This is a genomic window from Streptomyces humicola (assembly GCF_024436035.1).
GTDB classification, from domain to species: domain Bacteria; phylum Actinomycetota; class Actinomycetes; order Streptomycetales; family Streptomycetaceae; genus Streptantibioticus_B; species Streptantibioticus_B humicola.
The window spans coordinates 1-54,953 of the sequence record NZ_JANFNG010000036.1 but is presented as its reverse complement, the minus strand read 5'-3'; the positions used below and the strand labels follow the sequence as shown (position 1 = coordinate 54,953).

Below are 54,953 nucleotides of genomic sequence, written 5' to 3'. Positions count from 1 at the left end.
CCGGCAACTCCGGCGACACCGGTGTCAACGTCCTCAACCTACTCGGCGTTGGCGCGGGCCTGGGGATTTGAACGGATCGACAAGCTCTTCCACGGCGTGGGCCCATGCCGTACGAACTATCCCCTGCCACGTCTGCGTGCGGCTGGTCGGTTACGAGGGGCTGCTCGGCGGGCGGTGACGTGTTGTTCCGTTCCTGGTGACGTCCGGCGGTGGTCCGCGGCTCCGGCGCCGGCAGCCGCGACACTACGGCGACGCTGGGGGGACGCTGCGGCGAACTCCGGGCGGGCACGCGGTCGGGTAGTCATCAACACCTCTTGAGGACTTACCCTGAGACCAGCCGGTAACCAGGGACGGTGAGGCGCCCATGGCGAAGCGGTACGAAGCGATTGCTGACGCCCTGCGCGAGCAGATCCGCACAGGTCGGCTCAGCCCGGGCGACCGCCTGCCCACGGAGGCGGCGCTCGTGAAGCGGTACAAGGTGAGCTTGCCGACGGTCCGGCAGGCGCTCGGGGTGTTGCAGGCCGAAGGGCTCGTCGTGAAGAGCCATGGGCGGGGCAACTTCGTCCGCAAACCGCGCACGAAGGTCGTGCGGTCCAACGGCCGGCACCAGTGGGAGAAGGACCGGGCGCGTGCCCCGCGCGAGGAGCGCGAGGCCACTGGGGCGACGGAGTACGACACGGGCCTGACCGTGAACGATCTCGTCTTCAGCGCGGAATACCGTGAGGCGAAGGCGACCGAGGAGCTCGCCGCGGCGCTGGATGTGCCCATCGGGACCCGGCTGCTCGAACGGACCTACCGCACCCGCTGCCGCGAGGAGGAGGCGCCGTTCAACGTTGTGCGCTCCCACTTGGTGTACGACCTGATCGCCGCCAACCCGGACCTGCTCGACGAGGCGAATGAGCCCTGGCCGGGCGGCACGCAGAGCCAGCTCTACACCGTCGGGATCGAGGTCGGCCGGGTAGAGGAGCACGTCACCGCGCGACCGCCGACCGTCGAGGAGGTGGAGGAGCTCGGACTCACCGCCGGCGTCTCCGTCATGGTTCTGCGGAAGATGTCCATGGACACCACCGGCCGGGTCGTGGACGTGACCGAGGTGACGCTGCCCGGCGACCGGACGGAACTGGTCTTCACCACGCCCCTGGCCCGGTGGTGACCATGACCGGGCTCATCTCGGTGATCACGGCGGTTCACGCTCCTGGCGCGCACTACCTGCCGGACGCGTACACGTCCCTGGCCGATCAGCACCTGCCGGACGGATGGGACTGGCAGTGGGTGGTCCAGGAGGACGGAGAGACGGACGCTGTCGCGCCGTATGTACCCGATGATGCGCGGGTCAGCTTCGGTCAGGGGCGTCCGGGGCGCGCCGCGATGGCCCGCACGATGGCCCTCTCCCGCGCGGAGGGCGAGTTCGTCAAGGTCCTCGATGCCGACGACATGCTGACGCCGGGCGCGCTCATGCGTGACCTGGGCGCCCTCACCGGTCATCCGGACGTCGGCTGGGCGACCTCTCGGGCGCTCGATCTCATGCCCGATGGATCGACCGTCGGTTTCGACCAGGACCCGCCCCAGGGCGTCATCCGCCGCGGGACGGTACTGGAGCACTGGGCGAGCCATGACTACCGGGCACCGGTTCACCCGGCGACGCTGTTCGTCCGCCGCGATCTGCTCCTGGCCCTGGGCGGCTGGATGGCCCTGCCGGCGTCCGAGGACACCGGGCTGCTGCTGGCGCTGAACGCCGTCAGCCGCGGGTGGTTCACGGCGCAGACCGGGCTCCTCTACCGCAAGTGGCGCGGCCAGGTCACCGGCCAGGCCGCGCACGTCCACAAGGGGGAGCGGGAGGCGCGCATGGCGGTGGTGGAGGCGCGCGCACGCGCTCTCGCGGCCCTCGAAGGGTGGAGCTACGGGGCGGGGTAGCGGGCAGCGGGTATCGGGTAGCGGGGTGCGGGGGGTGCGGGGGGCGCGCGGGTATCGGGCGACGGTCAGGGGAGCGTTTCGGCGTCGGCCCGGGAGAAGATCAGGTCGCGGGAGCTGGCGAGGACGAACGTCAGTATCCGGTCGCCGTCGGACGCCGCGGTGTTCACCGCGCGGTTGAGGGCGTCGAGGACGCCGGTGGTGTCGGGGACGTTGCGGGGGAGGGTAACCACAGGGCCGCTCTTCCGATCTGACGGTATGTCAGGTATTGATTGGGCTGACGACTCAAGGCATACCCCATGGGGTGGAGGGCGAGTTCATGGAATCGGCAGCACCGCAGATGTCATCCCCGCCGGCGGGGGACCCCCGATTCGTTGCCGCCTTCTATCAGCCGACGTCCGGATGGACCGTCGCAGCAGAATCGACCACCCGCGAGCCGGTGGACTACGCGGTCGCCGCGATGATCCAGACGGTGCGGTCGCGTGGCCAGGCTCCGCTGGTGGAGATCTGGGGCCCGGCCGAGGGCGGCGATGACTGGCGGCACATCGAAACCATCCGCGCCCGGTCGGGACGGGTGGCCTCGCACGCCGAGCACCACAGTGAGCGCCCGGAGCAACAGCCCGTACGCAGCGCACGCGACGAGCGGCTCCGTGACCGCCGGCACCAAGTGCTCACGGCCGCGCTCGCGGCAGCCGGTCTCACCGATCTGCATCCCGAGGACGATCTGGCGATCACCGAGCTCGTCGATGCCACCGAGGAGTCGACGATACGGCGGATCGCACACTGGCTCTCTGCGGCGAACGGCGAGGCAGGAGAGGCAGGAGAGGCAGGAGAGGTGTGAGCCGAGCGGGCCCTGCGCTCACTGAGCCGACCGCCCTCCGCGCCGTTCATCCCCCTGCCGCTCGTCCCCCTGCCGGGGCAGCTCGTGCGTGGTTCTGCCGGGCGCCAGGCGGTCCACCACTTCGGCCAGCCCCTCGCAAGCCTGCAGCAGCTCGCGATGGGTGTTGATTCGTTCGTTGGTGATGGCCGCCAGGAGGATCGCGGTCAGTGCAGCCGCTCCGTTGAGGGCCTGCAGCATGACCATCACCGCGAGCAGGGTGTGGCCGGCGAACGGCCCGCTGTGGTCTGTCGCCGCCTGGATCGTGAGCACGGACACGAGAAGGGCGCACGGCGCGGCACCCGTGAGCTGGAACCGCAAGGCCGCCCACATGAGCACGGGGAAGACGAGGAACAGCAGGGCGAGCGGGCTTCTGGTGACGGCGACGGTGACCACGACGACGCTGACCAGCAAAGCCGCTGCTTCGACCCACCGGGACAGGGGTGCGCCCCGGGGAAGCCTGGCGGCCCGGATGACGAACAGGACCGGCGTCACGAGCAGCACACCCATCGCGTCCCCCGTCCACCACACCGACCATGCCGCCCAGAACTTGTCAACGGGCAGTGTTCCGTCAAGCGCCAGCGCCCCGTCCCCCACGGTCGCGCTGATCAGCATCGCGCCCAGCGCGCCCAGGAACACCAGGGCCAGCCCGTCCCGCAGCCGGTCCAGCTCGGCGCGGAAGCCCACGCGCCGCAGCATCAGATAGGCGCACACCGGGGCAAGCGTGTTCCCCGCGACGATGCCGATATCGGCGATATGCACAGGACTGATCGACGCGGAGACCGCGAACTCGCCGAGGGCGATCCCCGGCCAGATGCGGACGCCCATGGACAGCAGGAAGAACAGCGCGACGCCGGTCGGCGGCCACAGCGGTGTGACCGTCTCGCCGCCGATGGTCACTTCCTGCAGCAGGCCGAGCCGGGCGGTCATGAAGTAGACGGCCGTGACGACGATGATTTCCACACCGGTCGTCCCCAGGCCTCGGCCCAGACCCCGCCCCCGGCCCAAGCCTCGGCGCACGCCCCGGGACACCTGGTGGTGCGCCAGGGCGGCCGGGCCGTGTGACGCGCGGGCCTGAGGCTCTTCCATCACGCAGCCACGTCCGCCGTTGCGTCATGGCGCAGCACGAGGACGGCCGCGTCGTCGGAGTGGCCGGTGAGGTCGGCCACCTTGATCACCTCGGCGGCCAGTTGGTCCGGATCGCCGCCGGCCCCGGCGCGGACCAGCTCCGTCACTCGTTGCAGACCGGCCTCGATCGGGAACGACGGGCCCTCGATCACACCGTCCGTGAGCAGGACGTATGCTCCCGGTTTCGTCAGCCGGCGCCGCGAGACCGGATACACCTCACCAGGCTGTATCCCGAGCGGTAGCCCCTTGCCGCAGACGTCCACTCCGCAGCAGTCGTCGACAGTTGCCCACACCGCGGGGACGTGTCCGGCGCGCGCATCGGCCAGTTCCAGGGTGGCTGGGTCGAAGCGGACGAAGGTGCAGGTCGCGAAGAGGTCGCAGTCCATCGACAGCAGCAGGTCATTGGCGCGGCTCAGCGCCTCGCCCGGGTCGGCGGTGGTCACGGCCACGGCACGCAGGGCGATGCGGATCTGGCCCATGAAGGCAGCCGCCTCCACGTCATGCCCCTGCACGTCGCCTATGGAGAACCCGAGGGCGCCGTCAGGCAGCCGGAAGCCGTCGTACCAGTCACCGCCGACGTCCAGCCCGTCGCGCGCGGGCGCGTACCTGGCTGCGCTCCGCCACCGTGGTCCGCTCGGAAGCGCGGGCGGAAGCAGCTGGCTCTGCAGGGCAACGGCCAGATCCACGCGCGCCTTCTGCAGCTCCGCCCGGTTCAGCGCCTCGGCCGTGAGCCGCCCAAGCGTCGTCAGCAGGTCATGGGCGCTTGATGCCGGGGTGGCACGGCGTGGGGTCATGAACCGCTCCGAGGTGCGTCAGATCGTCCGCCGCGAGCTACGCGCCTAGCGCGGCATATGTTCTATTCTGCCCGACTTGATCGGACTTCCTTCGGGGAGCGGTGCACGTCCTCGTCGACACGTGCGCCGTCGACCGGGTCACACGCCGGGAATCGTGTCCTGTTCGACGTCGAACCGGCCGGGCTGCGGCGCGGTCCGCTCGGCGAGTTTGGCTCGGCAGCCGTCGCCCAGCCCCCACAGGCGCGCTTCCCGGCCGGTGAGAGGCCGCCCGCACAGAGCACACGTGACGCGCCGACGTCCGTCCGGCTCCGGTGGATCTTCGAGGGGGAGGGGAGTGCTGGGCTCGGCGGTCATTGCTGCGGTTGCCGCGGCCGGAAGTGGACGAGGACCCGGCCCGGGTTGTTCGGGTCGGCCTCCACGCGGTCGTACAGCTTCTTGATGTGCCGCTGACCGAGAAAGGCCAGCGTGCGCTGCTTGAGCTGCCCCGATCCCTTGCCGGGAATGATCTCTACGACGGTCTCACCGGTCCGGGCCGCTTTGAAGATGGTCTGCCGCAGGGCGAGTTCGATGTCGCGGTTGTTCCGGAAGATCGGGTGCAGGTCCAAGGTGAGCAACGTAACCCCTCCGGTGTCGGGTAGCACGAGTGTGTCACCACCGTCGGGTCACCGTCCGGCGCCGGCTCGGGCGAACTCGGCGACAAGGCTCGCGGTGGGTTGGTACTGCTGGATTTCGACGATGGTGTCGGGGTGGCGCTCGTCCCGCTGGTGACGGATACACCTGCTGTCCACCGATCGGTTGACGGGTGATGGCGCGTCAGGTGTGCGTCAGGCGTGTGTCAGGTGTGCGTTCGTGGGCTCGTCTCCTCTCGCGCGGTCTCCCAGGCCGCTTGCTTCAGCTCCATCCGGGCGGCGGGTGCCCGGCCGGGGAGCGTGGCCCAGTACGGGTGGGTGGAGATCAGTACGGACAGCCGCTGCAGCTTGCGCCGCAGGACCGTCGTCTCGGCGGGATGCGCCGCCTCGGCGAGCTGCCTGTAGACGGCGTACCAGGCCCGCTGGGCGTGCAGGAGGTCATCGGGGAAGGTGTACGTCACGAACAGAATTCAAGCACGTGTTCGAATTCTTCCGCAGCACACGGACGGGTGAAAACCCGAGTGACGCCGGCGACCTGGGAGCTGATGGCCTGGCTACGGTGTCAGGGTCAAGCACCGGCCACCGCCGCACCGCCGCACCGCCGCACCGGCTCCTGAACGAGGCATCCCGAGCGCAGCGCCGCCGGGGGCGGCGATCTCGTTCGACGGCCTGCTCCCGGCGGCTTGCGTACGGCTGCTCTTACGCCTCCTCGTGGCCCAGGACGAGGTCGAAGCCATCGTGGCTGCTGCCGCCCAGTGCGACCGGCACGGCCACCGGCGGGTAGCCGCTGGCGATTACGGTGTACTGCGCGACGGAGAGGTCGGCGAAGAAGTACGTGCCGTCGGCTCCGGTGTCGCCGGCCGCGATGACGTTGCCCGCGGAGTCCAGCAGGGTGACGCGGGCATCCTCCAGCGGACGGCCGTCCCGGCCGCGCACCGTTCCGCGTACGGTCGCCGCGCGGCGCAGCTCGACATCGCAGCGGGTGCGCTCGCCGGAGACGGTGGCCGGCTCGGCCGCCGGGCGGTGTCCCGGCGCGCTGACGGCGACCGTGTAGTCGCCCGGCATCAGGTCGTCGATCCGGTAATCGCCGTCCATCTCGGTCGTGGCGGAGGCCGCCACCTCACCGCGCTGGTCGGTGGCCACCACCAGGGCGCCGTCCACCGCCTTGCCGTCCGCGTCGCGCACCGTGCCGACCAGGCCGCCCGTTCCGGCGGGCATCACCAGGTCGTACGAGAGCGGCGCGCTGCCCAGCGCCAGGGTGGCGACCTGCGGCCGGTGGCCCGGGGCCGAGCCGACCAGCACCAAGCTGCCGCGCTCGGGGGTGTCCATCGCGTACGAGCCGTCCTCGCGGGCGGTGTCACGGGCGAGTTGACGGCCCGCCGGGTCGAGCAGGGTGATCACGGCGTGCGGTATGGGCGCGCCCGTCCCGTCCAGCACTCGGCCCCGGATGACGGCGGTGCTGCCCGCGTCCGGCTGTGCAGGGGCCGCGGCCTGCGCCGGGAGCCCCTCCGCTGCCACGGCATCGGCCGTCTCCGGCAGGCTCGCCTTCCTGCGGCGGAAGAGCAGCATGGTCACGATCGCGCCGAAGGCGAAGAACCCGGCCGACCACCAGTACGCGGTGGCGTAGCTGTGCAGCGCGGCGTTGGCCTTGACCAACGGGTCGGTCAGGTGGTGTGCGGCGTAGTGCGTGGCTGCACTGGTGGCCAGGGTGTTGAGCAGCGCGGTGCTGATCGAACCACCCACCTGCTGCGTGGTGTTGACGGTGGCCGAGGCTACGCCCTGGTCGCTCATCCGCACGCCGAGGGTGGCGTAGCTCATCGCGGCCGGCATTGACATGCCGATGCCGGCACCCATGATCAGCAACGGCGGCAGCACGTGCGCGGCGTAGCCGCTGTGCAGGCCAAGGCGGGTCAGCCAGACCATGCCGCCGGCCGCCATCAGCATGCCGATGGGCACGATCAGCTTGGGCCCGATCCGGGGGATGAGCAGGTTGGTGGACAGCTGCGCCAGCACCATCAGCGCGCCGATCATCGGCAGGAAGGCCAGGCCGTTCTTCACCGGCGAGTAGCCCAGCGTCGCCTGCAGGTAGTAGGTGAGGAAGAGGAAGACGCCGAACATACCGGCCGAGGCGATCAGCATGGTGGCGAAGGCGGCGCCGCGGTTGCGGTCGGCCAGCACGCGCAGCGGCAGTACGGGGTTCTTCGCCCGGCCCTGCCAGAGGAAGAAGGCCAGCAGGACAACCGCGCCCGTGGCCAGGAAGCCCCAGGTCATCCAGTTGCGCCAGCTGTGGGTGTCCGCGTTGGCGAAGCCGTAGACCAGGCAGAACAGACCGCCGGAGACCAGCACCACACCGGGGATGTCCAGCTTGGGCCGGTGGGCAGGAGCGGAACGGCTGAGGAAGACGATGGCGCCGGCCAGCGCGAAGACCGCGATGATGTCGTTGACATACAGCGTCCAGCGCCAGTTGAGGTACTGGGTGAGCAGGCCGCCGAGGATGAGGCCGACAGCCGCACCGGAGCCGGCGATGGCGCCGAAGACGCCGAACGCCTTGGCCCGCTCCTTGGTGTCTGTGAACGTCGTGGTCAGCAAGGACAGCGCCGCCGGGGCGAGCAGCGCGCCGAAGAGGCCCTGGAGCGCGCGCGCGACGACGAGCATCGTGAAGCCGTTGGCCGCGCCGCCGAGTGCGGAGGCGCCGGCGAAGCCGACGATGCCGATGATGAAGGTCGCCCTGCGCCCGAAGAGGTCCGCGAGCCGGCCACCGAGCAGCAGCAGACTGCCGAAGGCGAGCGAGTATGCGGTGACGATCCACTGGCGTCCGTCGTTGTTGAAGTGCAATGCCTGCTGAGCGGTCGGCAGCGCGATGTTCACGATCGTCGCATCGAGCACCACCATGAGCTGGGCGAGGCCGATCACGGCCAGCGCCCACCAGCGATGCTTCACCTGCGCAGGGTGGGTGTGGCCGGACGGCCCGGCCTGGGCGGTGTCGACGCGCGCGTCGACCTGGGTGGATGACATGGAATTTCCCTCGTTGGTGGCTGAGATGGCTCAGTTCCGCGACAGCACCGGCAGTACGACGGCGTCCACATAGCGTTCGAGGTACGCGGTATCGGCGTCGGTTCGTTCCAGGATCGGCCGGGCGAAGGCCGCTCCGGCGATGAGGTGTGGCACGAAGTCGATGGCGGGGTTGTCGGGCGCGATCTCGCCGCGCCGCACGGCGCGTTCGAGCATCCGCCGCAAAATCGCCTGCTCCGGCTGGATCAGTGTCTCGTGGAGGGCGTCCGCCAGTTCGTCGTTGCAGTTGACGGCCTGGCCGAGCGCGCGCATCAGCGCCGCGTCCTTGCGGCTGGGCCCCTCGCCGATCCGGCGGGCGATCTCGTACAGATCGCCGCGGAGCGAGCCGGTGTCGACGCTCTCCAGGCCGAAAGACTTGTGGTGACGCAGGGCGGTGGCCACCAGCCGGGGCTTGCCCTGCCACTGGCGGTAGAGCGTGGCCTTGCTGGACCGCGCCCGGGCGGCGACGGCGTCCATCGTGAGCGCGTCGTAGCCCACCTCGCGCAGCAGGTCGAGAACGGCCGCATACAGCTCTTCTTCACGCTCCGGCGTAAGCCTGGTCCGCCGCGTACGGCTCGGACTGGTCTCCGCGCCAGAAGTCACCACGTGCCTCGCTCACCCATCATCGAAACGAAACGGTTTCGTACACAACGAACCTAGGTGATGGATGCACGAAACGCAAGCGTTTCGCTCATCGGTCGGCACCAACCTCCAGCCCTCGCCGACGCACCCCATCGGCCACCCATGCCGCCGCGCCACCCACGCCACCCACACCGCCACGCCGCCGCGCCGCCTCGCGATGCAAGACACCTGCCGCCGGCACGCTCCGCGTCACGCCCACTCGCCGAGTGAGGCGCTCAGCACCTCGACCTACGGCTCGGACGGTCAAGTGATCGTCCGCATGATGATTGCCGCACCAGGCGACCGAGAGGCGTCGGTTACGTCGGTTACGCTGACACGAGCAGAAGGGGAGTAGCTCTTCGCCGGACCGTCGACATACTGGCCCTCCCGGGCCCGGCGCCCGGAGCCCGGCCGCTTGACGCGGTGGGCCAGCGAGACCTTCGGCCGCAGCGTACGACGCTGCCGTGCCGAAGCGACGCCTCCCCGGGAAGCTCTTCGGTGCGGGAGCCCCACCGAAGAGGAACCGCTTTTGATGTCCGCCCTGACCGTCGCCGCCATCGCCTTTGGCGTGATCTTCATCGCCGAGCTTCCCGACAAGACGGCCCTCGCCAGCCTGCTGCTGGGTACTCGCTTCCGGGCGAGCTACGTGTTCTGCGGGATCGCTGCCGCCTTCGCCGTCCATGTCGTCCTCGCCATCGCGGCGGGCAGCCTGCTGGCGTTGCTGCCACATCGGTGGGTGGAGGGCATCGTCGCCGTCCTGTTCCTCGCCGGCGCCGCGGTGATCTTGCGGCATAAGGTCGAAGAGGACGGGGACGAGGACGAGGACGAAGCGATGAAGGCGCCCGCCGACCAGAGCTTCTGGAAGGTGGCCGGCAGCGGTTTCATGCTGATCCTGGTCGCCGAGTTCGGCGACCTGACGCAGATCATGACGGCCAACCTCGCGGCGCGCTACAACAACCCGCTCGCGGTCGGACTCGGCGCGGTCCTCGCCTTGTGGGCGGTGGCCGGGATCGGAATCGTCGGCGGCCAGGCGCTGATGAAGCGCGTCCCGCTCCCGCTGATCACGAAGATCGCCGCGGCGGTCATGGTCGTGATGGCGGGGTTCAGCCTGTATGAGGCGATCGCCGGCTGAGCGAAGGAGCGCCAACGAGCGCCACAGAGCATCCGACTGTGCGAAAGAGGCTTGTTGATCGGGTGTCAGTGGCCGATGCCGGGTGGGTACGGTGCATTCATGCAGAGCAACGGGGTGGAGCCACGCGGGCATGTGTTGTTGATCGGCGGGGCGGATGTCGTCCATCGGCGACGTCTGCAGTGGAGCCCCACCGCGGGCCTGGCCGCTCTCGCGGGCGTGCCGGCGGCGACGCTCGCCGGCGGCGGGCAGCTGCACGGGCATCTGCCCGTCGACACCGTCGCCGTACAGGCCGCTCGCGACGCGAACGAGGTGCTGACCCGGCTGCGGTCGGCGGCTGCCGTGGGCGGGCCCCTGCTGGTCTACCTCGCCGGGCCGCTGGTGCTGGACCGCAAACGGGGAGAGCTGCACCTGGCGCTCGCCGGCACGACGGCGGACACCGTCCGCTACACCGCCCTGCCATGGTCATGGCTGCGCGACGAGTTGCGCCTGCGGGCGACGGCCTCGACGACGCTCGTGGTCGACCTCGTCGCCGACGCGCATGCCTGGCGGATGCTTCACCACCGGCCCGATACGGTCGGCGCTGGACTCCCGCCGATGTGCGGCGTGGTCGCCGCACCCGACGGCAGCGACGCTGAGCCGGCGCGGTACACCAGGTGCCTGGCCGAGCTGCTGCGCAGCAGCCCGCAGCCCCTGCCGGTCCTGCAACTGCACGCGGCAGCCGTCGCGGCGGCACGGCCCGCGTCCGGCACCCTCCTCATACCCGCCGCACAGCCGGCCCTGCCCGTGCGCGCGGCGGCAGCGCCCGCTTCCCGTGCCGATGCCTCCGGACACGCCGATCCGCGGCCCCTGATATGGCAAGCAGCGCAGGCCGGCCGGCACAACGAGGCGGCATCCATGGCAGCGGCGTGGGAACAGCACGCGTGGCGGACGTACGGGCCCACGAGCACCCAAGCGAGCGAGTGGCTGGAGATCCGCGCCGACCTCGCCCGGATCGCGGGAAATCTCGTGCTGGCCACGGAATTGTGGATCGCCGCGGCCAAGGCGCGTCTCGGTCTCCATGGGCCGGACAGCCGCCGGGTCGCTGCTGCCGCGCGCAGCGCCCACTGGTGCTGGAACGGGATCGGCGAACCGTCCAAGGCCGTCGAGATCGGGCCTCACCTGATCGCCTTGCTGGAACAGCTCCCTGGGTTGGATCCGCGTCAACTTCCCACCGCCCGGAGGCGTTTGGAATCCCTCGCGGCCGGTTATCCCCGGCCCATGGCGTTGACGGGCGCCGACGGGCACTGATTCATGGCGTGTGAGGGGCCGCCGGTGAGACGGCGATGACGGCCACGTCGTCGGTGAGGGTGAGGGCTGCGGCGTAGCGCGTCAGATCGGCGTGGATGAAGTCGACCACCTCGGCCGGCGCTTGCTCCTGCTCCTGGTTCTGGTCCATGGCCTGGTTCTGGTTCTGGTTCTGGTCCTGCTCCCCGTCCGGCCCGTGGCGGGCGATGACATGGCTGCGGAGCCGTTCGGCGAGCGGGTAGAACGCTCCCGTACAGTCGCGCGCCTCCACCGCGCCGTCGGTGCACAGCAGCGGGACGTCCCCGACCCCGAGCGGGTAGGTGCCGGCCGGGGTGTCGCCGGGGCGAGGTCGCCGAGGCCGAGGGGCAGGCCGGCGCCGGACACCTCACGCCTCACGCCTCACGGTTCCTGCCGGTGACCGGCGCCTGAGCACCGGCCTTCGCCGGGCCGCGGGCCATGGCAGGACCGAATCAGCCGTTGTCTCCGGTCACCAGGGCGATCTCGCCGTCGAGCCGGAACGGGTCCGCCATGGTTGCGAGTATCGCGGTCGGCCGTGGCAACGGCATCCCGGGCGCGCGCCGGTGCGGGTGCAGGGGCCGGTGCCGGTCCGGGTTTCGGCGGGGGTGGGGACGCGGGTGCGGACGCGGGCCGTCTGCCGGGACAGTCCGGGCGCGGTGCGTCGCGAGCCGTCTCGCTCGGGGCGAGGCCTTCCGCCTTCACGGTGAGGGCGCGGACGCGTACGCGCTGCGGTCCGAGCGAATCGAACATCCGGTACGCCGTCAGCCGCAGCTCCTCGACGGACGCGGAGCCCCGGGGCAGTGCGCGCGAGCGGGACAACGTGGTGTGGTCGGCGAAGGCGACAACGAGCGTGAGCGTGGCGGCGACTTGGCGGCGGCGCCGCAACCGGACCGCGACGGCTTCGACCGTGTGGAGCAACGCGGTGCGGATCACCGCCGCGTCAAGGGTGCCGCGACCGAGATCCCGCCGTTCGACGACGGTGTGCGCGGGGTCCGCAGGGGTGACCGGCCGCGGGTCGATGCCGTGCGCGCGCTCGTTGAACAGGCGGCCGGCCCCGCCGCCCAGGAGGCGCTCCACGGTCACCAGGGGCGCCGCGGCGAGCGCGCCGACGGTGCGCAGCCCTGAGCGGCGCAACGTCTCGGCCTGGGCCGGGCCCATCCCGTGCAGTGCCTCGACGGGCAGCGGCGCGAGGAAAGCGGCGATGGCCGCGGGTGAACTGCCCACCTGGGTGATGCCGTCCGCGCCGGGGCGGGCCGAGGCCATGGCGGCCAGCGACCAGGCGGGGGCGATGCCGATACGGGTGTCGAGGTCGTACCGGGCGAGGGCCGTGCCACGGATGCGCCGGGCGAGCTCGAAGGCGGTCATGCTCCAGTACCGCAGGGCGCTGCGGACGTCGGCGAGCGCGGCCGACGGCGGAAGCGCCTGGACGAGCGGGGTGATCTCCTCCAGGAGGGCGAGGAGCAGCCGGTAACGGGTCTCGTCCGTACCCGGCTCGCAGCGGATGTGAAGAAGTGTGCTGGGGGCATCGCCGGGGACATCCCGAGCCTGCGGAACCATCGCCATCGCCATCGCCATCACCTCCCCCCGACCTTACTCGAACAGAAATCGAACATGCGAGGCGTTGAAGGGTTTCTGGCGGCGCTTCGCCTAAGGTGACGGACCGTGATCAATCGCACCATGTCAGCCGTCGCCGCGGCGGCGCTTCTGCTCCTGGCGTCCGCCCCCGCGTCCGCTGCCGCGCCCACCCGTGACGACGGTGGTCATCACCGCCATCACCACCATCACCACCACGGGCGCCGCTGGCGCACCAAGTGCCACGACAAGGGCATCCTCGGCTTCTTCAGCCCGCTTCTGTGGCCGCATGAGGCGACGATCTGCGACGGGATCCAGTACCCGCATCTCCTTTGACGGGCCTGACGGGCCTGACGGGCCTGACGGGCCTGACGGGCCCGAGGGCCCGGCGGCGGTGGACCTGCGGCCCTGGAAGTGCGGATCCGCGGCGGGCAGGGTGGATGGTGGCCGGCTGAGATCTGCAGCGGAGGACGAAGAGTGATGGGCCCATCCCGCACGGAGGACCGCGACCCGGCCGCCTGACGTGACACGCGCGGCGCTGCGCCCTCGTGCCCACGCTGCGGCTCCCTGCGGCTCTTCCGGGTCTGGACGCGCGGCGCAGGGCGGTACTGGGGTGCGTCGACTGCGGAACGAGGAGGGCTCAGCGGCGACGGGTCGAACCGTCAACCTGACCATCCGGGGCGCTCAGGGTCCGGCGGCTGGGCCGGACCCCCTTCGTTGCGCCCGATTTCATCCACATGTCGATATATGGCCACTTTGGCCGAAAGTGTGCAGTGACGTTTCATCTCTTATGGGACAAGGGCTTCGGAGTGATCCGCCCGATGTACTGCGCATTTGCGGGCGTCAGGGATGTTTATCGATACATCGTCACGCTTGCGAAGTAAATCGGGCACCAGGGGTGGTTTCGGGCGGTTCTCGTGGGCAACTCTTGCCACGGCGACGTCGCAGAGTTCGCGGAGTGGTCGGCCAACCGCACCGCACAAAGCACCACAGAACCACACAACACACCCCACACAGACTTCAGCTCCTTGAGTTCCGGGAGGAATTCACATGGCACGCATCCGTACTGCCCGCGCCCTGGCCGCAATTGCCGCGCTGCCTCTCGCGGCCGCGCTCTTCACCGGCACGGCGTCGGCGGACAACGGTTCCTTCGCCAACCACCACTCCAACTCGAGCATCAACAACACGGCCCAGTTCGCCAGTGGATGGGGTGCCTCGAACCAGAGCAACACCGCGAGCGTCAACGGTGCTGGATTCGCCCCCGGGTTCACCCACATCGACCAGTCGAATGTGAACATCCACTTCACCAGGATGTGGTGATCTAGGCGGGGATCCCCGGCCGACCCCAGCGGGCGGGGCTCCTCACGTCACACAACCGCAGGTTCCAGGTCGCGCGGCGGCATCCCCAGTGCCGCCGCGCAGCCGTGTTCGTCCACAGGGTGTGGACAAGCGGCGTCTTGACGGGCCCGATGGATCTGACGGATAGTCAGAAAATGCTGTATGAACGGCTCACGGCGTACGAGGGCAGGCCGGCCGCCGAAGGCGGCGAGGGCAAGGACCCCGTCAACCCGGCCATGATCCGCCACTGGTGCGAGGCCATGGGGGACACCAACCCCGCATATACCGACGCCTCCCGTCCCGCCGGGATCATCGCGCCGCCGACCATGCTGCAGGCCTGGACGATGGGCGGGCTCTCCGGGCACACCGCCCGCTCCTCCGCCTTCGACGAGTTGCTCGCCGCGCTCGACGACGCGGGGTTCACCGCCGTCGTCGCCACCGACTGCGAACAGGAGTACCTGCGGCCGCTTCGGCCCGGTGACCGCATCTCCTTCGACGCGGTGATCGAGTCGGTCTCACCGCTGAAGACCACGAGACTCGGATCGGGCCACTTCGTCACCACCAGGACGGACGTGTGGTCGGGGGGCGTGCGGGTGGGTACGCACCGGTTCCGGATCCTCAAGTACGCACCCACGCAACGCACGACTGCGACCGCTGCCACCACCACCGCGCCGAAGCGTCCGCGGCCGGTCGTCAACCGCGACAACGCCGGCTTCTGGGACGGCGTCGGCGCCCGCAAGCTGCTCATGCAGCGCTGCACGGGATGCGGCGCGTTGCGCTTTCCGTGGCTGCCCGGCTGCAACGCCTGCGGCGGGCAGGGCTGGGACACCGTAGAGGCGCGCGGCGACGGCACCGTCTATTCGTACGTCGTCGTGCACCACCCCCCGTTCCCTGCCTTCGACCCTCCCTATGCGGTCGCGCTCGTCGAACTTGCCGAAGGGGTGAGGGTGATCGCCAACGTCACCGGTGTGCCGTACGACAAGGTGCGTATCGGCATGCCCGTCGAGCTCGGATTCCAGTCGTTCGACGAGGAAGTGACGCTTCCGGTCTTCCGGGCGACGGAGCAGGGGGGTGGCGCGGATGCGAGCCGGTGAACAGCTGCCGCCGTTGCGGATACCGATCACCCGCACACTCGTCGTCGCCGGCGCCATCGCCTCACGCGACTACCAGGACGTCCACCATGACGCGGAGGCCGCGCGGGCCAAGGGCTCCCCCGACATCTTCATGAACATCCTCACCACCAACGGACTTGTCGGCCGCTACATCACCGACCACTTCGGTCCCGACGCCGAGCTGCGCAAGGTCGCGATCCGCCTCGGTGCACCCAATCACCCCGGCGACGAGATGGTGTTGACGGGCACGGTCGCCTCGGTCGACGGTGACGAGGCAGTCATCGAGGTGAAAGGCGCCAACAGGCTCGGCAACCACGTCACCGGACGCGTCACCGTCCGCCTCCCGCACGACGCCCCGCAGGAGGCGCGCTCATGAGCCTGCGCACCCGCGACACCCTCGGCAACCGCGCCGCCATCGCCGGCATAGGCGCCACCGAGTTCTCCAAGGACTCGGGGCGCAGCGAGCTGAAGCTCGCCGTCGAGGCCGTCCACGCGGCACTCGATGACGCGGGGCTCGTCCCCGCCGACGTCGACGGCATGGTCAGTTTCACGATGGACACGAGCCCCGAGATCACCGTCGCGCAGGCGGCCGGCATCGGCGAGCTGTCGTTCTTCTCCCGCATCCACTACGGCGGCGGGGCGGCGTGCGCGACCGTTCAGCAGGCGGCGCTGGCGATCGCATCGGGCATCGCGGAAGTCGTCGTCTGCTACCGGGCGTTCAACGAGCGCTCGGGCCGCCGGTTCGGCTCCGGCGTGCAGCAGCGTGAACCCTCCGCCGAAGGCGCCGCCCTAGGCTGGGCGCTCCCCTTCGGGCTGCTCACCCCCGCCTCCTGGGTTGCGATGGCCGCGCAGCGCTATCTGCACACCTACGGGCTCACCCCCGACGCCCTCGGGCCGGTCGCCGTCGCCGACCGTCGCCACGCCGCGGTCAACCCGGCCGCGTACTTCCACGGGAAGCCGATCACCCTCGCGGACCACGCCGCCTCCCGCTGGATCGTCGAACCGCTGCGGCTGCTCGACTGCTGCCAGGAGACCGACGGCGGTCAGGCACTCGTCGTCACCTCCGTCGAGCGCGCCCGCGACCTGCGCCGACCACCCGCCGTGATCACCGCGGCGGCGCAGGGTGCGGGCCGTGCGCAGGAGCAGATGACGAGCTTCTACCGCGACGACCTCACCGGGCTGCCCGAGATGGGTGTGGTCGCGCGGCAGCTGTGGCGCACGTCGGGGCTGCTGCCCGCCGACATCGACACCGCGGTGCTCTACGACCACTTCTCGCCGTTCGTGCTGATGCAGCTGGAGGAGTTCGGGTTCTGCGGGCGGGGCGAGGCCGCCGCGTTCGCCGCCGACGGGGGGATCGAGATCGACGGTCGGCTGCCGGTGAACACGCACGGAGGCCAGCTCGGCGAGGCGTACCTGCACGGCATGAACGGGATCGCGGAGGGGGTCCGCCAGGTGCGCGGCACCTCCGTCAACCAGGTGAGTGGCGCCGCCCACGTCCTGGTGACGGCGGGAACGGGCGTGCCGACGTCGGGACTGCTCCTCGGTGCGGACCGCTGACGGTCCCGGCGGTCCGTCCTGCCGTCCACCGACGCACCCTCTGGCCTGCGGCGCAAGTCGCAAGAGGCAGACGACTGAACCCGGTGGATCGCTGGGCGTGCCTGCGTCGTCTACGGCGTCATGGCGTCTTCACTCGGCGTCATGCGCGAACACAACCAGATCATCAGATTTGTCCTCCCTCTCATGGCGGCGGCCACATGCCTCGCGACCGGTGCCACCTCCGCCGCCGCCACGGCCCGCCCCTCCGACACCGGCCCCCAGGGTTCGTCCGGTGCGTCCAACACCGCCCGTGACGACGACATGTCGTCGTTCGACCCGCTGGGCTCCCTGAGCGTCCTGACGTCGCTGGGCGACGGCAGCAGCGACGACCTCCTCAGCCAACTGCCCGTCTACGGCCTCCAGGACCAGGTCCCGGCGACCCCCGACGACCGCGCCCTCGAGGACACACCCAGCGACACACCCGATGACACACCGAGCGACACGCCCGATGACACACCGAGCGACACGCCCGGCGACATGCCCAGCGACACCCCGGCCGCTCCCGCCGCGACCGTCCCCCAGGCCCTGCCCGCCACCCTGCCGGGCGACGCGCCGACCACCGGCGACCTCAGCACCGTCGGTGCGCACCTGTACAAGGGTTGGGGATTCGACGCCTGCACTGCCCCGAGCCTGTCCACCATGCGTGCCTGGCGTCACTCCTACGGCGCCATCGGCGTGTACATCGGCGGCCGCTCGCGCAACTGCGCCCAGCCCCGCCTCAGCCGTGAGTGGGTGCGCGCAGTCAACGACATGGGCTGGAAGATCCTGCCGATCTTCGTCGGCTCGCAGTCGCCGTGCACCACCAACCACGTCAAGCGGCGCTACCCGATCGACGTCGACGACCCCAAGGGCCAGGGCATGGACGAGGGCGACGACGCCGTCCGCGACGCCGCCAGGCTCGGGATCGCTCCCCGCAGTCCGATCTTCCTCGACATGGAGTCGTACCGGACGCGGAGCAGGCACTGCACCCGCCCCGTGATCGCCTTCACGCAGGCCTGGAGCCGCGCCCTGCGCGAGCAGGGCTATGTGCCCGGCTTCTACAGCAGCGCGGACACCGGCATCACGCAGATCGAGCTGGCCCGCCGCGAGGGCATGCGCAACCTGCCCGACCTGATGTGGTTCGCGCACTGGCGGGTCGATCCCACCATCTACGGCGAGTCGCGCATCGCCAGGGCGGCCTGGCGCCCGCACCGCCGCATCCACCAGTTCGACGGCGACGTCACGGAGCGGCACCACGGCCGCCGGATCACCATCGACCGCGACTACATCGACTCCCCCGTCGCGATCGTCGAGTGAGTCCGTGAGCCCAGGAACCCGGGATTCCGTGAGCCCGGCCCCGTCCCGGCCCTCGTGATCATCAGGGCCGGTCCACCCGCGGTCCACCCATGGGAGGTGGGGAAACCCCGACCCGTACGACTTCAGAGTGACCCGGCTTCGGTCCCTGCGGCCGATCCCGTCCGCCCAGCGCGCTCATAGCGTTGTGCACATGACCACGCCTGTGTGCACAAGCGCTCAGCAGTTCACCGCCTACGTCAGGAACCGGGGCCCGGTGCTGCTGCGCACCGCCCGCTCCATGACCGCCAACCCGAGCGACGCCGAGGATCTGCTGCAGACCGCACTGGCCAAGACATATCTGGCGTGGGACCGGATAGCCGACCACGGTGCGCTGGACGGTTACGTACGGCGCACGCTGGTCAATACACGCACGTCGCAGTGGCGCAAGCGGCGGGTGGACGAGTTCGCGTGCGAGCAGCTGCCCGAGATCGGGCCGTCCACCCCCGACACGGCCGAGCAGCAGGCACAGCGCGACGCGCTGTGGCGTGCGGTGAGCCGGCTGCCGTCGCGGCAGCGGGCGATGGTGGTGCTGCGGTACTTCGAGGACCTGAGCGAGGTGCAGACCGCTCAGGTGCTGGGGGTCTCGGTCGGCACCGTCAAGAGTGCCGTCTCGCGGGCGCTGGTGAAGCTGCGCACCGACCCGGAGCTGCGCGCCGGCTGAGCCGGTGCGGCAAGCTCAGTGCGGCGCCGGGCGGTCCTTCCTGGGAAGTTTTGCCACGACGGCGTCGTACGAGGCGTCCACGGCTTCGAGAATCTCGTCGTCGGGGATCGCCCCGCCGATCCGGAGGCTGTTCCAGCCGTAGCGGCCGATGTAGGCACTGGCTGTGGTGTCCTGGGGTAGCGCAGTAGCCACTCGTCGGCGGTGTCGCGGTCGGGCCCGCATTTGACCCCTACAGACTGTGCGGACGGAGAGCCCAGGAAGGCGAAGATCTTGTCGCCGACCTTGGCGACCGCGTCCCCTTCCCAGGGTTCGTCCTGCCAGGCGCCCGGCTTTCCGAGATCATCCGGTGGGCCCCCGGTTCCCCTGCGGCGGGTGGCGCCGCCGCCCGAAGAGCCGGTATGCGGCCGAGCCACCGGTGTTCACGGCGGGGGTGGGCCGGGTGTCGAGCGTCGAGCATCCCGACGTTGATCCCATTAGCGAGGACGTTACCAGTAGTGATACACACTGCTACGGAGAGCCCCTCCCCGGCGAGGTGGTCCGGATCTCCGAAAGGAACTCGCCGTAGGTAGTGACATACCGCGCGGTATGCCAGCAGAATCCCCCTGGGACTACTCGGCCGTAACCGCCGTCTCCAGGGAGGCCTCCGGTGCTCAGCACGATGCAGGACGTTCCGCTGACCGTGACCCGCATCCTCGTTCACGGGGCGACCGTGCACGGCCGATCGCGGGTCACCACCTGGACCGGCGACGGCGAGCCGCACCGCCGCTCCTTCGCCGAGATCGGCACCCGCGCCGTCCAGCTGGCGAACGCGCTCCGCGACGAGCTGGGCGTCGTCGAGGGCGACCGGGTCGCGACCCTGATGTGGAACAACGCCGAACACGTCGAGTCGTACTTCGCGATCCCCGCCATGGGCGCGGTGCTGCACACCCTCAACCTGCGGCTGCCGGTCGAGCAGCTGTCGTTCATCGTCGACCACGCCGCCGACCGCGTCATCCTCGTCAACGGCTCGCTGCTGCCGCTGCTCGCCCCGCTGCTGCCCGGCATGGCGAGCGTCGAGCACGTGGTCGTCGTCGGCCCCGGCGACACCTCGCTGCTCGACGGCTGCCGGCCCGCCGTCCACGCGTACGAGGAGCTGATCGCCGGCCGGCCCACCCGCTACGACTGGCCCGAGCTCGACGAGCGGCAGGCCGCCGCCATGTGCTACACCTCGGGCACGACCGGCGACCCCAAGGGCGTCGTCTTCAGCCACCGCTCCGTGTACCTGCACTCGATGCAGGTGAACATGGCCGAGTCGTTCTCCCTGAGCGACCGGGACACGACCTTCCCCGTCGTGCCGATGTTCCACGTCAACGCCTGGGGCATTCCGCACGCCGCGTTCATGACCGGCGTCAACATGCTGCTGACCGACCGCTTCCTGCAGCCCGCCGCGATCGCCGAGATGATCGAGACCGAACGGCCCACGCACGCCGCCGCCGTCCCCACCATCTGGCAGGGCCTGCTCGCCGAACTCGCCGCCAAGCCACGCGACATCAGCAGCCTGCGCAACGTTGTGATCGGCGGATCGGCCTGCCCGCCAAGCCTGATGCGGGCGTTCGAGGAACGTCACGGCGTCGCCCTCTGCCACGCCTGGGGGATGACGGAGACGTCACCACTCGGCACGGTCTCGCACCCGCCCGCCGGTCTGACCGACGAGGAGGCGTGGCCGTACCGGATCACCCAGGGGCGCTTCCCCGCCTCCGTCGAGGCCCGTCTGATCGGCCCGGACGGTGAGGTCATGCCCTGGGACGGGCAGTCCGCGGGCGAGCTGGAAGTGCGCGGGCCGTGGATCGCGGGCGCCTACTTCGGCGGCGTCGGGCACGAACCACAGGTCCCCGAGGACAAGTTCCGCGACGGGTGGCTGCGTACCGGCGACGTCGGAACGATCTCGCCCGACGGCTATCTGACGCTGACCGACCGGTCGAAGGACGTCATCAAGTCCGGCGGCGAGTGGATCTCCTCGGTGGAGCTGGAGAACCACCTCATGGCCCACCCGGACGTCGCCGAGGCCGCCGTCGTCGCCGTTCCCGACGAGCGGTGGGGCGAACGGCCCCTCGCCACCGTGGTGTTGCGCGACGGCGCGGCCACCGACTACGAGGCGCTGCGTGCGTTCCTCGCCGACCGCGTCGCCCGCTGGCAGGTGCCCGAGCGCTGGGCGGTGATCCCGTCCGTGCCGAAGACATCGGTGGGCAAGTTCGACAAGAAGGTGATCCGGCGGCAGTACGCGGACGGCGAGCTGGACGTGACGCTCTTGTAGCGGCGGGTCTGTGCCGTCGACCTACAGATCGGTGCCGATCTTGCTCAGCAGGTCCACGATCCGGGTCTGGACCTCGCCGCTCGTCGACCGTTCGGCGAGGAACAGCACCGTCTCGCCGGAACCGAGGCGCGGGAGCTCGGCCGGGTCGATGTCCACGGACGTGTAGACGACGAGCGGGGTGCGGTTGAGCAGGCCGTTGACACGCAACCAGTCGACGATTCCGAGGCGGCGCCGCCTGATCAGCATCAGGTCCATCACGACCAGATTCGGCCGCATCCGCTCGGCGAGCGCCGCCGCGTCCTCCTCGGAGGCCGCGTGGGCGACCTGCATGCCGCGGCGTTCAAGGGTCGCGGTGAACGCCGATGCGATGTCCTGGTGGCTCTCCACGAGCAGGACGCGCGGCGGGTGTTGCTCGCTGTCGCGCGGGGCGAGCGCCTTGAGCAGCACGGCGGGATCAGCACCGTACGCCGCTTCCCGGGTGGCCTGCCCGAGGCCCGCCGTCACCAGGACGGGCACCTCCGCCGCCACCGCCGCCGCGCGCAGGGACTGCAGGGCGGTTCGCGTGATCGGCCCGGTGAGCGGGTCGACGAACAGCGCCGCCGGATACTCGGCGACCTGCGCGTCCACCTCCTCGCGGGAACGCACGGTCACCGGCCGGTAGCCGCGGTCGGTGAGCGCCTGCCGGGTCGACACGTCGGGCTCGGGCCAGACGAGCAGCCGCCGCGGGCCGTCCAGGACGACGGGTGCGTCGGCATCCGGCTCGGACGTCCCTGCCGGCTCCGCCCTGGCCGCCGTGCTCACCTCGACCGCGCCGCCCGGGCCGTCGAGGTGCTCGGGGCCCTCCGCGCCCTCCGCCGGGGCTCCTATGGCGAACGCCTGGCCTTCGCCCTGACTGTCGCTGGCGAGGAAGGCAGGGTTGGACGATCCGGAGTCGGTCGACGGATGCGGCCGCGCGGCGGGTTCCAACTCCCGTGCCTCGCCGACCTGTTGCTGCGCGGCCTGCTGCTGCGCCGCCTGCGGGGTGGCGAGCTTGCGCCGCCGCCCCGAGCCGCCGCCGCCCTGCGCAGGCTGCTGCGGTGTCTGCTGCGGCACCCGCTGCTGCGCGGGCACCGGAAGGGAGGACTGAACGGGAGCCTGCTCGGGCGCCGGTGCCTGCGCAAACTGCACACCCTGCCCCAGCGTCCGGACGCTGATCGCCCGTCCCTCCGACTGCGTCGACCGGTCCGACTGGGAGGCGGGTCCGGGCGGTGCGTGCTTCGGCGCGCGCCGCGGCGCCGGCGCGGACTCCGGCTCGACGGCCTCGGGCAGCGGGGCCGGTCCGGACTGCGGGGCCGGCGCGGTGCCGTTCACGGGCGTGCTCGGGCCCGGCTGCGGCAGCGCGGGATTCGGCCATGCGACCTGCGCGGGCAGGTCGGGCGCCGCAGGCGCGGGCGAGGGCGTCGGTGCGGGTGCGGGCCAGGCGCCGTGCGATCCGTTCACGGCAGGTACGCCGTCGGTGTTCCCGTCGGCAGGCGGAACCGGATGGGTCTGACCGCCCGGCGGCAGTGCGTGCGCGGCCGGACGCGGCGGCAGTTCGGGCTGCCGACTCTGCCGCCCCTGCTGTCCCTGTCCCCGTTGTTCCTGCTGTCCCTGTCCCTCGGCGAGCGTGCGTCGGGCGCGGCGCCCGCTCGCCCGGGCCTCGCCCGCGGCGTGTGCCTGCCCGCCGCCGACAGGTTCCCCGCCGGCCTCCGCGCGCTCCGCGCGCCGCAGAGCACGCCGGCGCCCGGTCGGCCTCTCCTCCGCCTCCGCCGCGTCGGCCGCCACCGCGCCCGTACTCGCGGCGACGGCGGCGGACGGCCCGGCGGGCAGCGCGATCGCCGTGCCCGCACCGCCGTTGCTGTCGTCGACCGGGCGGCGCGGCCGCGGTGCCCGCTCGGCCGGTGCGCCCTCCGCCGACGCCACATCGTTCTGCGTGCCCCGCGCCGGCTGTGCCGGAACGGGCATGACCGTCGTCTCGTTGTCCCGCGTCGGGCCGTCCTTCGGGGTCTGCAGCGCCTCCGTGTCGGGACCGCCGTCGTCGGCGTCACCGACCGGCACTTCGAGCACGTACGCGCTGCCGCCCTGCCCCGGCACCTCGTGCGTCTGCAGCACACCGCCGTGCCGCTCCACAATCCCGCGGGTGATCGGAAGGTGCACCGGATCGCCGCCGCTGTGCGGCCCGCGCACCTCGATCCGTACGACGTCGCCGCGCTGTGCCGCGGCCACCACGATCGTCGAGTCGCCGCCGCCCGCGACCACCGCAGTCCTGCCGGTGGCGTCCACACCCGCGACATCCGCGATCAGGTGCGCGAGCGCCTGGGCGAGGCGCGTCGGGTCCACGGAGGCGTTGATCGGCGGCGCGTGCACGGCGTACTGCGCCCGTCCCGGCCCGATCAGCTCGATCGCGCCCTCGACGCCCGCGGCCACCACCGTGTCCAGGGCCACCACCTGACGCTCCAGCTTCTCCTTGCCAGCGTCGAGGCGCTGGAAGGAGAGCACGTTGTCGATGAGCGTGGTCATCCGCGCGTATCCGGCGGCGAGATGGTGCAGCGTCTGGTTGGCCTCGGGCCACAACTGGCCCGCCGGGTCGGAGGCGAGGTTGGTCAGCTCGCCGCGCAGCTCGCCCAGCGGGGCGCGCAGCGAGGAGTCGAGCACGGCGCGCAGCTGGGCGTGGCGCCCCGCGAGCGCGTCGTAACGGCTGCGGTCGGTGAACGTCATGACCGCACCGACGAGCTGGTCGCCCTCGCGCACCGGCGCCGTCGTCAGGTCGACCGGCACCGCCCTGCCGTCCTTCCTCCACAGCACCTGGCCGCGCACCCGGTGCTTGCGGCCGGAACGAAGCGTGTCGGCGAGCGGGGTCTCCTCGAACGGCAGCGGGGAGCCGTCGGCGCGCGTGTGGTGAACGAGCGGGTGCAGCTCCTGGCCGCCGAGGTCGCTGGCGCGGAAGCCGAGGATCTGGGCGGCGGCCGGGTTGACGAGGACGACCTTGCCCTCGGTGTCCACGCCGACGACACCCTCGCTCGCGGCGCGCAGGATCATCTCCGTCTGGCGCTGCTGGCGGGCGAGTTCGGCCTCGGTGTCGAGGGTGCCGGTGAGGTCCCGTACCACGAGCATCAGCAGCTCGTCGCCGGAGTAGTGGGCGACCGGGGCGTACGGGTCGGCATACGGGGTGCGGCTGTCCTCCAGGTTGGCGCTGGTGACCTCGACTGGGAACTCGCTCCCGTCGGTCCTCCGGGCGACCATGCGGGTCGGCTTGGTGCGCCGGCCCTCTTCGGGGTCGGGGCGGCGCATGGAGCCGGGGATGCGGCGGGAGTCGAATTCCGGGAGGAGATCGAGCAGGCCGCGGCCGACCAGGGCCGTGCCGGGCGCCTCGAAGGTCTCCAGCGCTATGGCGTTGGCGTTGACGACCGTTCCGTTGGCGTTGACGAGCAGCAGCGCATCGGGCAGTGCGTCGAGTATTGCCGCGAGGCGAGCAGCGCCTCGGGATGGCCTGCTGCTCACGAGACGCGTCCTCCCTGATACCGCACTTGCCGCAATGCTCCAGCCCGCTAGCTCGCTCGGTGCTCCTATCCGGCTATCGCCGGCGGCCCATCTTGCCGTTCCCCCCGTGGCATGTCACTAGAGGAGTGTACGGGGCGAGATTCCGCGCACGAGGGGGGATGAGACGGATGGGGGCGAGGTGGAGGCTAGGCGGAGGTTCGGTGGTGATCGGTGGTGTTCTGTGACTGGCCAATGGCTGGTCAATGTCGGATCGGTGGACGACCGGCGGTGACCGGACGGCGCGTGAGCGGCGACCGGACGGCGGGCGCGTGGCGACGCCGTCCGGGGCGCGTTCTCAGTGCTCGCGTACGGGTTCTGCGGCGGCCGGGGCGGGCAGTACCGGTTCCATCTGCCGCCAGCGATCGATCTCGCACCCGTTGACGCGGTCGTATCTCTGATCGACGTGTACTCCGTGCCAGTACCCGGTGACGCGGGCGGTCTGCGGGCCGCCGTAGATCATCGAGCACATCTGGTCCCGCGGCACCGGACCGATCGGGCCGCGCAGCACACCGAGGCGGTGGCAGGCCGCCCGCGGCTCGGGGTGCGTACCGCGGGCCGGACGGCAGCTCAGCGTGTAGTGGTGCGTCGTACCGAAGTCGTCGCTGACGGTGACGACGAGGCGGTCCCACGGGACCGGACGGGCGGCGGCCGCCGCGGGCGCGGCTGCGGCCACCGCCATGGCGAACGCGGCGGCGAGCGGGGTACGCGGTACGCGGAACACGGGGGCTCCCGGGGGTGTGGGGATGCGAGGCCGTGGCGGCCCGCAGTCCTCCGTCTACTCCGGGTGGAGGCCGGGCTCGCCGCAATCCACCCGTTCGTGGGCGTGTCGCGCGACCACGCCCCGGAGAGGCGGGAACGCCTTTGCTCTCCCGCTCGCGGGCCTTGTACCGTAGTCTGCGATTGGTACCGGCCCCTCGGGCTGTGCCATCATCTGCACACACGCCTTGCACGCACACGCGGGCGTGCTGGAGGCTTCGCCTAGTCTGGTCTATGGCGCCGCACTGCTAATGCGGTTTGGGCCTTAAAGCCCATCGAGGGTTCAAATCCCTCAGCCTCCGCTTCTGCCAGCAGCCCTGTCCGATCATGGACAGGGCTGTCGCACTGTGCGGCCAGGTTGCCGACGCGACACTCCCGAGCGCGTTTTCGCAGGTCAGGCGGGGTGTGGCTAACGGATTTCGTCTGCGGGCAGCGTTCATGTAATGTTGTTCCCGCAACGCGGCCCGGCGGGAAAACGCCGGAAGCGCAAGCGCTCGTAGCTTAACGGATAGAGCATCTGACTACGGATCAGAAGGTTGCAGGTTCGAATCCTGCCGAGCGCACACAGGTCAAAGCCCCCTCGGGATCATCCCGGAGGGGGCTTTTTGTGCCGTACAGCAGTGAAGTACAGCAACGGGGGTCGGACGTTGCCTGGGGCCGTCAGCCCGTGCCGCCCATCGCGGCGGACAGCTTTCCGAGTGCGTCCCGGATCTCTGCCTCACTCGCCTCGGCATAGACCTCCATCGTCATGGCGATCTGCGAATGCCGCAGGATGCGCTGCGCCACCTTCGGGTCGACCTTGAGCGCGACCAGGAGCGAGCTGCAGGTGTGCCGGGTGTTGCGCAGAGGGATCACACGGACGCCCGCCCGTCGGGCCCGGAGCTGGAACATCCGGGTCAGGTTTCCCGGCTCGATCGGCGTTCCGTACTTTGTCGCGAAGACCAGACCGCGGGTGTCCTGCCAGAGCCCACCGGCCGCCTTCCGGTCCCCGAGCGCTGTGCCCGGCGGATGCGGAGCGCCTTGAGGCACAGGTCGGGCAGGGGCAGGAAGTCGTCGGACTCCTCGGTCTTCGTCTCACGGTGGAGGATCTGCCGCCCGGCCCGCTGGATCTGGTGATCGACGTGTGCAGCCCCCTGCCCATGCTCGACCCCAGCCCAGGCAGTCCACCGGCCAAACCCGCTTCACCGACCTAGGTTGTTGCGAAGGCGCTCCGCTCGTCGCCCCGTAGTGGCCGGTTACTGGGGAAGCCGGGCCGCTCGATGCGCTGACAGAACCGTCCCTCAACTCGATCCGGGAGCTGGATCGACCCCGTTCGTCCGTTTGAGCACCGTCTGTGGGCCGCCGAGGTTACTAACAGCCACCGTTCGACGGATGATACGACCGCCGCCGATATGACCGCCGCGCTACAGGAGACCGTCCCTGATGGGGCGCGCACAAGCCGCTCCCTGCGATAGAACGCGGGCGCGTCATGAGGACCGAGTCCGTGCCGGCAGTGACATGAGGAGATGGAAGTGCCGAGGCTCAGCGACTCGACTCATCACCGCGGAAGACGGGGCCGGCGCGTTTGGCTCGTCGCGTTCCTGACCGTGGTTGGCGCCTTGGTGGACGTGGTGCCCGCGTTCGCCGTCAACGGGGACGTGTGGACAACACCGCCGCCTCTGCCCACACACCAGTCCCACCCGGCGGCGGCCGCCGTGTTGCCGTCGATTCCGGCACACACCGACCGTGTTCACGGGCACACCACTTCGCGTGGAGCCAGCGCGCCCGCCAGGATCACTAGCCGGGCGCTGTTCGTGACGGTGCCCAGTTGTAGCGAACAAGATTTGCAGGCGGCGATCGGTGCTGTGGCCACGGCCGGTGGCACGGTCAGCCTCCGGCCGGGCTGCGTCTACACCCTCACGAATGCTACGGCACCCAACAATGACGATAACGGGTTTCCGGTGATCGAAGCGACCGTCACGGTCAATGGTAACGGTGACACAATCACCCGATCCGCCAGCGCCACCGAGTTCCGCTTCTTCCGAATCGACGGACCAAACGGAAAATTGACTCTCAATAACCTGACTTTGAGCAACGGTCACGCTTCCAGCAACGATGGAGGCGCGATCTTCGTCGATGGCGCCTCGTTGACGCTCTTCGCCTGCACAATCACCGACAACACCGCCGATGAGTCTGGTGGCGGGATCGAAAACGAAGGCGGCAGGGTCACGGTTAATGTCAGCACGCTGAGCAACAACACTGCGCAGCAGGGCGGCGGTATGCGCGCACTCGGCGCCACCACCACAACTGTCAACAACAGCCGCGTCACTGGCAATACGGCTCAGAGTGAGTCGTCTTTCACACAGGGTGGGGGTATTTCCCTACAAAGCGGCAGCACGACTGTCGAAAACAGCAGCGTCACCAGCAATACGGCCCACGCGCAGAACGTCCGTCCAGCATCTGGCGGAGGTATTTACGTAATGGCCGGCATGGTGAGGGTAAACAGTGCCCGTATCGCCGACAACACCGTCGTCAACGACGTATTGCAAGGCTCGGCCGCTGGCGGTGGCCTATTTAATTCCAGCGGCACAGTGGCCCTGGCCAGCAGCCTGGTGACTGGCAACCACGCCACCGCCACCGCCCCCGTCGGGATCGGCTTCGGTGGCGGTGTCAGCAACTTGGGCAGCATGAGTGTCACCAATAGCTCCCTGTTCGGCAACATCGCCCACGGCGGCGCCGGGAGTGCCGGCCAAGGCGGCGGCATCGGCAACGCGGGCACGCTGACCGTCACCAACAGCCCCCTCTTCGGCAACGTCGCCCAAGCCGGTACCGCCGGTACCGGCCAAGGCGGCGGCATCTACAACAGCTCAAGTAGCACGACGACCGCTACAGCAACGCTGACCAACAGCCCGCTGACCAACAACACCGCCCAAGCCGACATCGCGGGTGCCGGCCAGGGTGGGGGCCTTTTCAACACCATCGGTTCCACCGCCACGCTCCAGAACAGCCCGGTCACCCGCAACAGGGCACTGCCCCCGCCGAGATCCACCGGAGGCGGGATCTACAACTTCGGAACGGTGACCCTGACCAACAGCCCAGTAACCGGCAACACCCCAAACCAGTGCTTCCCACCCGGCTCGGTGCCCGGCTGCTCCTAATCACGACCATCGACACCGACGCGTGTCCCGCCGCTGCCCGGATGCGGCGGGACACGCCTCCTCGCCCATGCGGCCAAACTGGGCATGACCGGCGCGCAATTAACGTGCAATGAACGCCGGTCAGCAGGGGGCAACCGCGGTCAACATGGAACCTGCCACGCACAGGTCAGGCCCGGCGCCCGGGGATGCGTCACGTCCTTCCACACTGGGGCTCTCGGTCAGCGTCCGGGCCATGATGTCCTCGTGGCCTATCGAGGACGGCGGGCACTTCGGCGCCGTCCAGCCTCGCGCGGCCCAGGCGATGTTGTCACTGGCGGCGACTGTTTCCCGCTCGACGGCATCCTCCCGGTTCGTGGCGCACCGAACCGCACCCGCGGTCCACCGGACACCTCGTACCGGGGTACAGGCCGGCCACGGCGGCTATCGGAACACTCAGGCTGACATCCATCGTTGACACATATACCAACCATGAGGGCTCCGCCCCGCCCGATTCGCTGAGCAAGCGTAAGGCCCTCTGGCCATGCCCGGCCCCAGCCCAGAGCCGAGAACACACGGATGATTGGGAGTCTGGACGTTGCCGTGCCGTCATTCCTCCTCGTGACCGAGCGTCATATCGACCGCTGTGCGCTCGGCGTCGGTGATGGAGACGGACGTGGCCTGTGGCGGGTAGCCGCTGGCGATCAGGGTGTAGTCGCCGCCCGTGAGGTCGACGAAGGCGTACGTACCGTCCGGGCCGGTGGTCAGGGATGTGATGACGGTGCCGCTGCGGTCGAGGAGTGCGACCTTTGCGTCCGTCACCGGGAGACCATGCGAGTCCCGTACCGTCCCGCGTAGTTGCACCGCCTCGCGCAGGTCCACGTCGTGGCGGGTCGGCGATGCGCCGTCCACCTCGACCGGGCCCGCCGTGGGACGGTGCCCGGAGGCGGAGACGGTCACCGTGCACGCGCCCGCGGGGATGTCCGTGAGCAGGTACTCGCCGGACGCGTCGGTGACGGCCGAGCCGATGACCTCGCCGCGCGCGTCGCTGACGACGACCACCGCGCCCTGCACCGGCGCGCCGTTCGCCCGTACCGTGCCGGACAGTCCGCCCGCGCCGCCCAGCACCACGTCGGTGGCGGTCGGCCCGGAGCCCAGAGCCACGGCACTCACCTGCGGTTGGAGGCCGCGTGCCGAGCCGACCAGCAGATAGGTGCCGGCGGTCGGGGCGGAGAGCTCGAAGCTGCCGTCGGGGCCGGACAGGGCCCGGCCCAGCTGGTGGCCGGTCTGGTCGATCAGGGTGATGGCGGCGCCCTGCAGCGTTCCCCCGCCGGGGGTGAGCACCCTGCCGTGCACCGCCGGGCCGACGTGGCCCGCCTCTATGGCACGGCGGCTGTCCGCCGGAGCCGCATCAAGTGCCGCCGAGGGAGCCGCCGGTGCCCCGGCGGGAGTCGGCGCGGCCATCGGTCGCCCGGCCCGGTAGAGCAGCAGGGCGAGGAGCGCGCCGACGGCGAAGAAGCCCGCCGCCCACCAGTAGCCGGTGGCGTAGGAGTGCAGTGCCGCCTCGGCCGCGAGCAGCGGCTTCGGCATCGTCAGGTGGTGATCGACGTAGTGTGTCGCCGACTTGGCGGCCATGGTGCTGAACAGCGCGACGCCGATCGAACCACCCACCTGCTGCATGGTGTTGATGGACGCCGAGGCCACGCCCTGGTCGTTCGCGGCCACACCGTAGGTGGCGAGGCTCAGCGCGCACGGCATCACCAGGCCGAGGCCGCAGCCGACCAGAAGCAGCCCCGGCAGCACATGGGCCGGGTAGGAGCTGTTCAGGTCGAGCTTGGTCAGCCAGATCATGCCGCCGACGGCGAGCGCCATGCCCACCGGGGCCACCGGCTTGCCGCCGACCCTCGGCACCAGGACGAGCATGCCGAGCTGCGCGAAGACCATCATTGCGCCGATCAACGGCAGGAAGGCGAGACCGGTCCTGACCGGCGAGTAGTGCAGCGTCGACTGCAGGTAGTAGGTGAGGAAGAGCATGATGCCGAACATGCCGGCGCCGAGCACGAACACCGACAGGAACGAGGCCCCGCGGTTGCGGTCGGCGAACACCCGTAGCGGCAGCAGCGGATGGGCGGCGCGCATCTCCCACAGCACGAACGCCAGCAGCAGCACGCCGCCGCCGGCGAGGAAGCCCCAACACATCCTGTCGCCCCAGGAGTAGGTCTGGGCGTTGGCGAACCCGTAGACGACGCAGAACAGCCCGCCCGCGGCCAGCAGCGTGCCGAGCACGTCGAGCTTGGGCTTGTGCGTCTGCGGCTGCTGTCGGACGAAGGCGAGCGCGCCGACGACCGCGAAGACGGCTATGAAGCAGTTGACGTAGAGCGTCCAGCGCCAGCTGAGGTGTTCGGTGAGCAGTCCGCCGACCAGCAGGCCGACCGCGCCGCCGGAACCGGCGATGGCGCCGAACACGCCGAAGGCTTTGGCGCGTTCCTTCGGGTCGGTGAAGGTGGTGGTCAGCAACGACAGCGCGGAGGGCGCGAGGACGGCGCCGAATGCACCCTGGACGGCGCGCGCGATCACCAGCATCTTGAAGTCCTGCGCGGCACCGCCCAGTGCGGAGGCGCCGGCGAAGCCGACGAGTCCGACGAGGAAGGTGACGCGTCGGCCGAACAGGTCGGCGAGGCGGCCGCCGAGCAGCAGGAGACTGCCGAAGGCGAGCGAGTAGGCCGTGACGATCCACTGGCGGCCGTTGTTGTCGAAGTGCAGGTGCTGCTGCGCGGTCGGCAGCGCGATGTTCATGATGGTGACGTCCAGCACCACCATCAGCTGGGCGAGGCCGATGACGGCCAGCACCCACCAGCGGTGCGGGACGTGATGCTGCTGCTCCGCGGCGGCCGGGGCGTGCCGGGAGCGCGTCCGGTCCGCTGCTTCGGCATTTCCTTCGGCGTGCGATTCGCCGACCGTCAAGGGTGGCATTGAGGAATCCTCCTGGTGCAGTGCTGTGGTGCAGTGCAGTGCTGTGGGGTGCCTCTCCGGGTGCGTCAGGTCTGCGTCGGGGCAGCGTCAGGTCTGTGTCAGGTCTGTGTCAGTGCGGGGAGGACGACGGCGTCCACGAAGCACGTGAGGAAGCCGGCGTCCGGTTCCCGCCGGTCGACGAGTTTGCGGCCGACCTGGGCACCCATCAGCAGGTGCGGGAGGAGCGGCAACGCGGGCGCGTCCGGGGCGACTTCGCCACGCGCCACCGCGCGGTCGGTCATCGCCCGCAGGACGTCCACCATGGGTTGGACGAGGGCGGCGTGGAGCGCCGCCGCGAGCTCCTCGTCCTGACGGGCGGCGTAGGCGACGGTGCCCAGGACCTCGAAGTCCTTCTTCGCCCTGCCGATCCGGCCCACGAGTTCGATGAGGTCCCCTCGCAGGGAGCCGGTGTCGAGGTTGTCGAGGCCGAAGGGCCGGTGGTGACGGAGCGCCTCGGCGACCAGCCGGGGCTTGGTCCCCCACTGGCGGTAGAGCGTGGCCTTGCTGCTGCGCGAGCGGGCGGCAACGCCCTCCATGGTGAGGGCGTCGTAGCCGCCCTCGCGGAGGAGGGTGAGCACCGCCTCGTACAACTCGCCTTCACGCTCGGGCGTGAGGCGCGTGCGGCGAGGACGCGGCTGCGATGTCGATGGCACAGGGCACCTCCCGCACGCGTGGCTCCCGAACGTGCGAAACGCTATCGTTTCGCACGAACGACGCTAGACCAGAACGCATCGAAACGCAAACGTTTCGATCAGCTGCTGTCGTCGGTGAACTCCTCCGCCAGCAGATCCATCAGAAGACCGTCGTGCCAGGTGCCGTCCGGGCCGCGTTCGTAGCGCCGCATGATGCCCACGGGCCGGAAGCCGGCCTTCTCGTAGCAGCGGATCGCGGCGGCGTTGTCGGCGGCCGGGTCGATGGTCAGACGGTGGTGACCGTGGTCCGTGATCAGATGGCGGGCCAGGGTGCGGACGGCGTCGGTGCCCAGGCCGCGGCCGTGGACCAGCGGGTCGAGGTAGATGTCGATCCCGGCATGGCGGTAGTCCGGCTCGTCCTCCGGCGTCCACTGGATCGCGCCGATCACGCGTCCCTCGTACTCGATCACCAGTGTGTGGGCGGCCGGATCCGCGAAGTCGTCGGCGACCGCCGAGGCGAGGTCGTCACCGCCCCGCCACCGCTCATACACCTCGGGCGTGGAGCGGATGCGGGCGAGCCGGGGGATGTCGGCGGACGTGAGGGGGCGCAGCGTGACCGAGAGCCCGTGCAAGGTGCCGTCCGTGGTGTCGTTCATGGTGTCGTCCATGGCGGGATCACCCCCCGTCCGCGGGAAGGACGCCGTCGAGGAGCGCCCGGACCGTCTCGGTCGCGAACGTCTCGTCGTCCTCGGGGCGTAGCGTCCCCGCCGGCGCCTCCCCGGCGAAGAAGAGAGACAGGAACGCGCGGTGGAGGCAGGCACCGAGCAGGAGCGCGGCGGCCGCGTCGGGGTCGACGGCCGGGGCGATCCGGCCGAGCTTCTGCTCGGCGCGCAGGTAGGCGGCGAGGGCTTCGCCCGGCTTGTGCGGGCCGTCGAGGGAGAGGTCCACCTTGCGGCGGTGGGCCACGAGGAGCTCAGGGCTGCCGAGCAGCCCCGCCGCCATGGGAAAGGACCGCCGGTAGAAGGGGACGGCGATCCGCGCGATTTCCAAGAGGCGTTCGGCCACCTCGCCCTCGCCGGCCCGGGCCGGGAGCTCGGTCAGAGCGGCCGACAGGCGCGGCGCGCGCTCCTGCAGCACACGCACGAAGATCTCTTCCTTGTCGCGGAAGTGCTTGTAGAGAGCGGCCTCCGAGCATCCCGCCTCGCGCGCGATCTCCTTGGTCGTGGTGCGAGTGATGCCCACGGTGCCCATCAGACGGGCGGCGGCGTCCAGTATGCGCGAGCGGGTGAGCGCGCCGCCCTTGAGGGGAGTCGGCGGAGGCGGGGAGGTCATGACGCGATCGTACGGGAGGGATGACAGGCGAGTGAGTGTTCACTACCTTAGCAGTGGGTAAATACTCACTCACCTCATCGGGAGAGGCCATGAAGCTCACCGTGCTCGGTGCGACCGGCGGTGTCGGGCGGCAGATCGTCACACACGCCCTCGCCGACGGGGACCACGTGACCGCCGTCGTACGCGACCCGGCGCGGCTGCAGGTGAGGCACGAGCACCTGTCCGTGGTCCGTGCCGACCCGCTCGACGCGGCATCCGTCAAACCGGCGATCGACGGCGCCGACGCCGTGCTCTCCGCAATCGGGGCCCGCTCCCGGCACGACCCACTCAAGCCCGCATCCACCTCGGCGCGCGCCGCCATCCAGGCGATGGCCGCCACCGGGGTGCGCCGCATCGTCGTGGTCAGCGCCGCACCGCTGAACCGGTCGGGTGCGGGCGATGCGCCGTTCACGCGACGGGTTGTCACGCCGCTGCTGTGGGCGGTCTTCCGCGAGGTCTACACCGATCTCGAAGCGATGGAACGCGCTGTACAGGAGAGCGGGCTCGACTGGACGCTCGTACGGCCGCCGAAGCTGTGGAACAAGCCGGGGCAGGGGCGCTACCGGCATGCGATCGACGCCAGTCCGGGCGGCACGTCGATCGCGCGAGCCGATGTGGCGCGCGCCATGCTCGACTTCGTCACCGACCGGGAGACCATCGGCCACGCGGTGGGCGTCAGCCGTTGACGGGCGTTGACGGGCGCTGACGGGCGCTGACAGGCGTTGACGGGCGTTGAGGGGCCGTCCCCGCAAACTCGTTTTGGTGTGGAGGCCAGAGGCTGTTAAAGTCATCTTACCGACGCGGGGTGGAGCAGCTCGGTAGCTCGCTGGGCTCATAACCCAGAGGTCGCAGGTTCAAATCCTGTCCCCGCTACTGACCGTCCGAGGCCCGGCACCCCACAGGTGCCGGGCCTCGACGCTGTGATCGTCACGTTCGTGGTGCCGGGGAATTGTCAGTGGTCGGTGCCATGATGCCTGCAGTGCCCGATCCGGTCCCTCGTATCGGGTCGGTGCTGAGCGCCTTCGTGCGTCCGGCGGGTGCAGGGGGCTCGCCGGGCGCCGGAGGCGGCAGCTGCTTGACGCCTGATTCTCAGACTTCTCAGAAAACTCACAGATCGGCGAAAGACTGCTCTCAGTAGCGCGGCCGAAGGTAAGGGCCATGCCTGTACCTCCAACCCCAACGGCCAACGGCCGTTCAGAGCTGTCCCGTCCCGACGGATCCCCTGTCCGCGTCCTCGTCGTCGACGACGAGTCCGCTCTCGCCGAGCTGATGTCGATGGCGCTGCGCTACGAGGGCTGGGACGTCCGCACCGAATCCGACGGCAATGCCGCGTTGCGCGCCGCGGCTGAGTTCAAGCCCGACGCCGTCGTCCTCGACATCGTCCTCCCCGGCCTCGACGGCCTCGAAGTCCTCTCCCGGCTGCGGCGCGAGATACCCGACGTGCCCGTGCTCTTCCTCACCGGCAAGGACGCCGTCGAGGACCGGATCGCCGGGCTCACCGCGGGTGGCGACGACTACGTCTCCAAGCCGTTCGGCCTCGAAGAGGTGGTCGCGCGGTTGCGTGGGCTGCTGCGCCGCGCCGGGATGACGGCCGCCCGCAGCGAATCGCAGCTCGTGGTGGGTGATCTGGTGCTTGACGAGGACAGTCACGAGGTGTGCCGGGCGGGGCAGTCGATCCATCTGACGGCGACCGAGTTCGAGTTGTTGCGCTATCTGATGCGCAATCCGCGCCGGGTGCTGAGCAAGGCGCAGATCCTGGACCGGGTGTGGTCCTACGACTTCGGTGGCCAGGCCAACGTCGTCGAGCTGTACATCTCGTATCTGCGCAGGAAGATCGATGCGGGACGGGCCCCGATGATCCACACCAGGCGCGGCGCCGGCTACCTCATCAAGCCCGCAGAAACCGCCTGACAGCGGTCGAGAACGACGGAGGAGCCCCTGGGGTGCGGGGCCCTTCTCGTCGGGATAACCGTTTCGTCGGGAGGACCGTTCTCCTCAGTCTTACGGCTGTCCTCAGTCCTGCCGCGCAACCTCGGCGGGGAAACCGCCCGTCGCGACCGGCCCCCAGTGCTCGGGGGTGATCCGGACCAGCGACTTGCCCTGACGCCGCATCGCCTCTCGGTACTCATCCCAGTCGGGATGCTCCCCCGCGATATTGCGGTAGTACTCCACCAGGGGTTCCACCGATTCGGGCGGGTCGACGACCTCGGCCGGACCGTCGATCTGCACCCACGGCCCGTCCCAGTCGTCGGAGAGCACGAGCACCGACGCGCGCGGATCGCGCCGCACGTTGCGAGCCTTCGCGCGCTGCGGATACGTGGAGACCACCACCCGCCCGGAATCGTCCACGCCACAGGAGACGGGCGAGCCCTGCGGCCGCCCGTCCGCGCGCGTCGTCAGCAGGATCGCCCGGTGCCGTGGCCGGACGAACTCCAGCAACTCATCCAGGCCGACGGTCGTGTTGGTAGCGATGCGAGGCGACATGCCACGCAGCCTAGTTCCCCCGGCCTGGTTTCTGCCGGAGGCCTTCACCTCATCGGCAGCGAATCCCCCTGCACCGCCTGGATGTCGAGCTCGACGCGCAGCGTGGTGCCGATCGCGCTGATGCCCGCCTGCAGCACCTGGTTGTAGTTCATCGCGAAGTCCTCGCGCCGCAGCTCCGTGGTGGCATGGAACGCGGCCCGCACGCCGCCCCACGGATCGGGTCCCGTGCCCAGGTAGGTCAGGTCGAGGTTCACCGGCCGGGTGAGCGCGTTCATCGTCAGCTCGCCGTGCACCGTCCAGCGGTCCGGGCCGGCCGGGGAGATGCCGCCCGTGCTGCGGTAGGTGATCTCCGGGTGCTGGTCGACGTCGAGGAAGTCCGCCGAGCGCAGGTGGTCGTCGCGCATCTTGTTGCCGGTGTCGATGCTCGCCGCCGTGATCGCGGCCGTCACCGACGACTCCTCCAGCACCTCCGCGATCTCGATCCGGCCGCGGAACTCGGTGAAGTGGCCGTGCACGCTGGAGATCCCCAGGTGCTGCGCGACCGCGCCCACCGTCGAGTGGGCCGGGTCGATGGTCCAGGTCCCGGGTGGCGGCAGCTCGGCGCCGCCCTGCCGTGCCAGCACCAGGGTGCCGATGTCCGCCCGCCCGGAGGCCGGGACGATCGCCGTCGACGCGGTGGGCTGATAGCCGACCGCCGTCACGATCACGGTGTAGGCGCCGGCCGGCAGCGGGCCGGTGCGCACCACACCCTCTTCGTCGGCCGTTCCCCGTTCGACCTGGCTTCCTGTCATATCGGTGACGGTGAGCACCGCATGCTGCACCGCCCAGCCGTCCTTGGTCCGTACCCGGCCGCGCAGTCCGCCGTCGCCGTCCATGCTCATAGTCACTCCCGAATGTCTTGGTTGCGGGTCCGGCCGGACAGCTCGGGCCGTCCCTTGCCCGGCCGCCGGCCGGAACCCGCTTCCCCCCGGAACCGGCCCGTACGCCTCCGCTGTGCGCGCGGGCCAGTCGTCTGATCTGTTGTGGTTTCCTGGCGTTTGGTGAACTACTGCTGGGGGTGGCCGAGTTCCACGTCGTAGCCTTCGCCGCCGTAGGAGTCCACGGTCATCGAGGTGGCCACCGGCGGATATCCGCTGGCGATCAACGTGTAGTCGCCGGCGTCCAGATCGGTGAAGGCATAGGTGCCGTCATCCCCCGTGGTCGCCGTACCCGCCACATTCCCGGCCGCGTCGAGCAACGTGACCCGCGCGTCGTTCAGGGGACGGCGGTCCGCCCCCGCTCGCACCGTACCCTGCAGATAGGCCCCGGAGCGCAGTTCCACCTCGATCCGGGTGATTCCTGCCGCGCCGACCTCGACAGGAAGGGCCACGGGACGGTATCCGCTCGCGTTGACCGCCACCGTGAAGGTGCCCGCGGGCAGTTCGTCGAAGCTGAAGGTGCCGGCCGGGCCCGTCTTGCCGGTCGCGAGCACCTCGCCGCGCACATCGGTGACGACGACCATCGCATCGGCCACCGGAACCGCGTCGGCCAGTGCGCGCACCACACCGGCGAGCCCGCTCGTGCCGGACAGAACGATGTCGTGGGTGAGCGGCTCGTTGCCGACGACCACCGTGGTGGCCTGCGGCTGATGCCCTTCCGCGGCCGCGATCAGTACGTAGGACCCGGCGCCCGGCGAGTCGATCGCGTACGACCCGTCGTGCCTGGCCACTGCGCGCCCCAACTGCCGCCCCTGCAGCGAGATGAGGGTCACGGTGGCGGAGGCGACGGCAGTGCCGTCGGCGCCGCTCACCGAACCGTGAATGCTGATGCCGTCCATCAACTCCTCCTCAGCCAACGCGGTCGCCGCAGGTTGCTGTGCTGCTGCTGCCGCCGAGTGCGCGGGCACGCCCGCCGACTGCTGCAGCCCGCTCGCCGTCTTCAGCGGTACTTCCCTGATGAAGAGCACCAGCAGAAAGGCTATGAAGGCGAAGGGCGACGCGTACAGGAAAATGTCCGCAAGTCCGTGCCCGTACGCGACCTCGGTGATCTGGCGGATCGGTACGGGCAGCTTCGACAGATCGGGCAGATTGGCCTCGCCGCCCTGAGTCGCCGGCATCGGGATGCCGAGCGAGGCGAAGCCATCCTGCATGTAGTGCGTGATGCGGTTGGACAGCGCCGCACCGAGCGCCGCGACGCCGATGGCGCCGCCGAGGGTCCGGAAGAAGGTCACCAGGGAGCTCGCCGAGCCGAGGTCCTCGGTAGCGACCTGGTTCTGCACGGCGAGCACCAGGTTCTGCATCATCATGCCGATGCCGACACCGAGCAGCGCCGTGTAGACCGCGACCTGCCAGTACGGCGTGTCGTGGCGTATGAGTCCGAGCAGCGCCGCGCCCGCGGTGAGGAAGATGCCGCCGGCGACCAGGAACGCCTTCCAGCGCCCGGTACGGGTGATGATCTGGCCCGAGAGCGTGGAGGCGACGAAGAGACCGGCGACCATCGGGATCGTCATGACACCGGACATCGCCGGCGTCTTGTCCCGCCCCAGCTGGAAGTACTGGCTGAGGAAGTACGTGCCCGCGAACATCGCGACGCCGACGAACACACTGCTCATGGAGGTGAGCGTGATGGTGCCGTTGCGGAAGAGCCGCAGCGGGATGATCGGCTCGCGCGCCTTCGCCTCGACGAGCAGGAAGATCAGGCCGAGCACGACCGCGCCCGGGACCATGACGTAGGTCTGCCACGACAGCCACGGGTACTTGTCGCCCGCGAGCGTGACCCACACCATCAGCAGGCAAACCGCGGCCGTGACGAAGAATGCGCCCAGCCAGTCGACCTTGGTCTCGCGCTTGACCACCGGCAGGTGGATCGTCTTCTGCAGCACGACCAGCGCGATCAGCGCGAACGGCACGACGACGTAGAAGCACCAGCGCCAGCCGAGCCAGCTGGTGTCGGTGATGACGCCACCGATCAGCGGCCCGCCGACGGTGGCCACCGCAAACGTCGCACCGAGGTAGCCGCTGTAACGGCCGCGCTGGCGCGGGGAGATCATCGCGGCCATGATCACCTGCGAGAGCGCGGAGAGGCCGCCCGCGCCGATGCCCTGGACGACTCGGCAGGCGATGAGCATCCCGGCGTTCTGCGCGAAACCGGCGGTGACCGAGGCGAGGATGTAGAGCACCAGCGCCAGTTGGACCAGGAGCTTCTTGCTCACCAGGTCCGACATCTTGCCCCACAGCGGGGTGGTCGCCGTGACCGCGAGCAGCGCGGCCGTCACGATCCAGGTGTAGGCCTCCTGGCCGCCGCCGATGTCGGCGAGGATCGTGGGGAGGGCAGTGGAGACGATCGTGGACGAAAGGATCGCGACGAAAAGTCCGAGCATGAGCCCGGACAGCGCCTCCATGATCTGCCGGTGCGACATGGGTGCGGAGTGGGAGCCATGTTCCGGATCCGCTGCCGCAGCCCTCGTCGGCCGTGCGGGGGCCGGTGTGGTGGTAGCCATCGTCTTCCTCATAGTAGTTGCCTTGAGCAACCTTAGGGGAGGTTAGTTGCTACACGCAAGTGAATTGGCTCCCGGGCGGCCGCCACCGGCGCGCGGTGGCCTGTGTCGATTCGGCACAGGCCACCGCGATCGGGTCGGATCAGGTCACAACAGTGCAGGTCAGTGCAGGTCAGGCCGATGCGGCGGACAGCCTGTCGAGCTCGTCCGCGGTCAGCGTGATCTCCGCCACGGCCAGCAGCGCGGGCAGCTGTCCCACCGTTCGGGCGCTGGCGATCGGTGCCGCCACCGTGGGCTGCGCGGCGAGCCACGCGAGCGCGACGGTGGCGACCTCGGCGTCGTGTGCCGCGGCCACCTCGTCGAGCGCGGCCAGCACGCGCGGGCCGCGCTCGCTGTCCAGGTAGGACGCGGCCTTCCCGGCCCGCTCGCTCTCCACCTGGGCACCGGGACGGTACTTGCCGGTGAGGAAGCCGGAGGCGAGCGCGTAGTAGGGCACCGACGACAGGCCGTGTGCCGCGACCACGTCGGCGAGCGGGCCCTCGTACTGCGCGCGCTCCACGAGGTTGTAGTGCTGCTGCAGTGCCACGTACGAGGCGAGCCCCTCGCGCCGGGAGAGCTCGAGGGACTCGGCGAGCCGCTCGGGGCCGATGTTCGATGCGCCGATGTGCCGCACCTTGCCCTCGCGCACCAGCTCGTCCAGCGCGCCGATGAACTCCTCGACCGGGGTGGCCGGGTCGTCCCGGTGCGTGTAGTACAGGTCGATGTGGTCGGTGCGCAGCCGGCGAAGGGATTCCTCCGCGGCTCTCTTGATCGTGGCGGCCTTCAGGCCGGTGAAGTCCGGGTGCGAACCCACCTTGGTGGCGATCACGACCTGGTCGCGGTTGCCGCGTGAGGCCATCCAGTTGCCGATGATCGCTTCGGACTCGCCGCCGGAATTGCCCGGGATCCAGGCCGAGTACACATCCGCGGTGTCGATGAAGTTGCCGCCGGCCGCCGTGTAGGCGTCAAGGACGGCGAAGGATTCACGCTCGTCGGCGGTCCAGCCGAAGACGTTGCCGCCGAGCGACAGGGGGAAGACGTCGAGATCGGAATTACCAATACGTGTCACGGGCGACGAGAACACTCACGGGGTCCCTGGTATTCCGCTTCCCGACTTCGCTAGGGTCCTGCTTCATGGCTGACTACCGTCCCAATCCTGATCAGCAGCAACAGCAGAACATCGACCCCGCGGGCAGCACGCAGATGTTCCGTGCCTTCGTCGACGAGGGCACGGCGGATCGCCGGCAGCCGAGCGGGCAGGGCACGACGTACGGGCGTGCGCAGAACGAGAGCGGCTCGAAGGCGGGTGTGATCGCCGGTGTCGTGATCGCCGTGCTGGTGGTGCTCGCCGCTGCGGCTTACTTCCTGCTCGGCTGAGGTCCCCCGGAACCCCGTTCCCGGATCCCGGATCCCGGATCCCGGTCACGTTCCGCTGAGGGCCGCGCTCTCGGTGTCAAGGCGCGTGCCCAGCGGCACGCGCCAGGAGTCGAGGCAGATCTGCCACGTCCTGGTCACCCGGACGCCGCCGGCGATCGGGACCGGCACCTTCTCGGCGGTGTCGACCGTGCCCCAGTCGATGCCGAGCAGACCGATGATGTGCGTCGCGAAGGTCACCGTGCCCGAAGTGGCGGGAACCTCACCGGTGTTGGTGAAGGTGACGGTGACGTTCTGGCACCAGGGCACATCCGTCGCGGCGTCCTGTGGTGCGCTCATGGTCAGATGCGCCGGCCGTCCGCCCGAGCCCGGCGACGACGGCGCCGTCGCGGGCGCCGTGCGTGATACGCCCGCGCCGGGCGGATCGGGCGGGAGGGAGCCGGGCGGGACGGATGCGCCCGGCGTCGGCCCGGGCGCCGAGCCCGTGGCCCCGCTTCCGTCCGAGGAGGACGCCGACGATGCGGGTGATGCGGGCGACGCCGAGGAGCCACCCTGCGGCAAGGGCACCATCGTCACCTTGGCGGTCGGCGGTACGACATGGCCCGCCCCCTGCGGCGGCCCGGCGGGGCCCGCGGCCAGATAACCGCCACCGCCGCCTCCGCCCACGTCCGGCGCGGCCACCCACCAGGCCAGAGCCGCCAGACACAGTACGCCCGCCGAGGCGGCCAGAGCCCCTCGGCGGGTGACCGTGCGAACGAGTGCGCCCACCGCGCCAGTTTATTGACGTGAGGTCAGTTAGGGAACGGTTACTCGGAGGTCAGGCCTTCCCGCAATTGCGCGAGCGTGCGCGTCAACAGCCTGGAGACATGCATCTGGGAGATGCCGACCTCCTCGCCGATCTGAGACTGCGTCATATTGGCGAAGAAACGCAGCATGATGATCTGCCGTTCGCGCGGCGGGAGTTGGGCGAGCAGCGGCTTGAGCGATTCGCGGTATTCGACGCCTTCCAGCGCCGCGTCCTCGTAACCGAGCCGGTCCGCGAGCGAACCCTCCGCGCCGTCGTCCTCCGGCGGCGGCGAGTCGAGCGAGCTCGCCGTGTAGGCGTTGCCGACCGCGAGGCCGTCGACCACGTCCTCCTCGGACACTCCCAGGCAGGAGGCGAGTTCGGCGACGGTGGGCGAGCGGTCCAGGCGCTGCGACAGATCGTCGCTCGCCTTGGTGAGCGCCAGGCGCAACTCCTGCAGGCGGCGCGGCACACGCACCGACCACGAGGTGTCCCGGAAGAAGCGCTTGATCTCACCGACGACGGTGGGCATGGCGAAGGTCGGGAACTCGACGCCGCGGTTGCAGTCGAACCGGTCGATCGCCTTGATCAGCCCGATGGTGCCGACCTGGACGATGTCTTCCATCGGTTCGTTGCGACTGCGGAAGCGCGCGGCCGCGTACCGGACCAGCGGGAGGTTGAGTTCGATGAGCGTGTCACGTACGTAACTCCGCTCGGCGCTGTCCTGTGGAAGCTCTGCGAGCCTTAGGAACAACGAGCGGGAGAGCGTACGGGTGTTGATGGCTTCGCCGCCGACGGCGTCGAGCGGCGCCTCGGGCTGAAGCACCTTCGCACTGCCCACTTCTACGGACATGCCACCCCCTTGAGGTCGCGGACGGATCGCGAGCGCCGCCTGAGCGACGGTTCCTCCACCTGAATACCGGAGGCCGGGCCGCCACAAACGCGGTTCAAGCAGAATGTCACATGTCGGCAACACGCTGTAGCGCCAAGTCGACTTATTTGCACCGAGGCTACGGTCGCCCATTAGCCCGTTTCAGCTATGATTCGAGCTGATTTGCGGATCTCAATCGGGCGAAGCTGCGCGACAGCAGTCGGGACACATGCATCTGCGACACGCCGAGTTCCGCACTGATCTGCGACTGTGTCAGGTTGCCGAAGTAACGGAGCAGCAGAATCCGCCGCTCCCGCTCGGGCAACTGGACGAGCAGATGCCGCACCAGATCGCGGTGCTCGACACCGGCCAGCGCCGGGTCCTCATATCCGAGGCGGTCGAGCAGGCCTGGGGCGCCGTCGCCCTCCTGGGCGGCTTCGAGCGAGGTGGCGTGATAGGCGCGGCCGGCCTCCAGACACGCCAGGACCTCGTCCTCGGTGAGCTTGAGCCGTCCCGCGATCTCGGCCGTCGAAGGGGAGCGGCCGTGCATCACCGTGAGGTCCTCGATCGCACCGCTGACCTGCACCCACAGCTCATGGAGCCGGCGCGGGACGTGGACGGTGCGCACGTTGTCCCTGAAGTAACGTTTGATCTCACCGACGACGGTCGGCATCGCAAAGGTGGGGAACTGCACCCCGCGCGCGGGGTCGAAGCGGTCGATCGCGTTGATCAGCCCGATGGTGCCGACCTGGACCACGTCCTCCATCGGCTCGTTGCGGCTGCGGAAGCGGGCCGCGGCGTAGCGCACCAGGGGCAGGTTGATCTCGATGAGGGCGGCGCGTACGCGCGTGTGTTCGGGAGTGCCGGGTTCGAGTCCCGACAGCTCCTCGAAGAGCACCTGGGTCAGCGCCCGCGCGTCGGCGGCTCTGCGGCTGCGGGGTGAGCCATCGGGGTCGGGGTGATCGGGGTGGTTGGGGTGCTCCGGTGGCGGGTCGTGCGGATCGTGCCGGTCGTGTGGATCGTGGGGATCGGGTACGTCACGTGGCTCGCGGCCCTCGGCGCGCTCGGCGGGCCCGGTCGGCGCGGTGCTCTCGGCGGGCAGTTTCGATGAGGGCGCAGTACGAGCCGGCACGGGCACACACCACCCCTCGTCAGTCCACGCAGCGTTCCAGCCGACCGGCAAAAGCGGTCATAGCATCACAAGACATGTCCACTGTGTGCAAGCACCGTAAAGCGCCGTGTTGGTGGACAGTTGGGTGATTCTTAAGCCTTTGTTGAAGCCACGCGCGAAGCGACGAGCCCCTGCCGGAACGGCGGGGGCTCGGATGCTCTAGATGTCCCGGCGACCACTCAGATTTCGTAGTCGGCGATCACCCAGGTGGCGAATTCCTTCCACAGCGCGACGCCCGCCTGATGGGCGGGGTGCTCGATGTAGCGGCGGAGTGCCTCGGTGTCGGCCACGGTGCAGTTGATGGCGTAGTCGTACGCGATCGGACGGTCGGTGATGTTCCAGGCGCACTCCCACGAGGCGAGCTCGGGGATCCGCTCACCCAGCGCCTCGAACGCCGAGACCCCGGCGGCCACCTTGGGGTCGTCACGATCGACGCCCTCGTTCAGCTTGAACAGGACCAGGTGGCGGATCATGCGGCGGGGCTCCTCGGGACTCGTTATTTCACCAGCTGGGTCATGAACTGGCCGACGGCCTTCGCGGCGATCGAAATCCCTTCGAACCCTACCTGGACCAGCTGCGCGGCCCGGTCCGGGGAGGTGACGATCGTGTACAGCACGAAGATGACGATCACGTAGGTCGCGATCTTCCTCGCCTGAGCCATTCCCCTGCCCTGCCTCCCCGGCGGCGTTATCCGTCGCACGGTCGCGCGTGCTCACGTCCAAGTGTTCGGCGGGTGAGTCTATCGACCGAATGGGTGACGCCAAGGATGACGACGCCGTGGATGCCAGGCTCTCACAACCTCTTACGACCTCTTTAAGGGCCGAGGTTCCCCCCGGGGCCCTTCGCCGGGCCCGCGGGGCGCCGGCGGCGTGCAGGATGGATGACGAACCCGGCGGTCTGGCAGGAATCCGGCGCGTTGGAATCAGGACCGTGATCAAAGGTCCCGACCGCGATCCTCTCTCCCTGACTGCGGCTCGGGCGCAATGGTCCTCTTCTCATCAGGGGAGCGGTATGTCCCCCGTTGCCGCTCCCCCTGGCCCATTTCTCCGCCCTTCCCGGGCTCCTCTCCTCGTCCCGTCCCCGCGCCGCGTCCGGCGGCATTGTATGCCTTGACATGCATATAACTGGCGAGGCATGCTTCCTGTGTGGTCATGGCCGCGGGCGCACTGGACGCCACTCAGATCATCGAAGTGCTCGCCGAGCCGAACCGCCGACGCATCCTCGATCTGCTGCGGGACGGCGAGCGGCCGGTCGGCGAGCTCGTCGACCGGCTGGGGCTGACCCAGCCCGCCGTCTCCAAGCACCTGCGCGTGCTCCGTGACGCCGGGCTCGTGGAGGTCAGACCCGAGGCGCAGCGGCGCCTGTACCGGATATGCCCGGAACCGCTGGCCGGGCTCGACGCCTGGCTCGCGCCGTACCGCGCGCTGTGGAGTGCGCGCCTCGACCGGCTCGAACGCCACCTGGAAGAGACCGCCGAGACCGCCGAGACCGCCGAGACCGCGGACGACGACAAGAACGACACGAACGAGGAGAGGGCGGTCCCGTGAACCATCCCGTCAACGGCCCCACCGCGCCCGTCGAAGCCACTGTGCACGCGGAGGGCACCCGCCCGGTGATCCGCTTCGAGCGAGTGCTGTCGAGGCCGCCACAGGCGGTCTGGCGCGCCATCACCGACCGCGAGGAGCTGAAGGCGTGGTTCCCGTGCGACGTCATCCCTGAGGCATGGCGGCCCGGCGCAAAGATCACCTTCCCGTTCCGCGACAACGAGGGCCCGACGCTCACCGGGACGGTCCTCGACGTCGACGAGCCCCGGCTCCTCTCCTACACCTGGGGAGAGGAAACGCTTCGCTTCGAGCTGACCCCGGAGCCCGACGGCGGTACGCGCCTGGTCTTCACCGACGAGCTCGACCGGAAGTTCGCCGCACGCAATGCGGCCGGCTGGCAGATCTGCCTCGACGCGCTGACCGGCGGCACCTCCGCCGCCGACGCGTGGAAGGGGTTCTTCGACCGCTACGTCGCCGCATTCGAACCGGCTCTCGGCCCGCAAGTGGGGCCGCCCGCAGGTCACGAGCAGCAGGGATGAGCGGTTGCCGAGCCGCCGCCGTCGATCCGGTACGTAACGCTCGTGTCGTTGTTCCACCTCACGTGCACGCTGTTGCCGTCGTAGGCATCGCCCGGCCGCAGCGCGCCCAGCAGCGTGCCCAGCTTTGTACCCCCTCGCTCGCCGGACAGCAGGTAGGCGCGCCCGGCCGAGACGATGGCCTCGCCCGCCGCGCCGAGGCCGTACTTCGGCGGCTCCCTGAACGGGGCGGCGTTCGCGCCGATGGCCTGCGACAGGCTGTTCGTGGGCTTCGCCGCCCGCACCGTGGTGGCGGGAACGGCGACGCATGCCACTGCGAGCGTGGCGGAGATGACGACCTGACAGGCTCTGGCCGGCAGAGTGACACTCGTCCCGGGCGTTGCCCGGCCTCCTGCGGCGCGGGAGCAGGCCGCGGCAGCCGCCACCGCGCCGTCGACCAGCACGACCGCACGGACCGGGCCGCGCAGTCCTGTCCTCGCATCCATCAACCCCACCGTCCCCAGCGCCGTTCAGGCGGAGGGCTGTGCCTGGTGGCAAGCCCTCAAGGATGATTACGCGCTCTGCGCGGGGGATGTTCGGGGCCGGGGCCGGCGCTCAAGCATGCTCCCCGTCCGTGATCTGCCCATGCGCAGCAGCACGCGCCCTTCGGGGTAGCCGGCCACGTGTCCGGGCAACTCGGCCGGGCGGCCGCTGTGGATGACCGCCAGACTGCCGGAGGGCTCGGCCGCCGGGGCAGGCCGGGCGCCGAGCCTTCGCAGCGCCTGGGCGGCGACGGCCTCGGCGGATCCGTAGAGCACGGCGCCCGGGGCGACGGCGGCGCGGATCCGGTCGGCGACGAGCCCGTAGTGCGTGCACCCGAGGACAACTCCCCTTACGCCGGGCGGCGTCAGGGCGGCGGCGGCCTTGACGGCCGTGTCGATGGCGGGGTCATCGACCGCGTCGACGGCATCGGCGAGGCCGGGGCAGGGCACCTCGGTGACGTCGGCGCCGCCCGCGAAGTCGGCGATCAGTCCGCGCTGGTAGGGGCTGCCGGTGGTGGCCGGAGTCGCCCAGACCGCGACCGGCCCGCCCGCGGCGGCGGCCGGTTTGACCGCAGGCACGGTGCCGATGACCGGGATGTCCGGCTCCAGCTCGGCCCGAAGGGCGGCCAGGGCGTGCACGGACGCGGTGTTGCAGGCCACGACCATGGCGTCCGGCGCGTGGTCGACGGCCGCCCGGGCACAGGCCAGCGCGCGAGCCGTGATGTCCTCCGGGGCGCGCGGCCCCCACGGGATGCCGTCCGGGTCGCAGGACAGGACGAGGTCGGCGTCCGGCCGCAGCCGGTGCAGGACGGCCGCCGTCGCGAGCAGCCCGACACTGGAGTCGATCAAGCCAATCTTCACCCGCATCTCCTCTGCGTCCATGTGGCCCATGCGGCCCACGGGCCCGTGCAGCCCATGCGGCCCACGCGGCCCATGTGCCTCAAAAGCCGTTGACGGCGAGTCTGTACAGTGATTGGCCCACTTGGCATGGCCAATCCAGGGAGAGTGGTATGGCGGAGAGGAACTCCGGGCGGACGCTGGGGAGCCGGCAGCTCGCCGCCATGCTGCCCGCCCCGGCGGGAGCTCGGCCCGCCTACCGTCACTTGGCCCAGGCGATCAGCACGCTGATCCTGGACGGACGGATCGCACTGCACGTCAGACTCCCCGCCGAGCGGGAGCTGGCCACCGCCCTGGACATCAGCAGGGCCACCGTTACTGCCGTGTACGACCTGCTGCGCGAGAGTGGCTACGCGCACAGCCGCCAGGGCTCCGGTACGTGGACCGCCCTGCCACAGGGCCGCACACCCAGCGGCATCACCCGGCTCCTCGGCCCCCAGGACACCGCGATCGACCTGGCCAGAGCCGCCCCCGTGCTGCCGGAACAGCTACTCGCCGACGCTCTCGCCCAGATCGCCCCTCAGCTGTGCGAGCACGCGCACACCCCCGGCTACCACCCCTACGGCCTGCCGGAACTGCGGGCCGCCGTCGCCGATCGTTTCAGCCGGCGGGGTCTGGCCACCGTGCCCGAACAGATCCTGGTGACCTCCGGCGCCCAGCACGCGCTCACGCTGGTCATGGGGCTGCTGTGCTCACCCGGCGACCGGGTCATGGTGGAGAATCCGTCCTACCCGAATGCTCTGGATGCCATGCGCCGTGCCCGCCTTCGCACCGTGTCCGTCCCAGTGACCGACACCGGCTGGGACATCGAGATCACCGAATCGACCCTGCGTCAGGTTGTGCCCCAACTTTCCTACCTGATCCCGGACTTCCACAACCCGACCGGTTGTCTCATGCCCGACGAGGAGCGCGCCCGCATCGTGCGCGCCGCTCAGCGATCCGGCACCTGGCTGGTCGTCGACGAGACCTTGGCCGACCTCGCCCTCGACGTTCCCACCGCGCCGCCCTTCGCCTCGCACGCCACGCCCGGTGGGAGCGGGCAGGTCATCACCATCGGCTCGATGAGCAAGACTCACTGGGGCGGCTTGCGCATCGGCTGGCTGCGCGCCCCCTCCCGGCTGGTGACCGAACTCGCCGGCCAGCGGGTCGCCACCGACATGGGCGGCTCGGTCCTGGACCAGCTCCTCGCCCTCGACCTCCTGGGGCGGGCACGGGAGTTGCTGCCGACCCGCCTGGCGCACCTGCACGAGCAGCGCGCTGCCCTCGCCGAGGCCCTGGCCGGCCACATCCCGCAGTGGACGTGGCACCTGCCGGCCGGCGGTCTGTCGCTCTGGGTCGACCTGGGCGAGCCCATCGCCTCAGCGCTGGCCGAACGGGCGCTGGAATACGGGGTGCGGATCGAGAGCGGTTCCCGCTTCGCCACTGACCCGGGCATCTTCGAACAGCGCCTCCGTATCCCCTACACAACCCCGCCCGACACCCTGCGCGAGGCCGTCCACCGCATGGCCACGGCGCTCGCCGACGGCCTCCCGCTCCCGTCCGCAACCCGACGACCGCACTGGATCGCCTGACAGCCCCGAACCCTGGACCCCGGACCCCGGGCGCCCGCTTTTCTGCGCCATCGACTATGCGCTGCGCCGTCCGGCCAGCACGTGCTCAGTGGGCGCGCCGGTGTCGTCGTTACCACCGCCGTCCGTCCGGGCGGACCCTGAGCCTGCGGCGGTCAGGTGCCGGTCAGGTGCCGAGTGCGTGCCCTGTCGTCGCGTCGACGTGGTCCGGGATCTCGTCATGGCGGTCGCCGACCGTCGGCGTGCCGGTGGGCTCGAAGAGGAGGATCGCGGCGCCGGTGGGAGCGTACGGCTTGTGCTCCGTGCCCCGGGGGACGGTGAAGACCGCACCCCGCGGGAGGCGGACGGTGCGTTCCCCGGTGGGCTCGCGCAGCCCGATATGCAGTTCCCCGTCGAGAACCAGGAAGAACTCGTCGGTGTGGTCGTGGACGTGCCAGAGGTGTTCGCCCCCGACTTTGGCGATGCGGACGTCGTAATCGTTGACGCGGGTGACGATACGGGGGCTCCACAAGGCATCGAAAGAGGCCAGAGCCGTGCTGAGGTCGACGGGGTCATTGCTCATGCGCTCATGATCCCGGTGGCGCGGTCTCGCCGGGAGCGCTAGGAATCGCATATGGCGCAAGAATCCTCGCACGCGGGTCGCAGGGCGGGCCGGCACCGTGTCGTCGTGATCGTTGACGAGAACTCCAACCCTTTCGAACTCGGCTGCGCGACTGAGGTCTTCGGCCTGCGCAGGCCCGAGATCGGCCGTGACCTCTACGACTTCACGCTCTGCTCGCCCGAGCCGTGCACCCCGATGCGGGACGGGTTCTTCACGCTCACGTCGGTCGCCGGCCTGGAAGCGGCCGACTCGGCGGACACCGTGATCGTGCCCAACCGCCCTGACGTCGACGTCCCACGCCGCCCGGCCGTACTCGATGCGATCCGCAGGGCGCACGCGCGCGGCGCACGCCTGGTCGGCTTCTGCAGCGGCGCGTTCACCCTCGCCGAGGCAGGCGTCCTCGACGGCCGCCGGGCCACCGCCCACTGGCAGTGGGCCGACTCCTTCCGGACCCGCTTTCCCTCCGTCCGGCTCGAAGCAGACGTGCTGTTCGTCGACGACGGCGACATCCTCACCGCCGGGGGCAGCGCCGCCGCCCTAGACCTCGGGCTGCACATCGTCCGTCGCGACCACGGAGCCGAGATCGCCAACTCCGTGAGCCGACGGCTGGTCTTCGCAGCCCACCGGGACGGCGGACAGCGGCAGTTCATCGAGCGCCCGGTGCCCGACCCGCTGGACGAATCCCTCGCGCCCGTCCTCACTTGGGCCCAGGAACGGCTGGACTCACCGCTGACGGTCGCCGACCTGGCGGCACGCGCCGCGGTCAGCCCGGCGACGCTGCACCGCCGCTTCCGGGCGCAACTTGGCACGACTCCGCTGGCGTGGCTGACGAGCCAACGCCTCGCCCTCGCATGCCGTTTGATCGAACGGGGCGAGTCGCGCTTCGACGTCGTAGCCCACCGCAGCGGACTCGGCACCGCCACCAACCTGCGCGCGCTGATGCGCCGCGAGACGGGACTCACTCCCTCGGCGTACCGGCACCGGTTCGGGTGACCGTCCCGACCGCGCTCCGGTCGGCCGTTCCGGGGCAGCGGCTGCTGATCGCTCAGGCGCTGGTCCGCAGGCCCGAACTGCTGTTGCTGGATGAGCCGTTGGACAGCCTGGGCCTGCCCAATCAGGCCGCCGTCGCGGCGCTGATCGGCCGGATCTGCCATCAGGAGAAAGTGGCGGTGGTGATGGTCGCGCACGACGTGAATCCGATCCTGCACCATCTCGACCGGGTGGTGTATCTCGCGGAGGGCGGCGCGGCTGCCGGGACCCCGGCCGAGGTCATCACCTCCGAGACGCTGACCCGGCTGTACGGCACGCCGATCGAGGTGCTGACCACATCCGACGGGCGGTTGGTGGTCGTGGGCTCGCCGGAGGCTCCCGCCCTGCACACGGACCGGCACGCCACGTCCGGAGCCTCAGCCGCGGGAGGTGACCATGCTGCTGGCTGACACCGCCGTCTCATCGGGCTGGTCGTGGAACCTGGTCACGGACCTGACGCAGATGTGGGCGTACCCGTTCATGGTCAGCGCCTTCCGCGCGGGGGCGATCATCGCCGTGGTGTCGGCGGCTGTCGGCTGGTTCGTGGTGCTGCGCAGGCAGACGTTCGCCGGGCACACTCTCTCGGCGGTGGCGTTCCCTGGTGCGGCCGGAGCCACCCTGCTCGGGGTCGGCGCGGTGTACGGGTACTTCACCGTGTGCGTGGCTGCCGCGCTGGTCATCGCCGCCGCACGCAAGGTGCCGGTGCGGCTGCTCGGTTACACCTTTCTCGCCGTCGCCGGGGTCTGCGCCGCAGAGGCCACCCAGGCCGTCGGCTCGCTGCTGCTGCTCGGCCTGCTCGCCGCTCCGGGGGGCGCGGCGAGCAGGCTGACCGACCGCCCGTACCGGGCGCTCGCACTGCTGAAGTCGTTGATCGACACCGGTGGATCCGTCAGCGCCCAAGCGCTGTACACACTGGCGGCGGACGGTTCACAAGTCGGCCTGAGCACGGTGTACCGCACCCTGACCGCGCTTGCCGAAGCCGGCCGCGCCGACGTCGTACGCGACCGCAATGGTGAGAGGCTCTTCCGCTACCGGCCGGGCGCCGACCACCGCCACTACCTGCTCTGCACGGCGTGCGGGCTCAGCCTGCCCGTGGACTCCGCACCCGTGGAGGAATGGGCCGACCGGATCGCCCGCACCTCCGGATTCGCCGGCGTCCGGCACACCGTCGAACTCGCCGGAATCTGCCCGGAATGCGACCGCACCCGGACCCCGCAGCGGCCGGACGATCCGGAGCCCAACTGACCTGGCACCCAACTGACCTGGCGCCCAACTGGCAGCGCCAAGCCTGAGCGAGGACGCTCCCGCCGGGTCAGCGGGTGCGGGTGCTGCCCGGGATGCCGAGGCGCACGTGCTCGATGTGCTGCACGGCTTGGTCGATGAGCTGGGCGACGTGGTCGTCGTGGAGGCGGTAGACGATGCGGCGGCCCTGGCGCTCGCCGGTGACCAGACCGAGAGTGCGCAGAATGCGCAGCTGGTGGGAGACGGCGGACTGCTCCATGCCGATGGCGGCGGCGAGTTCGCAGACCGGGTGCGGCACGTGCCGCAGCGTGGTGAGGATCAGCAGGCGGGACGGGGTGGCGAGGGCCTGCAGCGTTGTGGCGACGGCGGCGGCGGTGGCGGAGTCCATGCGCAGGGCCGGCGCGGTGGCCGCTGAACCGGGTGCCGCTGAACCGGGTGCCGCTGAACCGGGTGCCGCGGCCCGGTCAGGTTCGGTGTCACGCGCGTGCACGACCGCGCCCGCGTGCTCCTCTGCGCTCCTCGCCGGGCGGGCGAACCACCTGCAGTTCGAGGGCCGGCGGGGGTTCGGCGATGCCGGGGCCGCCGTCGGTGGCCCAGCGCACGATGTCGTCGGTGCAGGCATCCCCCATGGCCCAGCCGATCCAGACAGCCCGCCCGCCGCGGCGACGTCCTTCGGAGGACGGCAGCACCACGACGACGTTGGCCTGGCCGCAGGGGCCGAGGCAGTCGGTGGTACGGACGGCGACGCTGCCGCCGGATTCGGCGGCAGCAACCCTCAGCCGCTCCAACTGCCCCTCGTGGTCGGCCCTGGGGTGCTTGCGCGCGTTGCCGCAGCAGCACCCCCGGCACACGACCAGCGTGCACGGCCGGTCGCGGGCGGCGCCGACCACCGTGCGGCCCAGGGTGGTCGTCAAAGGGTGGTCCGCGAGGGCAGGTGGTGGGCCTGTACGCGCCCGTCGCGGTGGGCGGCGATCAGCAGATGTGGACCGGCCCAGGCCAGCGCCGCCACCGCCGTCTCACCGTCACCGTTCAGCGTGCGGGCCGGACGCAGCCGCCCCTCTGGCCGTCCGGAGGTGGCCCGCCACAACGCGACCGTCCCGTCGTCCCCGCCGCTGGCGAGGTGGCCGGTGGGGCCGGGCCGCCAGGCGAGTGCGGTGATGGTCTCGTGGCCGCGCAGTGAGCGCGGCGCGGTGCCGGCCGGGCCCTTGCCGGAGAAGTCCCAGACCGTCACGTCGGGGGCGCCGTCGGCGGCGAGCCAGAAGCCGGTGTCGTCGAAGGCGAGACGGGAGACCTTCTCCGGGTAGCCGGACATGGTCAGTTCGTCGGCGTCGCGGGTGCGCCAGATGTGGATGGAGGCGTCCTGGTTGCCGCTGCAGATCCACCGGTCGGTGGGGGCGACGGCGAGCGCCAGGTGCGAGCCGATGTAGGGGTAGGTCGCCACGGGTGCGGCCTGGTGCCGTTCGTGGCAGCGCACCGCACCGTACGCGGCGACGGCCAGCCGCCGCCCGCCGCGCATCCAGGCCAGGTCGGTGACCGTGCTCGCCGCCGGTTCCGTCTGCCACAACTCCTCACCGTCCGCGGTGAGGACGAGCGCACGGCGGCCGCAGGCGACGGCGACGCGCTCGCCGTCCGCCCATCGGGCGGCCGACGACCAGGAACCGGTTTCGACCGTCGTCGCGCGGCCGTCCATCCTGCGCCACAGCGCATATCCGGCTGGGCCGGTTGCGGCGAGGTGCCGGGCGTCGGGGGCGAGGGCCACGTCCAACAGCCCGCCGGGCAGCTCGAACGACTCGGTGGTGGTGCCGGTGGCGACATCGAGGATCCACAGCGTGCCGTCGGCGCCCGCGACGGCGACGAGGTCACCCTGTGCGCTGAGCGCGACGGGGGCATCGTCGACAACGGTCTCCCAGACGGTGCCGGAATCGGCGTCGACCGCGGTGTCTGCTGCGGCAGTTGGCGCCTTGCTGCTCATACGACGGCCCCCGCGGTGGTCAGGCAGTCGGCGAAGCCGCGTTCCAGCGCGGCGCGGTCGAGGTTGCGGCCGATGAAGACCAGGCGGTTGCGGCGGGTCTCGCCCTCGCCCCAGTCGCGGCCGAACTCCCCGTCCAGCAGCATGTGCACGCCCTGGAAGACGTACTGCTTGGCCTCGCCGGCGATGGCGAGGATTCCCTTGGAACGGAAGATGTCCACGCCCTTGGTCCGCAGCAGGTTGCCCAGCCAGGCGTTGAGCCGGGCCTCGTCGAGCTCGCCGGCCAGGTCGATGCCGACGGAGGTGACGGAGGTGTCGTGCTGGTGCTCCGTCTCGGTGAGGAACTGCGGGTCGTCCTTGAGGACGCGGTCCAGGTCGAATGCCCCCACGTCCAGCACCTGGTGGAGTTCGACGTCGGCGTGACGGGCGGGAATGACCTGGACGGCGGCATTGATCGCGCGGATACGGGAGACGACTTCGGCGATGGTGGACTCGCCCACGAGGTCGGTCTTGTTGAGCACGATCCGGTCGGCGAAGGCGATCTGCTCGACGGCCTCGTTCTCCACGCCCTCGGGCTTGGTCTCATCCAGGTGCTGCAGGATGTGGGCGGCGTCGACGAGGGTGACGATGGCGTCCAGCCTCAGTTGGGCGGCGATTTCGTCGTCCATGAAGAAGGTCTGGGCGACGGGCGCTGGGTCGGCGAGCCCGGTGGTCTCGATGAGTACGTGGTCGAATTTCTCGCGTCGCCGCATCAACGCACCCAGGATGCGGATGAGGTCGCCTCGTACGGTGCAGCAGATGCAGCCGTTGTTCATCTCGAAGATCTCTTCTTCGGCGTCGAGGACGAGAGCGTCGTCGATGCCGACCTCGCCGAACTCGTTCTCGATGACGGCGATCCGCAGGCCGTGCTGCTCGGTGAGGATGCGGTTGAGCAGGGTCGTCTTGCCCGAGCCCAGGAACCCGGTCAGCACGGTGACGGGAACGCGATCGTCCACGGCCTCCACGGCCTCCACGGCCTCCACGGCCTCCACGGCCTCCACGGCCTCCACGGCCT

58 protein-coding genes, 3 tRNA genes and 2 pseudogenes (1 of these 63 running past the window's edge) are annotated in these 54,953 nt (G+C 70.3%); 27 read left to right on the top strand and 36 right to left on the bottom strand.

What is annotated here, in order from left to right:
* From NGB36_RS29250 to NGB36_RS29240, 3 genes are all read left to right on the top strand, one after another.
* Positions 1-71: the 3' end of a hypothetical protein gene (locus NGB36_RS29250; protein WP_255923583.1), read on the top strand. Its footprint begins 79 nt before the window's first position; only the last 71 of its 150 coding nucleotides appear in the window; its start codon lies off the left edge, out of view; the stop codon is at positions 69-71.
* A 293-nt stretch (positions 72-364) separates the two neighbouring features.
* Positions 365-1,153 carry a GntR family transcriptional regulator gene (locus tag NGB36_RS29245; protein ID WP_255923582.1) on the top strand — a complete coding sequence of 263 codons (789 nt, stop codon included), beginning with the start codon at positions 365-367 and terminating at the stop codon, positions 1,151-1,153.
* Between the two features lie 2 nt (positions 1,154-1,155).
* Positions 1,156-1,914, top strand: coding sequence for a glycosyltransferase family 2 protein (locus NGB36_RS29240; RefSeq protein ID WP_255923581.1), 759 nt, complete (start codon positions 1,156-1,158; stop codon positions 1,912-1,914).
* 65 nt (positions 1,915-1,979) lie between these two features.
* Here the strand turns inward: NGB36_RS29240 and NGB36_RS29235 are convergent, their stop codons facing one another.
* The gene (locus tag NGB36_RS29235; protein ID WP_255923580.1) at positions 1,980-2,144 is read right to left on the bottom strand and encodes a hypothetical protein; all 165 of its coding nucleotides are present in this window, start codon (positions 2,142-2,144) and stop codon (positions 1,980-1,982) included.
* Positions 2,145-2,230: 86 nt separating this feature from the next.
* Between NGB36_RS29235 and NGB36_RS29230 the strand changes: the two genes are divergently transcribed.
* Complete coding sequence (locus NGB36_RS29230) at positions 2,231-2,752, top strand: hypothetical protein (RefSeq protein ID WP_255923579.1); 522 nt, start codon at positions 2,231-2,233, stop codon at positions 2,750-2,752.
* Between the two features lie 18 nt (positions 2,753-2,770).
* Here the strand turns inward: NGB36_RS29230 and NGB36_RS29225 are convergent, their stop codons facing one another.
* The 8 genes from NGB36_RS29225 to NGB36_RS29190 all read right to left on the bottom strand — a co-directional run bounded on the left by NGB36_RS29225 (position 2,771) and on the right by NGB36_RS29190 (position 8,993).
* Positions 2,771-3,751, bottom strand: a complete 981-nt coding sequence (locus tag NGB36_RS29225) for an MASE1 domain-containing protein (protein WP_308288944.1) — start codon at positions 3,749-3,751, stop codon at positions 2,771-2,773.
* Between the two features lie 125 nt (positions 3,752-3,876).
* Positions 3,877-4,710, bottom strand: a complete 834-nt coding sequence (locus tag NGB36_RS29220; RefSeq protein ID WP_255923578.1) for a PP2C family protein-serine/threonine phosphatase — start codon at positions 4,708-4,710, stop codon at positions 3,877-3,879.
* 138 nt (positions 4,711-4,848) lie between these two features.
* Positions 4,849-5,064 carry a DUF6011 domain-containing protein gene (locus NGB36_RS29215; RefSeq protein ID WP_255923577.1) on the bottom strand — a complete coding sequence of 72 codons (216 nt, stop codon included), beginning with the start codon at positions 5,062-5,064 and terminating at the stop codon, positions 4,849-4,851.
* Complete coding sequence (locus tag NGB36_RS29210) at positions 5,061-5,315, bottom strand: Smr/MutS family protein (protein ID WP_255923576.1); 255 nt, start codon at positions 5,313-5,315, stop codon at positions 5,061-5,063. The genes NGB36_RS29215 and NGB36_RS29210 overlap by 4 nt, the downstream gene beginning before the upstream one ends.
* Before the next feature lie 57 nt (positions 5,316-5,372).
* On the bottom strand, positions 5,373-5,498 hold the full coding sequence (locus NGB36_RS29205; protein ID WP_255923575.1) for a hypothetical protein: 126 nt from the start codon (positions 5,496-5,498) through the stop codon (positions 5,373-5,375).
* Positions 5,499-5,545: 47 nt separating this feature from the next.
* Entirely contained in the window at positions 5,546-5,800 is a 255-nt protein-coding gene (locus tag NGB36_RS29200) for a DUF8825 domain-containing protein (RefSeq protein WP_255923574.1), read from the bottom strand.
* Between the two features lie 238 nt (positions 5,801-6,038).
* Entirely contained in the window at positions 6,039-8,354 is a 2,316-nt protein-coding gene (locus NGB36_RS29195; protein ID WP_255923573.1) for an MFS transporter, read from the bottom strand.
* Between the two features lie 30 nt (positions 8,355-8,384).
* Complete coding sequence (locus NGB36_RS29190) at positions 8,385-8,993, bottom strand: TetR/AcrR family transcriptional regulator (RefSeq protein WP_255923593.1); 609 nt, start codon at positions 8,991-8,993, stop codon at positions 8,385-8,387.
* Between the two features lie 550 nt (positions 8,994-9,543).
* Here NGB36_RS29190 and NGB36_RS29185 point away from each other — a divergent pair.
* Together NGB36_RS29185 and NGB36_RS29180 are read left to right on the top strand one after the other, a co-directional pair.
* Entirely contained in the window at positions 9,544-10,143 is a 600-nt protein-coding gene (locus NGB36_RS29185) for a TMEM165/GDT1 family protein (protein WP_255923572.1), read from the top strand.
* Positions 10,144-10,242: 99 nt separating this feature from the next.
* Positions 10,243-11,430 carry a hypothetical protein gene (locus NGB36_RS29180; RefSeq protein ID WP_255923571.1) on the top strand — a complete coding sequence of 396 codons (1,188 nt, stop codon included), beginning with the start codon at positions 10,243-10,245 and terminating at the stop codon, positions 11,428-11,430.
* Position 11,431: 1 nt separating this feature from the next.
* On the opposite strand, the gene NGB36_RS29175 is transcribed toward NGB36_RS29180, so the two are convergent.
* The gene (locus tag NGB36_RS29175) at positions 11,432-11,698 is read right to left on the bottom strand and encodes a hypothetical protein (RefSeq protein WP_308288942.1); all 267 of its coding nucleotides are present in this window, start codon (positions 11,696-11,698) and stop codon (positions 11,432-11,434) included.
* A gap of 128 nt (positions 11,699-11,826) precedes the next feature.
* Positions 11,827-13,014, bottom strand: coding sequence for a DNA polymerase Y family protein (locus NGB36_RS29170; protein ID WP_255923570.1), 1,188 nt, complete (start codon positions 13,012-13,014; stop codon positions 11,827-11,829).
* A gap of 93 nt (positions 13,015-13,107) precedes the next feature.
* Here NGB36_RS29170 and NGB36_RS29165 point away from each other — a divergent pair, with 93 nt between their 5' ends.
* From NGB36_RS29165 to NGB36_RS29135, 7 genes are all read left to right on the top strand, one after another.
* Positions 13,108-13,353, top strand: coding sequence for a hypothetical protein (locus NGB36_RS29165; protein WP_255923569.1), 246 nt, complete (start codon positions 13,108-13,110; stop codon positions 13,351-13,353).
* Between the two features lie 714 nt (positions 13,354-14,067).
* Positions 14,068-14,337, top strand: a complete 270-nt coding sequence (locus tag NGB36_RS29160; RefSeq protein WP_255923568.1) for a hypothetical protein — start codon at positions 14,068-14,070, stop codon at positions 14,335-14,337.
* Positions 14,338-14,510: 173 nt separating this feature from the next.
* Positions 14,511-15,449, top strand: coding sequence for a bifunctional MaoC family dehydratase N-terminal/OB-fold nucleic acid binding domain-containing protein (locus NGB36_RS29155; RefSeq protein WP_255923567.1), 939 nt, complete (start codon positions 14,511-14,513; stop codon positions 15,447-15,449).
* Positions 15,436-15,843 (top strand): MaoC family dehydratase, encoded by a 408-nt coding sequence (locus tag NGB36_RS29150; protein WP_255923591.1) that lies wholly within the window; start codon positions 15,436-15,438, stop codon positions 15,841-15,843. Before NGB36_RS29155 ends, NGB36_RS29150 begins: the two co-directional genes overlap by 14 nt.
* Entirely contained in the window at positions 15,840-17,024 is a 1,185-nt protein-coding gene (locus NGB36_RS29145; RefSeq protein WP_255923566.1) for a lipid-transfer protein, read from the top strand. The genes NGB36_RS29150 and NGB36_RS29145 overlap by 4 nt, the downstream gene beginning before the upstream one ends.
* Before the next feature lie 141 nt (positions 17,025-17,165).
* Positions 17,166-18,359 (top strand): DUF1906 domain-containing protein, encoded by a 1,194-nt coding sequence (locus NGB36_RS29140; protein ID WP_255923565.1) that lies wholly within the window; start codon positions 17,166-17,168, stop codon positions 18,357-18,359.
* A 190-nt stretch (positions 18,360-18,549) separates the two neighbouring features.
* Positions 18,550-19,059: a SigE family RNA polymerase sigma factor gene (locus NGB36_RS29135; RefSeq protein ID WP_255923564.1), complete on the top strand. Its 510-nt coding sequence runs from the start codon at positions 18,550-18,552 to the stop codon at positions 19,057-19,059.
* Between the two features lie 15 nt (positions 19,060-19,074).
* On the opposite strand, the gene NGB36_RS29130 is transcribed toward NGB36_RS29135, so the two are convergent.
* Positions 19,075-19,251, bottom strand: a complete 177-nt coding sequence (locus NGB36_RS29130; RefSeq protein WP_255923563.1) for an MmcQ/YjbR family DNA-binding protein — start codon at positions 19,249-19,251, stop codon at positions 19,075-19,077.
* A 26-nt stretch (positions 19,252-19,277) separates the two neighbouring features.
* Positions 19,278-19,472 (bottom strand): annotated as a pseudogene (locus NGB36_RS33950) (hypothetical protein); the annotation flags it as partial.
* A 233-nt stretch (positions 19,473-19,705) separates the two neighbouring features.
* Between NGB36_RS33950 and NGB36_RS29125 the strand changes: the two are divergent.
* Positions 19,706-21,352, top strand: a complete 1,647-nt coding sequence (locus NGB36_RS29125) for a long-chain fatty acid--CoA ligase (RefSeq protein WP_255923562.1) — start codon at positions 19,706-19,708, stop codon at positions 21,350-21,352.
* A gap of 21 nt (positions 21,353-21,373) precedes the next feature.
* Here the strand turns inward: NGB36_RS29125 and NGB36_RS29120 are convergent, their stop codons facing one another.
* A complete protein-coding gene (locus NGB36_RS29120) occupies positions 21,374-24,871 on the bottom strand; it encodes a response regulator (RefSeq protein WP_255923561.1) in 3,498 nt (1,165 codons plus the stop codon).
* A gap of 334 nt (positions 24,872-25,205) precedes the next feature.
* Positions 25,206-25,631, bottom strand: a complete 426-nt coding sequence (locus NGB36_RS29115) for an SSI family serine proteinase inhibitor (RefSeq protein ID WP_255923560.1) — start codon at positions 25,629-25,631, stop codon at positions 25,206-25,208.
* Positions 25,632-25,877: 246 nt separating this feature from the next.
* Between NGB36_RS29115 and NGB36_RS29110 the strand changes: the two genes are divergently transcribed.
* Both NGB36_RS29110 and NGB36_RS29105 read left to right on the top strand, forming a co-directional pair.
* Positions 25,878-25,968, top strand: a tRNA-Ser gene (locus NGB36_RS29110).
* A 188-nt stretch (positions 25,969-26,156) separates the two neighbouring features.
* Positions 26,157-26,229, top strand: a tRNA-Arg gene (locus NGB36_RS29105).
* Between the two features lie 97 nt (positions 26,230-26,326).
* Here the strand turns inward: NGB36_RS29105 and NGB36_RS29100 are convergent.
* Positions 26,327-26,793, bottom strand: a pseudogene (locus tag NGB36_RS29100) (tyrosine-type recombinase/integrase); the annotation flags it as partial.
* Between the two features lie 384 nt (positions 26,794-27,177).
* Between NGB36_RS29100 and NGB36_RS29095 the strand changes: the two are divergent.
* Positions 27,178-28,803: a hypothetical protein gene (locus tag NGB36_RS29095; protein WP_255923559.1), complete on the top strand. Its 1,626-nt coding sequence runs from the start codon at positions 27,178-27,180 to the stop codon at positions 28,801-28,803.
* Positions 28,804-29,388: 585 nt separating this feature from the next.
* Here the strand turns inward: NGB36_RS29095 and NGB36_RS29090 are convergent.
* The 4 genes from NGB36_RS29090 to NGB36_RS29075 all read right to left on the bottom strand — a co-directional run bounded on the left by NGB36_RS29090 (position 29,389) and on the right by NGB36_RS29075 (position 33,755).
* Positions 29,389-31,752 carry an MFS transporter gene (locus NGB36_RS29090; protein ID WP_255923558.1) on the bottom strand — a complete coding sequence of 788 codons (2,364 nt, stop codon included), beginning with the start codon at positions 31,750-31,752 and terminating at the stop codon, positions 29,389-29,391.
* Between the two features lie 98 nt (positions 31,753-31,850).
* Positions 31,851-32,444 carry a TetR/AcrR family transcriptional regulator gene (locus tag NGB36_RS29085; RefSeq protein WP_255923557.1) on the bottom strand — a complete coding sequence of 198 codons (594 nt, stop codon included), beginning with the start codon at positions 32,442-32,444 and terminating at the stop codon, positions 31,851-31,853.
* 98 nt (positions 32,445-32,542) lie between these two features.
* Positions 32,543-33,079, bottom strand: coding sequence for a GNAT family N-acetyltransferase (locus NGB36_RS29080; protein ID WP_372509559.1), 537 nt, complete (start codon positions 33,077-33,079; stop codon positions 32,543-32,545).
* A 19-nt stretch (positions 33,080-33,098) separates the two neighbouring features.
* The gene (locus NGB36_RS29075; RefSeq protein ID WP_255923555.1) at positions 33,099-33,755 is read right to left on the bottom strand and encodes a TetR/AcrR family transcriptional regulator; all 657 of its coding nucleotides are present in this window, start codon (positions 33,753-33,755) and stop codon (positions 33,099-33,101) included.
* Positions 33,756-33,844: 89 nt separating this feature from the next.
* Between NGB36_RS29075 and NGB36_RS29070 the strand changes: the two genes are divergently transcribed.
* From NGB36_RS29070 to NGB36_RS29060, 3 genes are all read left to right on the top strand, one after another.
* Positions 33,845-34,480: an NAD(P)-dependent oxidoreductase gene (locus tag NGB36_RS29070; protein WP_255923554.1), complete on the top strand. Its 636-nt coding sequence runs from the start codon at positions 33,845-33,847 to the stop codon at positions 34,478-34,480.
* A gap of 113 nt (positions 34,481-34,593) precedes the next feature.
* Positions 34,594-34,667, top strand: a tRNA-Met gene (locus NGB36_RS29065).
* A 285-nt stretch (positions 34,668-34,952) separates the two neighbouring features.
* Positions 34,953-35,705, top strand: coding sequence for a response regulator transcription factor (locus NGB36_RS29060; RefSeq protein ID WP_269470701.1), 753 nt, complete (start codon positions 34,953-34,955; stop codon positions 35,703-35,705).
* Positions 35,706-35,807: 102 nt separating this feature from the next.
* On the opposite strand, the gene NGB36_RS29055 is transcribed toward NGB36_RS29060, so the two are convergent.
* The 4 genes from NGB36_RS29055 to NGB36_RS29040 form a co-directional block, all read right to left on the bottom strand.
* A complete protein-coding gene (locus tag NGB36_RS29055; RefSeq protein WP_255923553.1) occupies positions 35,808-36,278 on the bottom strand; it encodes a PPOX class F420-dependent oxidoreductase in 471 nt (156 codons plus the stop codon).
* Positions 36,279-36,322: 44 nt separating this feature from the next.
* A complete protein-coding gene (locus NGB36_RS29050) occupies positions 36,323-37,159 on the bottom strand; it encodes a YceI family protein (protein WP_255923552.1) in 837 nt (278 codons plus the stop codon).
* A gap of 164 nt (positions 37,160-37,323) precedes the next feature.
* Positions 37,324-39,675 (bottom strand): MFS transporter, encoded by a 2,352-nt coding sequence (locus tag NGB36_RS29045; RefSeq protein ID WP_255923551.1) that lies wholly within the window; start codon positions 39,673-39,675, stop codon positions 37,324-37,326.
* A gap of 250 nt (positions 39,676-39,925) precedes the next feature.
* Positions 39,926-40,861 carry an aldo/keto reductase gene (locus NGB36_RS29040; RefSeq protein WP_255923550.1) on the bottom strand — a complete coding sequence of 312 codons (936 nt, stop codon included), beginning with the start codon at positions 40,859-40,861 and terminating at the stop codon, positions 39,926-39,928.
* A 65-nt stretch (positions 40,862-40,926) separates the two neighbouring features.
* Between NGB36_RS29040 and NGB36_RS29035 the strand changes: the two genes are divergently transcribed.
* Positions 40,927-41,169, top strand: a complete 243-nt coding sequence (locus NGB36_RS29035) for a hypothetical protein (protein WP_255923549.1) — start codon at positions 40,927-40,929, stop codon at positions 41,167-41,169.
* 45 nt (positions 41,170-41,214) lie between these two features.
* Here NGB36_RS29035 and NGB36_RS29030 read toward each other — a convergent pair whose 3' ends face one another.
* The 5 genes from NGB36_RS29030 to NGB36_RS29010 form a co-directional block, all read right to left on the bottom strand.
* Positions 41,215-41,934: a hypothetical protein gene (locus tag NGB36_RS29030; RefSeq protein WP_255923548.1), complete on the bottom strand. Its 720-nt coding sequence runs from the start codon at positions 41,932-41,934 to the stop codon at positions 41,215-41,217.
* A gap of 38 nt (positions 41,935-41,972) precedes the next feature.
* Positions 41,973-42,803, bottom strand: a complete 831-nt coding sequence (locus NGB36_RS29025; protein ID WP_255923547.1) for an RNA polymerase sigma factor SigF — start codon at positions 42,801-42,803, stop codon at positions 41,973-41,975.
* Positions 42,804-42,987: 184 nt separating this feature from the next.
* The gene (locus NGB36_RS29020; RefSeq protein ID WP_255923545.1) at positions 42,988-43,959 is read right to left on the bottom strand and encodes an RNA polymerase sigma factor SigF; all 972 of its coding nucleotides are present in this window, start codon (positions 43,957-43,959) and stop codon (positions 42,988-42,990) included.
* A gap of 212 nt (positions 43,960-44,171) precedes the next feature.
* Positions 44,172-44,465: a Dabb family protein gene (locus NGB36_RS29015; protein WP_255923544.1), complete on the bottom strand. Its 294-nt coding sequence runs from the start codon at positions 44,463-44,465 to the stop codon at positions 44,172-44,174.
* A 23-nt stretch (positions 44,466-44,488) separates the two neighbouring features.
* Entirely contained in the window at positions 44,489-44,653 is a 165-nt protein-coding gene (locus NGB36_RS29010; protein WP_255923543.1) for a hypothetical protein, read from the bottom strand.
* A gap of 490 nt (positions 44,654-45,143) precedes the next feature.
* Between NGB36_RS29010 and NGB36_RS29005 the strand changes: the two genes are divergently transcribed.
* Positions 45,144-45,539 (top strand): ArsR/SmtB family transcription factor, encoded by a 396-nt coding sequence (locus NGB36_RS29005; protein WP_255923589.1) that lies wholly within the window; start codon positions 45,144-45,146, stop codon positions 45,537-45,539.
* The gene (locus NGB36_RS29000; protein WP_255923542.1) at positions 45,536-46,075 is read left to right on the top strand and encodes an SRPBCC family protein; all 540 of its coding nucleotides are present in this window, start codon (positions 45,536-45,538) and stop codon (positions 46,073-46,075) included. The genes NGB36_RS29005 and NGB36_RS29000 overlap by 4 nt, the downstream gene beginning before the upstream one ends.
* Here the strand turns inward: NGB36_RS29000 and NGB36_RS28995 are convergent.
* The gene (locus NGB36_RS28995; RefSeq protein ID WP_255923541.1) at positions 46,057-46,557 is read right to left on the bottom strand and encodes a hypothetical protein; all 501 of its coding nucleotides are present in this window, start codon (positions 46,555-46,557) and stop codon (positions 46,057-46,059) included. The two genes, NGB36_RS29000 and NGB36_RS28995, sit on opposite strands and share 19 nt — an antisense overlap.
* 66 nt (positions 46,558-46,623) lie before the next feature.
* Positions 46,624-47,454, bottom strand: coding sequence for a glutamate racemase (locus NGB36_RS28990; RefSeq protein ID WP_255923540.1), 831 nt, complete (start codon positions 47,452-47,454; stop codon positions 46,624-46,626).
* Positions 47,455-47,603: 149 nt separating this feature from the next.
* On the opposite strand from NGB36_RS28990, the gene yczR reads away from it, so the two are divergent.
* Positions 47,604-49,061 carry a MocR-like transcription factor YczR gene (gene yczR, locus NGB36_RS28985; protein ID WP_255923539.1) on the top strand — a complete coding sequence of 486 codons (1,458 nt, stop codon included), beginning with the start codon at positions 47,604-47,606 and terminating at the stop codon, positions 49,059-49,061.
* A gap of 163 nt (positions 49,062-49,224) precedes the next feature.
* Here yczR and NGB36_RS28980 read toward each other — a convergent pair whose 3' ends face one another.
* Positions 49,225-49,620, bottom strand: a complete 396-nt coding sequence (locus tag NGB36_RS28980) for a cupin domain-containing protein (RefSeq protein ID WP_255923538.1) — start codon at positions 49,618-49,620, stop codon at positions 49,225-49,227.
* A 51-nt stretch (positions 49,621-49,671) separates the two neighbouring features.
* Here NGB36_RS28980 and NGB36_RS28975 point away from each other — a divergent pair, with 51 nt between their 5' ends.
* From NGB36_RS28975 to NGB36_RS28965, 3 genes are read left to right on the top strand one after another with little or no spacing between them, the layout of a single operon-like run.
* Complete coding sequence (locus NGB36_RS28975; protein ID WP_255923537.1) at positions 49,672-50,652, top strand: GlxA family transcriptional regulator; 981 nt, start codon at positions 49,672-49,674, stop codon at positions 50,650-50,652.
* A complete protein-coding gene (locus tag NGB36_RS28970) occupies positions 50,649-51,098 on the top strand; it encodes an ATP-binding cassette domain-containing protein (protein WP_255923536.1) in 450 nt (149 codons plus the stop codon). Before NGB36_RS28975 ends, NGB36_RS28970 begins: the two co-directional genes overlap by 4 nt.
* Positions 51,085-51,933 (top strand): metal ABC transporter permease, encoded by an 849-nt coding sequence (locus NGB36_RS28965; RefSeq protein WP_255923535.1) that lies wholly within the window; start codon positions 51,085-51,087, stop codon positions 51,931-51,933. The genes NGB36_RS28970 and NGB36_RS28965 overlap by 14 nt, the downstream gene beginning before the upstream one ends.
* Positions 51,934-52,000: 67 nt before the next feature.
* On the opposite strand, the gene NGB36_RS28960 is transcribed toward NGB36_RS28965, so the two are convergent.
* The 4 genes from NGB36_RS28960 to NGB36_RS28945 all read right to left on the bottom strand — a co-directional run bounded on the left by NGB36_RS28960 (position 52,001) and on the right by NGB36_RS28945 (position 54,948).
* Complete coding sequence (locus NGB36_RS28960) at positions 52,001-52,318, bottom strand: ArsR/SmtB family transcription factor (protein ID WP_255923534.1); 318 nt, start codon at positions 52,316-52,318, stop codon at positions 52,001-52,003.
* Positions 52,319-52,406: 88 nt separating this feature from the next.
* The gene (locus NGB36_RS28955; protein WP_255923533.1) at positions 52,407-52,844 is read right to left on the bottom strand and encodes a (2Fe-2S) ferredoxin domain-containing protein; all 438 of its coding nucleotides are present in this window, start codon (positions 52,842-52,844) and stop codon (positions 52,407-52,409) included.
* Complete coding sequence (locus NGB36_RS28950) at positions 52,841-53,902, bottom strand: WD40 repeat domain-containing protein (protein WP_255923532.1); 1,062 nt, start codon at positions 53,900-53,902, stop codon at positions 52,841-52,843. Before NGB36_RS28950 ends, NGB36_RS28955 begins: the two co-directional genes overlap by 4 nt.
* Positions 53,899-54,948, bottom strand: coding sequence for a CobW family GTP-binding protein (locus NGB36_RS28945; protein WP_255923588.1), 1,050 nt, complete (start codon positions 54,946-54,948; stop codon positions 53,899-53,901). The genes NGB36_RS28950 and NGB36_RS28945 overlap by 4 nt, the downstream gene beginning before the upstream one ends.
* Positions 54,949-54,953: the final 5 nt, after the last annotated feature.

What these genes read in the sequence shown, in the direction of transcription:
- NGB36_RS29245 (WP_255923582.1), top strand. Translation starts at nt 365, where the DNA reads ATGGCGAAGCGGTACGAAGCGATTGCTGACGCCCTGCGCGAGCAGATC.
- NGB36_RS29240 (WP_255923581.1), top strand. Translation starts at nt 1,156, where the DNA reads ATGACCGGGCTCATCTCGGTGATCACGGCGGTTCACGCTCCTGGCGCG.
- NGB36_RS29230 (WP_255923579.1), top strand. Translation starts at nt 2,231, where the DNA reads ATGGAATCGGCAGCACCGCAGATGTCATCCCCGCCGGCGGGGGACCCC.
- NGB36_RS29220 (WP_255923578.1), bottom strand. Translation starts at nt 4,710, where the DNA reads ATGACCCCACGCCGTGCCACCCCGGCATCAAGCGCCCATGACCTGCTG.
- NGB36_RS29215 (WP_255923577.1), bottom strand. Translation starts at nt 5,064, where the DNA reads ATGACCGCCGAGCCCAGCACTCCCCTCCCCCTCGAAGATCCACCGGAG.
- NGB36_RS29195 (WP_255923573.1), bottom strand. Translation starts at nt 8,354, where the DNA reads ATGTCATCCACCCAGGTCGACGCGCGCGTCGACACCGCCCAGGCCGGG.
- NGB36_RS29185 (WP_255923572.1), top strand. Translation starts at nt 9,544, where the DNA reads ATGTCCGCCCTGACCGTCGCCGCCATCGCCTTTGGCGTGATCTTCATC.
- NGB36_RS29180 (WP_255923571.1), top strand. Translation starts at nt 10,243, where the DNA reads ATGCAGAGCAACGGGGTGGAGCCACGCGGGCATGTGTTGTTGATCGGC.
- NGB36_RS29170 (WP_255923570.1), bottom strand. Translation starts at nt 13,014, where the DNA reads ATGGCGATGGCGATGGTTCCGCAGGCTCGGGATGTCCCCGGCGATGCC.
- NGB36_RS29160 (WP_255923568.1), top strand. Translation starts at nt 14,068, where the DNA reads ATGGCACGCATCCGTACTGCCCGCGCCCTGGCCGCAATTGCCGCGCTG.
- NGB36_RS29155 (WP_255923567.1), top strand. Translation starts at nt 14,511, where the DNA reads ATGCTGTATGAACGGCTCACGGCGTACGAGGGCAGGCCGGCCGCCGAA.
- NGB36_RS29150 (WP_255923591.1), top strand. Translation starts at nt 15,436, where the DNA reads ATGCGAGCCGGTGAACAGCTGCCGCCGTTGCGGATACCGATCACCCGC.
- NGB36_RS29145 (WP_255923566.1), top strand. Translation starts at nt 15,840, where the DNA reads ATGAGCCTGCGCACCCGCGACACCCTCGGCAACCGCGCCGCCATCGCC.
- NGB36_RS29140 (WP_255923565.1), top strand. Translation starts at nt 17,166, where the DNA reads ATGCGCGAACACAACCAGATCATCAGATTTGTCCTCCCTCTCATGGCG.
- NGB36_RS29135 (WP_255923564.1), top strand. Translation starts at nt 18,550, where the DNA reads ATGACCACGCCTGTGTGCACAAGCGCTCAGCAGTTCACCGCCTACGTC.
- NGB36_RS29090 (WP_255923558.1), bottom strand. Translation starts at nt 31,752, where the DNA reads ATGCCACCCTTGACGGTCGGCGAATCGCACGCCGAAGGAAATGCCGAA.
- NGB36_RS29080 (WP_372509559.1), bottom strand. Translation starts at nt 33,079, where the DNA reads ATGAACGACACCACGGACGGCACCTTGCACGGGCTCTCGGTCACGCTG.
- NGB36_RS29075 (WP_255923555.1), bottom strand. Translation starts at nt 33,755, where the DNA reads ATGACCTCCCCGCCTCCGCCGACTCCCCTCAAGGGCGGCGCGCTCACC.
- NGB36_RS29070 (WP_255923554.1), top strand. Translation starts at nt 33,845, where the DNA reads ATGAAGCTCACCGTGCTCGGTGCGACCGGCGGTGTCGGGCGGCAGATC.
- NGB36_RS29060 (WP_269470701.1), top strand. Translation starts at nt 34,953, where the DNA reads ATGCCTGTACCTCCAACCCCAACGGCCAACGGCCGTTCAGAGCTGTCC.
- NGB36_RS29055 (WP_255923553.1), bottom strand. Translation starts at nt 36,278, where the DNA reads ATGTCGCCTCGCATCGCTACCAACACGACCGTCGGCCTGGATGAGTTG.
- NGB36_RS29050 (WP_255923552.1), bottom strand. Translation starts at nt 37,159, where the DNA reads ATGAGCATGGACGGCGACGGCGGACTGCGCGGCCGGGTACGGACCAAG.
- NGB36_RS29045 (WP_255923551.1), bottom strand. Translation starts at nt 39,675, where the DNA reads ATGTCGCACCGGCAGATCATGGAGGCGCTGTCCGGGCTCATGCTCGGA.
- NGB36_RS29035 (WP_255923549.1), top strand. Translation starts at nt 40,927, where the DNA reads ATGGCTGACTACCGTCCCAATCCTGATCAGCAGCAACAGCAGAACATC.
- NGB36_RS29025 (WP_255923547.1), bottom strand. Translation starts at nt 42,803, where the DNA reads ATGTCCGTAGAAGTGGGCAGTGCGAAGGTGCTTCAGCCCGAGGCGCCG.
- NGB36_RS29015 (WP_255923544.1), bottom strand. Translation starts at nt 44,465, where the DNA reads ATGATCCGCCACCTGGTCCTGTTCAAGCTGAACGAGGGCGTCGATCGT.
- NGB36_RS29010 (WP_255923543.1), bottom strand. Translation starts at nt 44,653, where the DNA reads ATGGCTCAGGCGAGGAAGATCGCGACCTACGTGATCGTCATCTTCGTG.
- NGB36_RS29005 (WP_255923589.1), top strand. Translation starts at nt 45,144, where the DNA reads ATGGCCGCGGGCGCACTGGACGCCACTCAGATCATCGAAGTGCTCGCC.
- NGB36_RS28995 (WP_255923541.1), bottom strand. Translation starts at nt 46,557, where the DNA reads ATGGATGCGAGGACAGGACTGCGCGGCCCGGTCCGTGCGGTCGTGCTG.
- yczR (WP_255923539.1), top strand. Translation starts at nt 47,604, where the DNA reads ATGGCGGAGAGGAACTCCGGGCGGACGCTGGGGAGCCGGCAGCTCGCC.
- NGB36_RS28980 (WP_255923538.1), bottom strand. Translation starts at nt 49,620, where the DNA reads ATGAGCAATGACCCCGTCGACCTCAGCACGGCTCTGGCCTCTTTCGAT.
- NGB36_RS28975 (WP_255923537.1), top strand. Translation starts at nt 49,672, where the DNA reads ATGGCGCAAGAATCCTCGCACGCGGGTCGCAGGGCGGGCCGGCACCGT.
- NGB36_RS28965 (WP_255923535.1), top strand. Translation starts at nt 51,085, where the DNA reads ATGCTGCTGGCTGACACCGCCGTCTCATCGGGCTGGTCGTGGAACCTG.
- NGB36_RS28960 (WP_255923534.1), bottom strand. Translation starts at nt 52,318, where the DNA reads ATGGACTCCGCCACCGCCGCCGCCGTCGCCACAACGCTGCAGGCCCTC.
- NGB36_RS28950 (WP_255923532.1), bottom strand. Translation starts at nt 53,902, where the DNA reads ATGAGCAGCAAGGCGCCAACTGCCGCAGCAGACACCGCGGTCGACGCC.